51 protein-coding genes and 8 pseudogenes (2 of these 59 only partly in view) are annotated in these 55,352 nt (G+C 70.4%); 22 read left to right on the top strand and 37 right to left on the bottom strand.

Features of this window, described 5'->3' with window-relative positions; translation table 11 throughout:
* Both C4B68_RS30545 and C4B68_RS30540 read left to right on the top strand, forming a co-directional pair.
* A protein-coding gene (locus C4B68_RS30545; RefSeq protein WP_099505034.1) for a S66 family peptidase crosses the window boundary here: on the top strand, positions 1–884 show its 3' portion. The gene continues 163 nt to the left of window position 1, outside the view; 884 of the gene's 1,047 nt are visible here — the last part of the coding sequence; its start codon lies beyond the left edge, outside the window; its stop codon occupies positions 882–884.
* 59 nt (positions 885–943) lie between these two features.
* Complete coding sequence (locus tag C4B68_RS30540; protein WP_180289346.1) at positions 944–2,245, top strand: MFS transporter; 1,302 nt, start codon at positions 944–946, stop codon at positions 2,243–2,245.
* A 60-nt stretch (positions 2,246–2,305) separates the two neighbouring features.
* On the opposite strand, the pseudogene C4B68_RS30535 reads toward C4B68_RS30540, so the two are convergent.
* The 6 genes and pseudogenes from C4B68_RS30535 to C4B68_RS30510 all read right to left on the bottom strand — a co-directional run bounded on the left by C4B68_RS30535 (position 2,306) and on the right by C4B68_RS30510 (position 10,785).
* Positions 2,306–3,406 (bottom strand): annotated as a pseudogene (locus C4B68_RS30535) (calcium:cation antiporter).
* A 204-nt stretch (positions 3,407–3,610) separates the two neighbouring features.
* On the bottom strand, positions 3,611–4,600 hold the full coding sequence (locus tag C4B68_RS30530) for a TerC/Alx family metal homeostasis membrane protein (RefSeq protein WP_180289347.1): 990 nt from the start codon (positions 4,598–4,600) through the stop codon (positions 3,611–3,613).
* Positions 4,601–4,936: 336 nt separating this feature from the next.
* Positions 4,937–6,961, bottom strand: coding sequence for a TerD family protein (locus C4B68_RS30525; protein ID WP_099505036.1), 2,025 nt, complete (start codon positions 6,959–6,961; stop codon positions 4,937–4,939).
* 45 nt (positions 6,962–7,006) lie between these two features.
* Positions 7,007–7,585 (bottom strand): TerD family protein, encoded by a 579-nt coding sequence (locus C4B68_RS30520; RefSeq protein ID WP_099505037.1) that lies wholly within the window; start codon positions 7,583–7,585, stop codon positions 7,007–7,009.
* Positions 7,586–7,745: 160 nt separating this feature from the next.
* A complete protein-coding gene (gene uvrB, locus C4B68_RS30515; RefSeq protein ID WP_099505038.1) occupies positions 7,746–9,878 on the bottom strand; it encodes an excinuclease ABC subunit UvrB in 2,133 nt (710 codons plus the stop codon).
* Between the two features lie 40 nt (positions 9,879–9,918).
* Positions 9,919–10,785: an MHYT domain-containing protein gene (locus C4B68_RS30510; protein WP_099505039.1), complete on the bottom strand. Its 867-nt coding sequence runs from the start codon at positions 10,783–10,785 to the stop codon at positions 9,919–9,921.
* Positions 10,786–11,068: 283 nt separating this feature from the next.
* Here C4B68_RS30510 and C4B68_RS30505 point away from each other — a divergent pair, with 283 nt between their 5' ends.
* Together C4B68_RS30505 and C4B68_RS30500 are read left to right on the top strand one after the other, a co-directional pair.
* Positions 11,069–11,959 (top strand): glycerophosphodiester phosphodiesterase, encoded by an 891-nt coding sequence (locus tag C4B68_RS30505; RefSeq protein ID WP_099505040.1) that lies wholly within the window; start codon positions 11,069–11,071, stop codon positions 11,957–11,959.
* Positions 11,960–12,058: 99 nt separating this feature from the next.
* Positions 12,059–12,613 (top strand): methylated-DNA--[protein]-cysteine S-methyltransferase, encoded by a 555-nt coding sequence (locus tag C4B68_RS30500; RefSeq protein ID WP_099505041.1) that lies wholly within the window; start codon positions 12,059–12,061, stop codon positions 12,611–12,613.
* 105 nt (positions 12,614–12,718) lie between these two features.
* On the opposite strand, the gene C4B68_RS30495 is transcribed toward C4B68_RS30500, so the two are convergent.
* Entirely contained in the window at positions 12,719–13,147 is a 429-nt protein-coding gene (locus C4B68_RS30495; protein ID WP_099505042.1) for a VOC family protein, read from the bottom strand.
* Positions 13,148–13,249: 102 nt separating this feature from the next.
* On the opposite strand from C4B68_RS30495, the gene C4B68_RS30490 reads away from it, so the two are divergent.
* Together C4B68_RS30490 and C4B68_RS30485 are read left to right on the top strand one after the other, a co-directional pair.
* Positions 13,250–14,155, top strand: a complete 906-nt coding sequence (locus tag C4B68_RS30490; protein WP_099505043.1) for a pseudouridine-5'-phosphate glycosidase — start codon at positions 13,250–13,252, stop codon at positions 14,153–14,155.
* Positions 14,156–14,193: 38 nt separating this feature from the next.
* Positions 14,194–15,099, top strand: coding sequence for a carbohydrate kinase family protein (locus C4B68_RS30485; protein ID WP_099505044.1), 906 nt, complete (start codon positions 14,194–14,196; stop codon positions 15,097–15,099).
* A 134-nt stretch (positions 15,100–15,233) separates the two neighbouring features.
* Here C4B68_RS30485 and C4B68_RS30480 read toward each other — a convergent pair whose 3' ends face one another.
* The gene (locus C4B68_RS30480) at positions 15,234–16,046 is read right to left on the bottom strand and encodes a methyltransferase domain-containing protein (RefSeq protein WP_099505045.1); all 813 of its coding nucleotides are present in this window, start codon (positions 16,044–16,046) and stop codon (positions 15,234–15,236) included.
* A gap of 213 nt (positions 16,047–16,259) precedes the next feature.
* Here C4B68_RS30480 and corA point away from each other — a divergent pair, with 213 nt between their 5' ends.
* Positions 16,260–17,387: a magnesium/cobalt transporter CorA gene (gene corA, locus C4B68_RS30475; RefSeq protein WP_099505046.1), complete on the top strand. Its 1,128-nt coding sequence runs from the start codon at positions 16,260–16,262 to the stop codon at positions 17,385–17,387.
* A 231-nt stretch (positions 17,388–17,618) separates the two neighbouring features.
* Here the strand turns inward: corA and C4B68_RS30470 are convergent, their stop codons facing one another.
* From C4B68_RS30470 to C4B68_RS30460, 3 genes are all read right to left on the bottom strand, one after another.
* Positions 17,619–18,047, bottom strand: a complete 429-nt coding sequence (locus C4B68_RS30470; protein ID WP_099505047.1) for a CBS domain-containing protein — start codon at positions 18,045–18,047, stop codon at positions 17,619–17,621.
* Between the two features lie 137 nt (positions 18,048–18,184).
* Positions 18,185–18,598, bottom strand: coding sequence for a PPOX class F420-dependent oxidoreductase (locus C4B68_RS30465; protein WP_099505077.1), 414 nt, complete (start codon positions 18,596–18,598; stop codon positions 18,185–18,187).
* A gap of 89 nt (positions 18,599–18,687) precedes the next feature.
* Positions 18,688–19,329: a nucleoside/nucleotide kinase family protein gene (locus C4B68_RS30460; RefSeq protein ID WP_099505048.1), complete on the bottom strand. Its 642-nt coding sequence runs from the start codon at positions 19,327–19,329 to the stop codon at positions 18,688–18,690.
* 174 nt (positions 19,330–19,503) lie between these two features.
* Here C4B68_RS30460 and C4B68_RS30455 point away from each other — a divergent pair, with 174 nt between their 5' ends.
* From C4B68_RS30455 to C4B68_RS30445, 3 genes are all read left to right on the top strand, one after another.
* Positions 19,504–20,199: a DUF2293 domain-containing protein gene (locus C4B68_RS30455; RefSeq protein ID WP_099505049.1), complete on the top strand. Its 696-nt coding sequence runs from the start codon at positions 19,504–19,506 to the stop codon at positions 20,197–20,199.
* Between the two features lie 358 nt (positions 20,200–20,557).
* Positions 20,558–21,037, top strand: a complete 480-nt coding sequence (locus C4B68_RS30450; RefSeq protein ID WP_099505078.1) for an anthrone oxygenase family protein — start codon at positions 20,558–20,560, stop codon at positions 21,035–21,037.
* Between the two features lie 281 nt (positions 21,038–21,318).
* A complete protein-coding gene (locus C4B68_RS30445) occupies positions 21,319–22,806 on the top strand; it encodes a glutamate synthase subunit beta (RefSeq protein ID WP_099505050.1) in 1,488 nt (495 codons plus the stop codon).
* A 40-nt stretch (positions 22,807–22,846) separates the two neighbouring features.
* Here C4B68_RS30445 and C4B68_RS30440 read toward each other — a convergent pair.
* Positions 22,847–23,002 (bottom strand): annotated as a pseudogene (locus C4B68_RS30440) (carboxymuconolactone decarboxylase family protein); the annotation flags it as partial.
* Between the two features lie 32 nt (positions 23,003–23,034).
* On the opposite strand from C4B68_RS30440, the pseudogene C4B68_RS30435 reads away from it, so the two are divergent.
* Positions 23,035–23,937: pseudogene (locus C4B68_RS30435) on the top strand (aminotransferase-like domain-containing protein); the annotation flags it as partial.
* 320 nt (positions 23,938–24,257) lie between these two features.
* Here C4B68_RS30435 and C4B68_RS30430 read toward each other — a convergent pair.
* Entirely contained in the window at positions 24,258–24,521 is a 264-nt protein-coding gene (locus C4B68_RS30430) for a DUF397 domain-containing protein (RefSeq protein ID WP_099505052.1), read from the bottom strand.
* Positions 24,522–25,382 (bottom strand): helix-turn-helix domain-containing protein, encoded by an 861-nt coding sequence (locus C4B68_RS30425; protein WP_099505053.1) that lies wholly within the window; start codon positions 25,380–25,382, stop codon positions 24,522–24,524.
* Between the two features lie 202 nt (positions 25,383–25,584).
* Between C4B68_RS30425 and C4B68_RS30420 the strand changes: the two genes are divergently transcribed.
* From C4B68_RS30420 to C4B68_RS30410, 3 genes and pseudogenes are all read left to right on the top strand, one after another.
* Complete coding sequence (locus C4B68_RS30420) at positions 25,585–26,388, top strand: ATP-binding protein (RefSeq protein ID WP_099505054.1); 804 nt, start codon at positions 25,585–25,587, stop codon at positions 26,386–26,388.
* A gap of 77 nt (positions 26,389–26,465) precedes the next feature.
* Positions 26,466–26,840, top strand: coding sequence for a hypothetical protein (locus C4B68_RS30415; protein WP_306511520.1), 375 nt, complete (start codon positions 26,466–26,468; stop codon positions 26,838–26,840).
* Positions 26,841–27,089: 249 nt separating this feature from the next.
* Positions 27,090–27,331 (top strand): annotated as a pseudogene (locus C4B68_RS30410) (ABC transporter ATP-binding protein); the annotation flags it as partial.
* 104 nt (positions 27,332–27,435) lie between these two features.
* Here C4B68_RS30410 and C4B68_RS30405 read toward each other — a convergent pair.
* Positions 27,436–27,864, bottom strand: coding sequence for a VOC family protein (locus tag C4B68_RS30405; RefSeq protein ID WP_099505056.1), 429 nt, complete (start codon positions 27,862–27,864; stop codon positions 27,436–27,438).
* A 252-nt stretch (positions 27,865–28,116) separates the two neighbouring features.
* Here C4B68_RS30405 and C4B68_RS30400 point away from each other — a divergent pair.
* A pseudogene (locus tag C4B68_RS30400) lies at positions 28,117–28,371 on the top strand (ABC transporter ATP-binding protein); the annotation flags it as partial.
* Between the two features lie 133 nt (positions 28,372–28,504).
* Here the strand turns inward: C4B68_RS30400 and C4B68_RS42160 are convergent.
* The 3 genes and pseudogenes from C4B68_RS42160 to C4B68_RS30390 form a co-directional block, all read right to left on the bottom strand.
* The gene (locus C4B68_RS42160; RefSeq protein WP_099505057.1) at positions 28,505–28,678 is read right to left on the bottom strand and encodes a hypothetical protein; all 174 of its coding nucleotides are present in this window, start codon (positions 28,676–28,678) and stop codon (positions 28,505–28,507) included.
* A 195-nt stretch (positions 28,679–28,873) separates the two neighbouring features.
* On the bottom strand, positions 28,874–29,560 hold the full coding sequence (locus tag C4B68_RS30395; RefSeq protein ID WP_099505058.1) for a DUF899 domain-containing protein: 687 nt from the start codon (positions 29,558–29,560) through the stop codon (positions 28,874–28,876).
* A 256-nt stretch (positions 29,561–29,816) separates the two neighbouring features.
* Positions 29,817–30,293: pseudogene (locus C4B68_RS30390) on the bottom strand (amidohydrolase family protein); the annotation flags it as partial.
* Positions 30,294–30,459: 166 nt separating this feature from the next.
* Here C4B68_RS30390 and C4B68_RS30385 point away from each other — a divergent pair.
* Positions 30,460–31,413, top strand: a complete 954-nt coding sequence (locus tag C4B68_RS30385; RefSeq protein WP_099505059.1) for an endonuclease/exonuclease/phosphatase family protein — start codon at positions 30,460–30,462, stop codon at positions 31,411–31,413.
* 120 nt (positions 31,414–31,533) lie between these two features.
* A complete protein-coding gene (locus C4B68_RS44870; RefSeq protein WP_167459195.1) occupies positions 31,534–32,238 on the top strand; it encodes a hypothetical protein in 705 nt (234 codons plus the stop codon).
* A gap of 635 nt (positions 32,239–32,873) precedes the next feature.
* Here the strand turns inward: C4B68_RS44870 and C4B68_RS30375 are convergent.
* From C4B68_RS30375 to C4B68_RS30350, 6 genes and pseudogenes are all read right to left on the bottom strand, one after another.
* Positions 32,874–33,605, bottom strand: a complete 732-nt coding sequence (locus C4B68_RS30375; protein WP_099505060.1) for a DUF7873 family protein — start codon at positions 33,603–33,605, stop codon at positions 32,874–32,876.
* 81 nt (positions 33,606–33,686) lie between these two features.
* Positions 33,687–34,082, bottom strand: a complete 396-nt coding sequence (locus C4B68_RS30370; protein WP_099505061.1) for a hypothetical protein — start codon at positions 34,080–34,082, stop codon at positions 33,687–33,689.
* 24 nt (positions 34,083–34,106) lie between these two features.
* Positions 34,107–34,570: pseudogene (locus tag C4B68_RS43635) on the bottom strand (nucleotidyltransferase domain-containing protein); the annotation flags it as partial.
* Between the two features lies 1 nt (position 34,571).
* Positions 34,572–34,727: pseudogene (locus C4B68_RS44865) on the bottom strand (cytosine permease); the annotation flags it as partial.
* A gap of 33 nt (positions 34,728–34,760) precedes the next feature.
* Entirely contained in the window at positions 34,761–35,723 is a 963-nt protein-coding gene (gene pip / locus C4B68_RS30355) for a prolyl aminopeptidase (RefSeq protein ID WP_099505062.1), read from the bottom strand.
* Between the two features lie 18 nt (positions 35,724–35,741).
* Positions 35,742–36,503, bottom strand: coding sequence for a uracil-DNA glycosylase (locus C4B68_RS30350; RefSeq protein WP_099505063.1), 762 nt, complete (start codon positions 36,501–36,503; stop codon positions 35,742–35,744).
* A gap of 113 nt (positions 36,504–36,616) precedes the next feature.
* Between C4B68_RS30350 and C4B68_RS30345 the strand changes: the two genes are divergently transcribed.
* Positions 36,617–37,174: an RNA-binding S4 domain-containing protein gene (locus C4B68_RS30345; RefSeq protein ID WP_240634529.1), complete on the top strand. Its 558-nt coding sequence runs from the start codon at positions 36,617–36,619 to the stop codon at positions 37,172–37,174.
* A 111-nt stretch (positions 37,175–37,285) separates the two neighbouring features.
* Here C4B68_RS30345 and C4B68_RS30340 read toward each other — a convergent pair whose 3' ends face one another.
* From C4B68_RS30340 to C4B68_RS30330, 3 genes are all read right to left on the bottom strand, one after another.
* A complete protein-coding gene (locus tag C4B68_RS30340; RefSeq protein ID WP_099505064.1) occupies positions 37,286–37,729 on the bottom strand; it encodes a DoxX family protein in 444 nt (147 codons plus the stop codon).
* 184 nt (positions 37,730–37,913) lie between these two features.
* The gene (locus C4B68_RS30335; RefSeq protein WP_099505065.1) at positions 37,914–38,609 is read right to left on the bottom strand and encodes a class I SAM-dependent methyltransferase; all 696 of its coding nucleotides are present in this window, start codon (positions 38,607–38,609) and stop codon (positions 37,914–37,916) included.
* Positions 38,610–38,728: 119 nt separating this feature from the next.
* Positions 38,729–39,628, bottom strand: a complete 900-nt coding sequence (locus C4B68_RS30330) for an acyltransferase domain-containing protein (RefSeq protein WP_099505079.1) — start codon at positions 39,626–39,628, stop codon at positions 38,729–38,731.
* Between the two features lie 180 nt (positions 39,629–39,808).
* On the opposite strand from C4B68_RS30330, the gene C4B68_RS30325 reads away from it, so the two are divergent.
* Positions 39,809–40,111 (top strand): DUF6343 family protein, encoded by a 303-nt coding sequence (locus tag C4B68_RS30325; RefSeq protein ID WP_099505080.1) that lies wholly within the window; start codon positions 39,809–39,811, stop codon positions 40,109–40,111.
* A 48-nt stretch (positions 40,112–40,159) separates the two neighbouring features.
* Here C4B68_RS30325 and C4B68_RS30320 read toward each other — a convergent pair whose 3' ends face one another.
* The 5 genes from C4B68_RS30320 to rpsA form a co-directional block, all read right to left on the bottom strand.
* Positions 40,160–40,540, bottom strand: a complete 381-nt coding sequence (locus tag C4B68_RS30320; protein ID WP_099505066.1) for a tetratricopeptide repeat protein — start codon at positions 40,538–40,540, stop codon at positions 40,160–40,162.
* A gap of 110 nt (positions 40,541–40,650) precedes the next feature.
* Entirely contained in the window at positions 40,651–41,037 is a 387-nt protein-coding gene (locus tag C4B68_RS30315; protein ID WP_099505067.1) for a DUF3592 domain-containing protein, read from the bottom strand.
* A gap of 28 nt (positions 41,038–41,065) precedes the next feature.
* Positions 41,066–41,671, bottom strand: coding sequence for a dephospho-CoA kinase (gene coaE, locus C4B68_RS30310; RefSeq protein WP_099505068.1), 606 nt, complete (start codon positions 41,669–41,671; stop codon positions 41,066–41,068).
* 91 nt (positions 41,672–41,762) lie between these two features.
* Positions 41,763–42,701 carry a PAC2 family protein gene (locus C4B68_RS30305; protein ID WP_099505069.1) on the bottom strand — a complete coding sequence of 313 codons (939 nt, stop codon included), beginning with the start codon at positions 42,699–42,701 and terminating at the stop codon, positions 41,763–41,765.
* A 317-nt stretch (positions 42,702–43,018) separates the two neighbouring features.
* Entirely contained in the window at positions 43,019–44,518 is a 1,500-nt protein-coding gene (gene rpsA, locus C4B68_RS30295; RefSeq protein ID WP_104880024.1) for a 30S ribosomal protein S1, read from the bottom strand.
* 246 nt (positions 44,519–44,764) lie between these two features.
* On the opposite strand from rpsA, the gene C4B68_RS30290 reads away from it, so the two are divergent.
* Complete coding sequence (locus C4B68_RS30290) at positions 44,765–45,712, top strand: class I SAM-dependent methyltransferase (protein WP_240634528.1); 948 nt, start codon at positions 44,765–44,767, stop codon at positions 45,710–45,712.
* A gap of 248 nt (positions 45,713–45,960) precedes the next feature.
* On the top strand, positions 45,961–48,717 hold the full coding sequence (locus tag C4B68_RS30285) for an ATP-dependent RNA helicase (protein ID WP_099506591.1): 2,757 nt from the start codon (positions 45,961–45,963) through the stop codon (positions 48,715–48,717).
* Here C4B68_RS30285 and pgfA read toward each other — a convergent pair.
* The 3 genes from pgfA to C4B68_RS30270 form a co-directional block, all read right to left on the bottom strand.
* Positions 48,707–49,699 (bottom strand): cell envelope lipid trafficking protein PgfA, encoded by a 993-nt coding sequence (gene pgfA, locus C4B68_RS30280; RefSeq protein WP_099506590.1) that lies wholly within the window; start codon positions 49,697–49,699, stop codon positions 48,707–48,709. The two genes, C4B68_RS30285 and pgfA, sit on opposite strands and share 11 nt — an antisense overlap.
* 21 nt (positions 49,700–49,720) lie before the next feature.
* Positions 49,721–49,855 carry an SPW_0924 family protein gene (locus tag C4B68_RS30275; RefSeq protein WP_104880023.1) on the bottom strand — a complete coding sequence of 45 codons (135 nt, stop codon included), beginning with the start codon at positions 49,853–49,855 and terminating at the stop codon, positions 49,721–49,723.
* 179 nt (positions 49,856–50,034) lie between these two features.
* Positions 50,035–51,747: a lytic transglycosylase domain-containing protein gene (locus tag C4B68_RS30270; RefSeq protein WP_099506589.1), complete on the bottom strand. Its 1,713-nt coding sequence runs from the start codon at positions 51,745–51,747 to the stop codon at positions 50,035–50,037.
* A 330-nt stretch (positions 51,748–52,077) separates the two neighbouring features.
* Here C4B68_RS30270 and C4B68_RS30265 point away from each other — a divergent pair, with 330 nt between their 5' ends.
* On the top strand, positions 52,078–52,932 hold the full coding sequence (locus C4B68_RS30265) for a DUF4184 family protein (protein ID WP_099506588.1): 855 nt from the start codon (positions 52,078–52,080) through the stop codon (positions 52,930–52,932).
* Here C4B68_RS30265 and C4B68_RS30260 read toward each other — a convergent pair.
* Together C4B68_RS30260 and polA are read right to left on the bottom strand one after the other, a co-directional pair.
* Complete coding sequence (locus tag C4B68_RS30260; protein ID WP_206337094.1) at positions 52,853–53,836, bottom strand: serine hydrolase; 984 nt, start codon at positions 53,834–53,836, stop codon at positions 52,853–52,855. The two genes, C4B68_RS30265 and C4B68_RS30260, sit on opposite strands and share 80 nt — an antisense overlap.
* Positions 53,837–54,204: 368 nt before the next feature.
* Positions 54,205–55,352: the end of a DNA polymerase I gene (gene polA / locus C4B68_RS30255; protein WP_099506587.1), read on the bottom strand. The gene runs 1,579 nt beyond the window's last position; the window shows 1,148 of its 2,727 coding nt (coding positions 1,580–2,727); its start codon lies beyond the right edge, outside the window; it ends in the stop codon at positions 54,205–54,207.

Below are 55,352 nucleotides of genomic sequence, written 5' to 3'. Positions count from 1 at the left end.
GGAAAATGGGCTCGACCCCTCAGGAACGGGCGGACGACATCCACGCGGCGTTCGCCGACCCGACGATCAAGGCGGTCATCGCGTCCATCGGCGGCGATGACCAGATCACCGTGCTGCCGCTGCTGGACCGGGAGTTGATCCGCGCCAACCCGAAGCCGTTCTTCGGCTACAGCGACAACACCAACCTCCTCGCGTACCTGGGGAACACCGGAATCGTCGGCTACCACGGCGGGTCCGTCATGTGCGAGCTCGGCCGTCCAGGCGCCATGGACCCACTGACCGCCGAGTCGCTGCGGGCCGCGCTGTTCACGTCCGGGCCGTACGAACTGCGCCCCGCGCAATGCTTCGGTGACGTGGACGGCCCGTGGGAGGACCCCGCCACCTTCGACTCCGAGCCGCCCATGGAACCGGGCAACGGCTGGACCTGGCACCGCCCGGAGCGTGTCGTCGAGGGCCGCTCCTGGGGCGGCAACATCGAGATCCTGTCCTGGCTGCTGATGGCCGACCGCGAGATCGCCCGCGACCCTTCCGTGTACGAGGGCCATGTGCTGTTCCTGGAGACCTCGGAGGATATGCCGAAGGCCGACGACGTCTTCTGGATCCTGCGCAGCATGGGGGAGCGAGGGCTGCTGCGGCGCTTTCCGGCTCTCCTGATGGGCCGGCCCAAGGCGTGGTCCTTCGCGCAGCCCAACGAAGCCGACGCCAAGGCCCGTTACGCGCGGGAACAACGCGAGGCGCTGCTCCGCGCCGTCGACATATATGCCCCGGACATGATGGTCGTTGTCGATGTGGACTTCGGTCACACCGATCCGCAAATTGTGATCCCTTATGGGGGCGCCCTTCGCGTGGACGGCCCCGCCCGGCGCATCACCGTGACGTACTGACGTGAGCGCGCCCCCGTACGCCCCCGTAACTGATGGTCACCGTGGGTAGTTGACGCGGCATGCACGACGTACGCACCGTAAGTGCGCCCTCCATGCTCCGGCTCGCGGCCGCCTCGCTCGCCGGGACAGCCATCGAGTTCTACGACTTCTTCATCTATGGGACGGCGGCCGCGCTGGTCCTCGGCCCCCTGTTCTTCCCGACGTTCTCACCGCTGGCGGGGACGCTGGCGGCCTTCGCGACGTTCGGCGTCGGGTTCGTCGCACGCCCTCTCGGCTCGGTGCTGTTCGGGCACATCGGGGACCGCCGCGGGCGACGACCCGTCCTGGTCGCCTCGCTGCTGCTGACCGGCGCGGCGACCGTCGCGGTCGGCTGCGTACCGTCGTACGACCGCATCGGTGTGGCCGCTCCCGTCCTCCTTCTTGTGCTGCGTTTTCTGCAGGGGCTCGGTCTCGGCGGGGAATGGGGCGGGGCGGTGCTGCTGACCGCGGAGCACGCGCCCGCCGAGCGGCGCGGGCTGTGGTCGAGCTTCCCGCAGGTCGGGCCCTCGCTGGGGTTCGTGCTGGCCAACGGCGTGATGCTGGTGCTGTCGGCGACACTGTCCGACGCGCAGTTCGCGGCGTGGGGGTGGCGCGTGCCGTTCTGGGCCGCGGGGGCGCTCGCGGCGGCGGGTCTGTGGCTGCGCAGTTCGCTCGCGGAGAGCCCGCGCTTTCTGGAAATGCGGGACCACGCGCGCGTGCCGCTCGCCGAGGTGGTGCGCGATCACTGGCGGCTCGTGCTGCTGACGGCCGGCGGACTCGCGGTCGGCTACGCCGTGTTCTACGCGGTGACGACCTGGGCGCTCGCCTACGGAGTCGAACGGCTCGGTGTGAGCCGTACCGTCATGCTGGCCTGCATCATGGCGGCCGTGGTGGTTATGGGCTCCCTGACGCCCCTGATGGCCCTGCTCGGCGACCGCTACGGGCGGCGACCACTGTGTCTGGCCGGCGCCGCGGCCACGGCGCTGTGGATGTTCCCGATGGTCGCGCTGCTGTCGACCGGCGAACCGCTGCTGATGTTCCTCGGCTTCCTGGTGGCGCTGATCGCGTTCATCACGATGTTCGCCGTGATCGCCGCTTATCTGCCGGAGTTGTACGAGCCCCGGGTGCGCTGCACGGGCGCGGCGGTGGGCTACAACCTGGGCGGCGTTCTCGGAGGCGCGCTCACGCCGATCGTGGCCACGGCGGTGGCGAGCGGCGAGGGCGTCCCGTGGGGCGTGGCCGCGTACCTGACGGCGATCGCGCTACTCAGCCTGGGGTGTTTCGCGCTGCTGCCGGAGACCCGGCCGGTGCCCCGACTGGCGGTTGTACAAGCGACCGAGTGACAAACCCCGTCGTCGCAGCGAACAGCGTCCAGGGGTCCCTAGGGGTTGGTCCAAGTGTCTCTAGGGGTTGATCGCCAGTTCCAGGAAGGCCGCGAAGATCACCAGATGGACGCCTCCCTGGAGGGGGTCGCCCGTCCGGGAACCACCGTCAGGGAGCTCACCACCACGGTCAGCGCGAGCAGCACCATGTGGGTGGGGCCGAGGCCGAGGACTAGCGGCCCGGAGAGCCACACGGATGCCAGGGCGACGGCGGGGATCGTCAGTCCGATACTGGCCATCGCGGAACCGAGGGCGAGGTTCAGGCTGGTCTGCACCCGGTCGCGGCGGGCCGATCGCAGCGCGGCGATGGTCTCGGGGAGCAGGACGAGCAGCGCGATGATCACACCGACGACGGCGTGCGGCATACCGGCCGCCTGGACGGCGGACTCGATGGTGGGCGACACACCCTTGGCGAGGCCGACCACGCCGACCAGGGCCATACCGAGGAGCCCCAGGCTGATCGCGGCCGTGCGGGTGGACGGGACGCCGGCGTGGTGGTCCGCGTCGATCACCACGCCCTGCCGGGTGATCGGCAGGAAGTAGTCGCGGTGGCGTACGGTCTGGGTCGCCACGAACAGGCCGTACAGGACCAGTGAGGCGAGCGCGGCGAAGGTGAGTTGGGCCGTGGAGAACTCCGGGCCCGGCTTGCTGGTGGTGAACGTCGGGAAGACCAGGGTGAGCGTGGCGAGCGTCGCGACGGTCGCGAGGGCCGGCGCCGGTGCCTTCCGCGTTGAAGACGGCGAGCCCGTGACGGAGGGACGCGACGAGCAGGCACAGACCGACGATGCCATTGCAGGTGATCATCACGGCCGCGAACACCGTGTCGCGCGCCAGGGTCGCACCCTTGGCGGCGCCGTCCGCCATCAGCGTGACGATCAGCGCGACCTCGATGATCGTGACGGCGACGGCGAGGACCAGCGAGCCGAAGGGTTCGCCGACCCGGTGTGCGACCACCTCGGCGTGGTGGACGGCGGCCAGCACAGCCCCGGCCAGCACCAGCGTCACGAGGACGACGACCGCCGCGGTCAGGTCGCGTCCCCAGGTGAAGGCCAGCAGGATCACCGCGACCACGGGCACTACGGCCGTCCACCGCGTCACAAGTGACCGGAGCCTAACGATCATGCTGCGATCGTCGCAGGCGTACGCGGGCACCGCACTCGGTGGCTAGAGGCTCGCGCCGGGACCGTGACACGGCCCGCCATGCAGGGCCCTCTGTCCAAAGCCCTCTGTCCGGGACCATGCGGGCCGGGCTTCACGCACCGGGAGCGGTGCTCGGTCATGAGCCGCGCACCGCTCCCGGCGATGGTCGTGCTGCGTCTGACGTGGTCAGACCTCGATGCTGTCCTTCGGAGCGCTCTCGGTCTCCTCGCGCGCCGTCTGCTTCTTGGAGGCGATCAGGCTGGTGATCGTGGTGACCACCAGGACCGCGAGGATCACGCCGAGGGAAACCGGGATGGAGATCTCGGGGACATGGACGCCGGACTCGTGCAGCGCGTGCAGCACGAGCTTGACGCCGATGAAGCCGAGGATGACCGACAAGCCGTAGCTGAGGTGGACCAGCTTCTTGAGCAGCCCGCCGATGAGGAAGTACAGCTGCCGCAGCCCCATCAGCGCGAACGCGTTGGCCGTGAAGACGATGTACGGGTCCTGGGTCAGTCCGAAGATCGCGGGGATCGAGTCGAGCGCGAAGAGCACGTCGGTGGTGCCGATCGCCAGCATCACTACGAGCATCGGCGTCATGACGCGCTTGCCGTTCTGCTGGATCCACAGCTTGGTGCCGTGGTAGCGGTCGGCCACGCCGAAGCGTTGCTCGGCGGCCTTGAGCAGCCGGTTCTCCTCGTACTCCTCGTCCTCCTCGTCGGCCCGGGCCTCCTGGATCAGCTTCCAGGCGGTGTAGATGAGGAACGCGCCGAAGATGTAGAAGACCCACGCGAAGCTCGCGATGATCGCGGCACCCGCTGCGATGAATATCGTGCGCAGGACGAGGGCTATGAGCACACCGACGAGGAGCACCCGCTGCTGGTACTGCGAGGGCACCGCGAACTTCGCCATGATCAGGACGAAGACGAAGAGGTTGTCGACGCTCAGGGACTTCTCGGTGATGAAGCCCGCGAAGAACTCTCCGGCGGGCTGGCCGCCGGAGAAGAGGAGCAATCCCAGTCCGAACAGTCCGGCCAGGACGATCCAGACGACCGTCCAGATTCCGGCTTCCTTGATCGAAACGTCGTGCGGCTTGCGGCCGATGAAGAAGTCGACCGCGATCAGGGCACCAAGGCCCAAGATCGTCAGGACCCACAGGGTCAAAGAAGCATCCACTGCGCCTCCGGCAGTACGTAACGGCAGATGTCAGCGTCGTCGTCGCTACCGGAGGTCTCTTCCACCCGCGTGGCAGCCGGGGCGCGTGATGCGTCCGGTGCCTGCGGGCCGACGCCCCGGGATCGGGCCTGATCCGTATTGACGGGTGCGCCGAAGTAGGCAGGGAATACTCCCCTCCGTGGGAAAGAGAGTACCCGAATCACCAAGTAAAGGTAAAGAGATCAGTAAAGGATGGACCAAATCCCCTGGTCAGAGCACTTTACTGATGCTTGACACTGTCTTCTGAGGGCGTCCACGGTCCAGGAACGAGACGTCCACGGCTCCAGGAACGAGGTGTCAGCGGTTCCAGGAGCGGCGGGCCGCAGCCACCTGTGCGAGCACCTGCTGGAGAACCTGGCTGCCCGGCGGTACGAGCGCGGGCTCGTATGTCCACGCGTGCCCGACCCACGGGTCGGCGAGGTGGTCGTCGGCGACCGGGGTCAGTCGAAGCAGCGAGCGCCACAGCGGATCGAGCAGCGGCCCGTAGGCGGCGGCGTCGTCCCGGTCGGCCACCATCATCAGATGGACGCCGACGGCCGGGCCCTCGTCCGCGAGGTAGCGCAGCTGCGTTACGGCGCGGTCGTCGAAGCCGTGCGGGAAGTCGTTGACGATCAGCAGTTGCTCGGCGGTGTCGAGGCCCGGCGGCAGCGAGTCGGCCGCTCCCCCGCGCACCGCCATCTGCACCAGGTCGACGCGCTGGGTGAGTTTGGCGAGGACGTCGGCCACGCCCGCGGCACCGACGCCGGGCGCGCCGTCGAGCACCCCTGACTGCACCAGTGGCGCGAGGGACGAGGCTCCCGAACCGGCCGGGTCGATGACGTGCACCGTGAACTCGCCGACGGGATAGACGGCGAGCAGCCGCGCGGCATGTGCCACCGCCGTGTCCATGGCGAGGCGGCGCAGCTGATCGGAGTCGGCGAGCGCGTCGTCGAGGCCGGCGCGGCCGCTGTCGATCCACAGGCCGCGCTCCAGCGGCAGCCGGACCAGCATCGGGATGCTCAGGTCCTCGCTCTCGGGCAGATGGAGATCGCCGAGGCGCAGCGCCATGGGGATCTCCATGGGTACCCGGTAGCCGTGCCAGACCGGGTTGTCCCAGCGCGCGTACGCCGCGGGCAGCGCGGGCTCGACGACCTGGGCCTCGGCGGCGAGCTGGGCGAGATCCCGGTCGAGGGCCATGCGGGCCTGGTCGACCAGTTGGGCGTGCTTGGCGCGGGCCACCTCGCGCGCGGCGTCGCCCTGTCCGCCGATCCGGCTGCGCGGGTCGGACAGAACCTTGTCGAGCTCCTGCTCCATGCGCGAGTCGGCGAAGTCGACGGCGCTGCGATATGCGGCGGCGGTACGGGCCAGGTCCTCGAACATGCCCCACACCTGGTTGTAGAGCCGCTCTTCCATGGACCAGCCGGTCGCGTCGCCCGCGACGGGCTGCGCGGACTGCCCGGGCGGAGCCGGTGGTGCGGTCGGCGGGGGCGGGGGCGGGGCCGCGTTCTGCCGGCCGGGGTGGCTGTAGTTGATCCCGCCGCCGACGGCGGGAGCGGACGGCTGGGTGACGGCGGAGGGGTCCGACGGTGCCGGGGCCCCCTGGTAGCCGGTCTGCGGCGCCGAGGCCCCTTGCGGACCCGGCGCGTCGTACGGGGACTGCTGCGGCGTTGCGTCCCCAGCGGCGATCTGGGGTCCGGTGTGCGGCTGGTCCGGTCCCGGCGCCGAGGTGGCCGCCTGTCGTGAGCGGTCCCCATCGGGCGTACGCGGCGGGGGTGCCGCCACCGAGCGGGCCAGTCCCTGGGCCACCGCCTCGTTGATGCTGCCCGCGAGCTGCCGGGCCTCATGAAGGCCCTGGTCGGCGAGGAGTTCGGCGAGGCCGCCCGCGTACCCCTGGCCGACCGCGCGGACCTTCCACGCACCCTGCCTGCGGTAGAGCTCCAGGGCGACGACCGCCGACTCGGTGTCCAGGCCGGTGATGGTGTAGCTGGCGACCTCGCGGCCGTCGAGGCCGGTGACGGCGACGAAGGGGGCGGCGACGGCGCCGAACCGGACCGGGCCTGCGCCCCCGGACGGCAGCGCGAGCAGCACAGTGACCCGGTGCACGGTCTCGGGCAGGGCGTCCAGGTCGAACGCGAGCCGGTGGTCGGCCGCCGCCTGCTTGGACACCTCGAGTCCGGGCAGGGTGGGCGCACCCGGGTGGGCCACCCACTCGACGCCGCGGACCTTGCCCTGCTCATCGCTGAGCGTGGCCCCGGCCACGATCGGCTTGCCGGCCGAAACACGGACCTCAAGACGGGCCTCGGAGAGCGGATGGTTCTGCCCCCGGACCAGCTCGGCCGTCATCGCCTAGTCCCCCTATGTCGCTTCGTGCGGTGCGCGCCCGGCTGCTTACAGGTGCGGCAGGATCGCGGGCATCAGGTCCTGGAACGTGCGGCCGTTGGCCGGGGTGCCGAGGGCCGTCATCTGCCAGCCCGGGCCCGCGCGGTGCACCTTCGCCATGATCTGGGCCGTGTACTGTCCGCCGCCCGCCAGCGTGTAGCGGGCGAGCTCGTCGCCGTTGGTCTCGTCGACCAGACGGCAGAACGCGTTCTGCACTTCCTGGAACGTCTGGCCCGTGAACGAGTTCACGGTGAAGATGATCTGGTCGATGTGGACCGGGACGCGCTGCAGGTCGACGAGGATCGCCTCGTCGTCGCCGCCCTGGCCCACACCACCGACCAGGTTGTCACCGGTGTGCCGTACGGAGCCGTCATCGCTGACGAGGTGGCGGAAGAACACGACGTCGACGGGCTGCTTGTCCGCGAACAGCACGGCGGAGGCGTCGAGGTCGATCTCCCGGGTGCGCGAGCCGAACAGCCCGCGCCGGGGGGCCGCCTGCCAGCCGAGCCCCATCCGCACCGCGGTCAGGGTGCCCCCGTCGTTCTTCTGCAGACTGATGGCCTGACCCTTGGTCATGTTGACCGTCACGCGCTGTTCCCCTCTCGAACTGTCCCCTGTTGCCGCGGAACCCGCGGATGAGCTGAACCCTACGCAGCGCCACTGACAGTGCCGAACCCCGGGGCGTGCTTTGTGTCGGTCTTGCAACACAGCGCGCATATGCCGAGGTCCGGAACGGCCGGCGTGGGCGTCAGGCCAGGCCCGCCTCCTTCATCTGGCGCAGCTCCTTCTTCATCTCCGACACCTCGTCGCGCAGCCGGGCGGCGATCTCGAACTGGAGATCGGCCGCGGCGGCACGCATCCGCTCGGTCAACTCCTCGATCTGCTCGGCGAGATCGGCCGCGGGACGGTCGGTCGGCACCGTCTCCTCGCCCTTGCCCTTGCCCTTGGCGGACTTGGCCGCCTTGCCGAGCGCGGGCACCGGGGCCTTGGCTCCCTTGCCGTCCTTCGACTTGCGGTAGCCCGAGCCGAGCAGCTGCTCCGTGTCGACGTCCTCGCGGGCGATCTGCGCGACGATGTCGTTGATCTTCTTGCGGAGCGGCTGCGGGTCGATGCCCCGCTCCGTGTTGTAGGCGATCTGCTTCTCCCGGCGGCGATTGGTCTCCTCGATGGCCTTTTCCATCGCCGGGGTGATCTTGTCGGCGTACATGTGGACCTGGCCGGAGACGTTGCGCGCCGCGCGGCCGATGGTCTGGATCAGCGAGGTGCCCGAGCGCAGGAAGCCCTCCTTGTCGGCGTCGAGGATCGCCACCAGGGACACCTCGGGCAGGTCGAGGCCCTCACGGAGGAGGTTGATGCCGACCAGGACGTCGTACTCACCGGCGCGCAGCTCGCGCAGCAGCTCGACGCGGCGCAGGGTGTCGACGTCGCTGTGGAGGTAGCGCACCTGGATGCCGAGCTCCAGGAAGTAGTCGGTGAGGTCCTCGGCCATCTTCTTGGTGAGCGTGGTGACCAGGACGCGCTCGTCCTTCTCGGTGCGCCTGCGGATCTCGTGCACCAGATCGTCGATCTGGCCCTCGGTGGGCTTGACGACGACCTCGGGGTCGATCAGGCCGGTGGGGCGGATGATCTGCTCGACCTGGCCGTCGCCGCGGGAGAGCTCGTACTGCCCCGGGGTCGCCGAGAGGTAGACCGTCTGCCCGATGCGCTCCTGGAACTCCTCCCACTTCAGGGGGCGGTTGTCCAGCGCGGACGGCAGCCGGAAGCCGTGGTCCACGAGGGTGCGCTTGCGGGACGCGTCGCCCTCGTACATCGCGCCGATCTGGGGCACGGTGACGTGCGACTCGTCGATGACGAGCAGGAAGTCGTCCGGGAAGTAGTCGAGCAGGGTGTTCGGCGGGGAGCCGGGTTCGCGGCCGTCGAAGTGCATCGAGTAGTTCTCCACGCCGGAGCAGGAGCCGATCTGGCGGAGCATCTCTATGTCGTACGTCGTACGCATGCGCAGGCGCTGGGCCTCCAGGAGTTTGCCCTGCTTCTCCAGCTCGGCGAGGCGCTCCCCCAGCTCCTTCTCGATGTCGTTGACAGCACGCTCCATGCGCTCGGGGCCCGCCACATAGTGGGACGCCGGGAACACGTAGAGCTGGGTGTCGTCACTGATGACCTCGCCGGTGAGCGGGTGCAGCGTGGAAAGGGCCTCGATCTCGTCGCCGAACATCTCGATGCGGACGGCCAGCTCTTCGTAGACCGGGAAGATCTCGATGGTGTCGCCGCGAACGCGGAAGGTGCCGCGTGCGAACGCCACGTCGTTGCGCGTGTACTGGATGTCGACGAAGCGGCGCAGCAGGTCGTCACGGTCGATCTCGTCGCCGACCTTCAGGTTGACCATCCGGTCCACGTACTCCTGCGGCGTACCGAGGCCATAGATGCAGGAGACCGAGGCGACCACGACCACGTCGCGGCGGGTGATCAGCGAGTTGGTGGCGGAGTGGCGCAGGCGCTCGACCTCCTCGTTGATCGAGGAGTCCTTCTCGATGTAGGTGTCCGACTGCGGGACGTATGCCTCGGGCTGGTAGTAGTCGTAGTACGAGACGAAGTATTCGACGGCGTTGTTCGGCAGCAGCTCGCGGAACTCGTTGGCCAGCTGGGCGGCCAACGTCTTGTTCGGCGCCATGACGAGCGTGGGGCGCTGGAGCTTCTCGATCATCCACGCGGTGGTGGCGGACTTGCCGGTGCCGGTCGCGCCCAGCAGAACGACATCCTTCTCACCTGCGCGGATGCGCTTTTCCAGGTCGGTGATGGCCGTGGGCTGGTCACCGCTTGGCTGGTAGGAGCTGACGACCTCGAAGGGCGCCACCGAACGTTCGATCTTTGATACGGGCCGCATGGAATCCACCGTACGACCCCGCACTGACAACGTGGCCGGATCACCAGCTCTGCGGGGTGCGGGAGCCTCGCTGTCCACGGCTCCGCCCGGGGCGTGGCTGAGGACGGCGGCCGGGCTGCGGAGCAGTGGGGTGCGCAGGAACGCCGGGCCTGTTCTCCACGGGGATCCCCTTGGGCCTGCCCATGACCGTCAGCGGGTCGAACATCACCACCACGCCGGCCAGACACAGAAAGACCAGCGGGCCGATCATCATGGGCGCGAGCAGGGCCGCGGGCGAGTCACCGGAGAGCGTGCTGGTCGAGCTGTGCAGGTGGACGCTGAGGGCGGCCATGCCGGTGTAGTGCATGCCGCTGACGGCGAGCCCCATGACGAGACTCGCGCCCACGCTCCAGAGGAATCCGCGGACCTGTCCCGCCGCCCACAGGGCGGCGGTGGCGGCCGCGACGGCTATGACGACCGAGGCGGCGACGGTGAGGGTGTTGTATTCGAGCTTCCCGTTGAGGCGCATGCCCGCCATGCCCAGGTAGTGCATCGAGGCGATGCCCAGGCCGGTGATGGTGCCTCCGGTGAACAGCGCCGTTCCGGTGGAACCCCGGTTGCCGACGATGAAGATCCCGATGCCGACCATCACGATGGCCACGCCCAGGCTCGCGAACGTCGTCAGTGGGTCGTAGTGAATCGGGGTCTCCTCGACCGTGAACCCCATCATCGCGATGAAGTGCATGGTCCATATGCCCGAAGCGATCGCGGCCGAGCCCAGCGCGAGCCAGCCGGCGCGCCACGAGCGGGCGACGAGCATCGATCTGTTGGTGCAGCGCAGTCCCAGCGCTCCGCCCAGGCAGGCCATGAGATACGCCACCAGCGGTGTGACGAGTCCGTAAGTGAAGCCGTCGACCGTGCCCTGCATGCGCGGCTGCCCTTCCCGCCCTGTTGCTCCTGAAATTCTCTGAAATGTCCCCACCCTCAGGACCGCAAGAGCGGACTGGGTTGAGGCAGAGAGTATGACTCGGACCGGATTGGTCGAACGATTTTCCGGCAAAGAATCACGGCCTTGCCCCACTTGTGCGGCGCCGGTGAGCGGACTTGGACAACTCCATTCAATCTGTGGCCATCTCGCACCCCCTCCCCTTGACGCTCCGCTGCGACTCTTGTGCTGTCTGTGATCACCGACGCGAGGATGAGGAGTAGGTATGCACGCGCGCGTTGCCGCCGTTACGACCGCCGCGCTTCTGGGGGGTGCCTTTCTGATGCCGCCCAGCCCGCACGCCCGTGCGGGGTCCCAGAGCACCGGTCCAGGGTCCCAGAGCACCGGTCCCGTGATCGTCTCCCACCGCGGCGCCTCCGCATACGCACCCGAGAACACCCTGGCAGCCATCGACAAGGCGGCCCAGATGGGATTCAGCTGGGTCGAGAACGACGTCCAGCGCACCAAGGACGGTGAACTCGTCGTCCTCCACGACGCCACGCTGGCCCGCACGACCGACGTCGAGGAGGTCTATCCCAACAGGGCTCCCTGGAACGTCAAGGACTTCACCGCCGCGGAGATCGCCCGCCTGGACGCCGGGAGCTGGTTCAGCCCCCGGTACGCGGGCGCGCGCGTACCGACGCTGAAGCAGTACATGGACCGTGTCTCGCACAACCACCAGAAAATCGTCCTGGAGATCAAGAATCCCGACCTCTATCCGGGCATCGAGCAGCAGACCCTCAAGCTGCTGAGCAACGAGGGCTGGCTCGACCCGGCGCATCTCACGGGCAGCTTGATCATTCAGAGTTTCAGCGTGAACAGCGTGCGGACCGTCCACGATCTGAGCCCCGGCATCAAGACGGCCTTCCTCGGCCGGCCGTCGATCGCGCTGCTGCCCGAATACGCCCGGTTCGCCGACGCGATCAACCCGGATCACGCCACGCTCTCGTCCGCCTACGTCTCCGCGGTTCACGGGGTCGACGGGCCGCACGGCACGCCGATGGAAGTCTTCGCCTGGACCGTGGACGACGCGGACGGCGCCCGGCGCGTGGCGGGTTTCGGCGTGGACGGCATCATCACGAACATGCCCGACGTGGTCCGCAAGGCTCTCCCGTAACACCGGGAGGACGTCGATCGGCTTCCCCGCCCGTGGTGCGGCCATGTGGCGGCGGCCGCGCCACGGGCGTTGTCAGTGGCGCGCCGTACGGTGGATCGCATGGACAGTCATGGGCAGTACGAACAGCAGGTCGTATGGACCGTCGTCGGCACGGACATCGGTCCGCTGCTGCTGGCGGCGACGCGCGACGGCCTGGTGAACGTCGTGTTCCACGCCACGGACGCGGTGCGTGACAAGGCGCTCGGCCACCTCGCTTCCCGTCTGGGCACCGAGCCCGTCGAGGCACCCGAGTCTCCGCTGCTGACCGATGCGATAGGTCAGGTCGCGGCTTACTTCGCGGGCGAGCGGCACGACTTCGAACTGCCGCTTGACTGGTCGCTGATCTCCGGATTCAACCGCCAGGTGCTGCGCGAGCTGGCGTCCGGCGTCCCGTACGGCTCGGTCGTGGGCTATGGCGACCTGGCCGGGCGAGTCGGCCAGCCGGGCGCGGCGCAGGCCGTGGGGGTGGCCATGGGCTCGAATCCGCTGCCGGTCGTCGTGCCGTGCCACCGGGTGGTCGAGAGCGACGGGGGTATCGGCGGGTTCGGGGGCGGTCTGGAGACCAAGCGGAAGCTGCTCGCGCTGGAAGGGGTGCTTCCGGAGCCGCTGTTCTGACGCCTCACCGGTGATCCGAGGGATCGCTGAGCGGTCTCGCACGGCCACGCGACAGCGCGCAATCTAGTGTCCGCAGGTCGTGCCGTCCTGGGTGCCCCTGGCCGGCTACTCGTAGTGCCGTGCCTCGAAGACGTTTCCGTCCGGGTCGCGGAAGTAGAAACTGCGCTTGGCCTTTCCGCGGGCGCCGTAGGAGTCGTACGAGAAGCCAGAAACGGGGACGGCGCGCTCCTCCAGACGTGCTCGCAGTGCGTCGAAATCGTCTGCCTGCAGGGACAGGCAGACGTGGTTGACCGGGTGCCCGGCGCTGTCGGCGCCTCCCGGGACCATGTCCATGTTCGCCGCCATGGGAAGGGGCGCGAGGTCGAAAATGGTCTCGTCATTGAGGCGTACTGAGGGGAACGACGCCTTGCCGGCGGCGAATTCGGTGACCCTCAGGGGCTCCAGGCCGACCGCCTTCTCGTAGAAGTCGGCGGAGGCCACCGGATCGCGCACCCACAGGACGACGTGGTCGAGACGTGTCGGGTTGTCCGTCATGCTCCCAGGCTGGTGGCGTACGCCGGAGGTCGCAAGGGTTTGACCGGGCGCCCCACTCGCCAGAGATCCAGGGGTGAGGTACGGCCGACAGGAGGTAGGCGCGTGATCGTGGTGTCCGAAGAGGTGCGGGAGGCGCTCGACGCGCGTCGGCCGGTGGTGGCCCTGGAGTCGACGATCATCGCGCATGGGCTGCCCCGCCCGCGCAATCTGCAGGTCGCGCTGGAGCTGGAGGGTGTCGTACGGCGGGAGGGTGCCGTCCCCGCGACGATCGCCGTGCTCGACGGGCGGCCCCATGTCGGACTCGACAAGGAGCAGGTGGAGCGGGTCGCGAACGAGGACGGGATCCGCAAGCTCGGTCACCGCGATCTGCCGCTCGCGGTGGCGGCGGGCGCGAGTGGGGCGACGACCGTGTCCGCGACGGCTCTGCTGGCCGCCCGCGCCGGCGTACGGGTGTTCGCGACGGGCGGGCTCGGCGGCGTGCACCGGGAGTGGACGGTGACGCAGGACGAGTCGGCCGACCTGGGCCTGCTGGCGCGTACCCGGATCACGGTGGTCTGTGCGGGCGTGAAGTCGATCCTGGACGTGCCCGCGACGCTGCAGCGCCTGGAGACGCTGGGCGTGGCGGTGACCGGGTACGGCACCGATCGCTTCCCCGGCTTCTACCTGTCGGACTCGGGATATCCGGTGGACTGGACGCTGCAGACCCCCGGGCAGGTTGCGGAGGTCATGCGCGCGCAGGACGCCCTGGGCGCTCCTGAGTCGGCGCTCATCGTCGCGAACCCCGTCCCTGAAGAGGAGCAGCTCGATCCCGAGCTCCACGCGCGCGTGCTCGCCGACGCGCTGCGCGCGTGCGAGGCCGAAGGCGTGGCCGGACAGGCCGTGACGCCGTTCCTGCTCGACTATCTGGTGCGGCACACCGACGGCGCCTCCCTGAACGCCAATCTGGCGGCGGTGCGCGGCAACGTACGGCTCGCGGCGCGGATCGCGGCGGCCTGGGCCGGGGCGTGAGCGGGACGGATCACGGGGGCGCCGGGCGCGATACGACGGTGCCCGCGGGCGCTCTGCTCGTCGTCGGGGACGTGGTCACGGACGTCGTCGCCCGGCACCGCGGGCCGCTCGCGGCGGGCACCGACACGGCCGCCGCGATCCGCACTCTGCCGGGCGGCGCGGGCGCCAACGTGGCGTGCTGGGCGGCGCACTGGGGCTGCGCGGACGTACGGCTGCTCGGCCGGGTGGGCGCGGACGCGGCCGGATGGCACGAGCGAGAGCTCGGGGCCTGCGGCGTACGTCCCCTTCTCGTCGTTGATCCCCAGGCGCCGACCGGGACGGTGATCTGCCTGGTGGACACGGGGGCTTCGGCGGAGCGGACGTTCCTCACGGACAGCGGGGCCTCCCTGCGGCTCGCCCCCGATGACTGGTCACCGGCGCTGCTCGACGGTGCCGCGCGGCTGCATCTGTCGGGCTACTTGTTCTTCTCCGAGCCGAGCCGGGCGCTGGTGTCGGTGGCGCTGGAGTCGGCACGCTCGCGTGGCGTACCGGTCAGCGTGGATCCGGCGTCGGCGGGATTCCTCACCGAGCTGGGCGTCGACCGCTTTCTCGAACTCTCCGAGGGCGTCGACGTCCTGCTTCCCAGCCGCGACGAGGCGTACCTGCTGACCGGGCTGCCCGATCCCGCGGACGCGGCGGCCAAGTTGAGCCGCCACGTCCCCCTGGTCGTCGCCAAGCAGGGAGCCGATGGGGCCCTGGTGGCCCGCTCGGGAGCGGTCCGGGCCCGTGTCCCGGCCGTGCCCGCCGCACCTCGCGACACCACGGGCGCAGGCGACGCCTTCACGGGAGCCTTCCTCGCCGCCCTGCTCGGGGGCGCAGAACCCGAGGAAGCGGCGGTCCAGGGGTGCGAGGCGGGTGCGATGGCGGTGGAGCGGCTCGGGGGAAGGCCGCCGGCGGGCGTCTGACGGCTGCTGTAGGGGACACATGCAGGGTGCCCCCTACAGGAGGGCGAGCCGACGAGACCGACGTCCAGGTGCCCGGACGACGCCGACCAGTGGACCCTCGCGCAGGTGGACGGTCGCACCCACGGCACCCCGCGTCAACTCCTCTGTCTCCTCTTACCCTTTGCGCCCCACGCCGAGATCATCGGTGCCGTCGCCAGGTCCATGGAGCCGGAGGCGACGTTGGCCAGGTGGCGGTCGATGTCCTGGTGGGTGGCCAGGCCCGCGGTGACGAGCTGGTCGCGGATCTGACGGACCGTCGCGGACTCCAGGGCGGCGCAGGCGGGCGACGTGACGGGGAAGTACGCGTCGGCCTCCACGCCGTGCAGTCCCGCCTCGCGCAGCAGGCGCGGGAGTTTGCGGCCGTACGCGAGGTCGGCGCCGCGCTCCGCGAGCAGACTGCGGAAGCCCTGGCGCAGCCGGTTCGCGAGCTGTTGCTCGGGGCCGTACTCGTCGGGGCAGATCAGGGGCTGCAGCGCGGGGTCCCCGTCCTCGACGAGGAGCCGGCCACCGGGGCGCAGGGCCTTGACCATCGACCGCAACGCCCGCTCCCGGTCAGGGACATGGACGAGCACGAGCCGGGCGTGCACCAGGTCGAAGCCCTCCCCCGGCGGTTCCTCGGCGCCCACGTCGTGCACGCGGACCTCAACTGGCGGCCGGGCAGCCGAGGCCACCAGTGAGGTGTCGATGTCGGTCGCGACGACCCGCCCGGTCGGGCCGACCTTCTTGGCGAGCCAGGACACCACGGACGTGCCGCCCGCGCCGACCTCCCAGCAGCGCCAGCCGGAGCCGATGCCGAAGCGCTCGATGTGCCGGAACGTCGTGGGGTCGAAGAGAGTGGCGAAGGCGTCGAAGCGCTGCCCCGCCTCGGTCTGCCGGTTGTCGAGGAGATAGCCGTCGGTTCGCGTCATGGGGAGATCATCCCATTTGCCTTACTTACCTGAAATCGCCGACGCTCCCGTTTGCCGATACCCGCACGAACGGCCAGGCACCGCCCGCCCTCGCTTCGCGCCGGAACGGAATATTCCGTTCCCACAGGCTTCTCGGGCACTCGATCAGGCCTGGCAGACTGGCGTGCCAAGGCGCAAAGTGCGGCGCGAGGAGATCCACGCAAGGAGATCCAGATGTCCATGGCAGGGAATCTGCGGAAGGTCACGGCCCTAGGAGCGGTCGGCAGCCTCCGCAAAGTGGCGCGGCTGACACGGCGGCGCGCCCGTGTCGACCTGAGTCACCCCGCCCGGTCTCCGCTGGGCTCCGCGGTGGTGAACTGCGTGGCATACCAGGACGGCGCCCGAGTCCCCGGCGGCCGCGATCTGGTCGACACCGTGGAGCGGATCCGCAAGAGCGACGAAGGATTCGTCTGGCTCGGACTGCACGAGCCGACGGACCGCGAGTTCGCCGGTCTCGCCGAGCTCTTCGACCTGCACCCTCTCGCCGTCGAGGACGCGGTGGAGGCCCATCAGCGCCCGAAGCTGGAGCGGTACGGCGACACGCTGTTCGCGGTGTTCAAGACCGTCTGCTACGTCGAACACAAAGAACTGACCGCGACCAGCGAAGTGGTGAACACCGGCGAGATCATGGTGTTCGTCGGGCCCGACTTCGTCATTACCGTGCGGCACGGACGGCACGGCTCCCTGGGTCCGCTGCGTGAGGAGCTGGAGGCGGACGCTCAACAGCTCACCAAGGGACCGGCCGCGGTGCTGCACGCGATCGCGGACCATGTGGTCGACGACTATATGAGCGTCACGGACTCGGTCCAGGCGGACATCGACCACGTCGAGGCCGATGTGTTCACCGAGAACGGCGCTCGGGCCGACGCCGGTCGCATCTACCAGCTCAAGCGTGAACTCCTCGAACTGAAGCGGGCCGTGGTCCCGCTCGCCCGGCCGGTCCAAGAGCTCGCCACCCGGCCGATACGGGTGGTCGACCCGGAGATACAGGCCTACTTCCGGGACGTCTGCGACCATCTGCTGCGGGTCACCGAGCAGATCGCCGCCTTCGACGACCTGCTCAACTCAATCCTGCAGGCACACCTCGCGCAGGTGACGGTCGCGCAGAACGAGGACATGCGGAAGATCACGGCATGGGCGGCGATCGTCGCCGTACCGACGATGGTCTGCGGGATGTACGGCATGAACTTCGACCACATGCCGGAACTGCACTGGCGGTTCGGCTACCCCCTGGTCATCGGCGTGATATCCGTCGCCTGCCTCGTCGTGTACCGGGGGTTCAGGCGCAACGGCTGGCTCTGAGGCGCTCCCCATTCGGCACGGCCGGCCGGACGGGGAGCGCACTCGGGGGGACTGGACTGCGGGAACCGGTGGATCGCACGATCGAGACGATGCGGCGATCGCGAGGATCGCGAGGATCGCGAGGATTCAGCTATCGGGCGATCGCAAGGATCGTGACTATCGGGCGACCGTAAGGTTTCGAGACCATCGGGCGGACCGGTCGGGTCAGCACCATCGGGCGGACCGGCAGGGTCAGCGCCGCTCGCTCTTCGCGTAGACACTCTCGACCCAGTCGGCGAGCTGTTCCTCCGTCAGATGCTGGGCCAGATCGGCCTCACTGATCATGCCGACCAGTCGTTTGTTCTCGATCACCGGAAGCCGGCGGATCTGGTGTCCCTTCATCTCCTGGAGCACCTCGCGGACATCGGCGCCCGAGTCGATCCAGCGCGGCGTGCCCTGAGCCATCTCGCCCGCGGTCACGCGTGCCGGGTCGTGGCCCATGGCCACACAGCCGACCACGATGTCGCGGTCGGTGAGGATGCCGCAGAGCCGTTCGTTCTCGTCACTAATGGGCAGCGCCCCCACGTTGAGCTCGCGCATCAGCTGGGCAGCGCGGTCCAGGGTCTCGTGGGCGGGAATCCACTGGGCACCACGGTGCATGATTTCTCCGGCGGTGGTCATGAAGTACCTCCCGGTGCCGGACGGCCGGCGCGGCGCGGAACACACCGCTAGTCCCGGCGCCCTACATTCTTGCCGCGTCACCGGGGATGCGCACCCGGAAGTCCGGGCTTACCGAAGTTGCACGCCATCGCCCCGGGTCAGACCGAGAACCCGACGATCTTCCGCGGGACGACGCGGATGATCAAGCGGACCTCGTCGTCCTTCTCCGCGGGAGGGCCGATGCCGAGGTACTTGTGCGAGAGCTCGTACGGCAGGCGCTTGGCGTCGTCGGGGAGGATCTCGGCGGTGCCGCGGATCTCGACCGAGGTGTAGGGCTTGGCGAGGTCGAAGACCGAGAGGCTGATGCGGGGGTCCCGCTGGAGGTTGCGCACCTTCTGGCGTCCGGCGGTCGAGGAGAAGAGGACGGTGTCGCCCTCACGTTTGATCCAGACAACCGAGTTCTGGGGTGCGCCGCCGGGGCCGAGGGTGGCGACGCTGGCGAAGTTCTTGCCGTCGAGGAGGGCGCGTACGGAGCCGTCGAAGGAGACCGAAGGGTCGGCGGAGAGCGTCATGAACACAGGCCAACTGCATGCACGTGCATATAAAAGCGCTTTGCGGAGACGGCGACTCAGCCGCTCCACACCGGGCGGCGCGGATCCGATCAGCCGTTCCAGGCCGGATGGCGCGGATCGTCGGCACGCACCAGGACGTCGGCCGTGGCGCTCGGGTCGGCCTCGGTCTCGTAGCGCTCGAACGCCGGGAGGGTCCAGTGCTCGGCCTCGGGCGTACGGCGGCGGAGGGCGCCCGGGGAGAGGAGCACATGGACGCTGAAGTCGAAGGGGAACCAGTGGCGCAGGAGGAAGGGGCCGTGCAGCAACAGGAAGGCGCCGGGCGGGAGTTGGACGTAGGAGCTGCGGGTGGCGCGGTCGGTGGCCGGGTCCCAGAGGTCGGGCAGGACGCGGCCGTCGCCGTCCGCTTCGAGGGGGCCGAAGACCTCACGCCAGAGGGCGCCGGTGTCGAACCAGCCGTCGTAGTACGCCTCGACGTCCTGGTGCCCGTATTCGAGCCGGAGCGACGCCGGCCGCAGGAAACCCTCCGTGCCGACAACGAGCGAGGACCGGCCGCGTATGCGCAGCGCCTCGGAGACGCGGTGCGCGAGGTCGCCGGGGCGGGCGGCCGGGGCTCCGTCGAAGGCGATGCGCGGCCAGGGGCTGCCGTCGTCCAGTTTCAGGTCGAGCAGGCGCTGGGCGAGGAGGTCGCCGAGCCGTTCCCAGGTGATCGCTTCGAGTCGCACACGGCCCATGATGCCGCGACCTGGGGGCAAGCTCGCGAGCGTGGCGGGTGCCGCGCGCGAGGGCACCCCGAGCCGGCCCCGCGGATCATCTCTGGCTCACGCTCCGGCTGCCCTCGAGGACGGCCCCCCGGCGCGCGGCCCCGGCGACGTGGATCAAGGGTCGGGCGGGGGAATGAACCGGGTATGGAACCGATCGCGACTCCCCCGCACGGCACCGGACTTGTCGTCATCCAGCCGCTCAAGAAGCGGCGCTGTGCCGAGTGCCGGACCGGGCCGCTGGCGCTGCTGGTGCTGGAGGAGGGGGCGCCGCGGTGTCTGGACTGCGCGGATCTGGGTCATCTGGTGTTCCTGCCGCGGGGGGACGCCGCGCTGACACGGAGGTCGCGTGAGAGCAGTGCGCTGTCGGCGGTGGTGGTGCGGTTCAACCGGCGGCGGAGCCGGTACGAGCGGCAAGGCATCCTCGTCGAGGAGGAGGCGCTCGCCCTGGCCGAGGAGCGGTGCCTCGCGGACGCGGAGGCGCGGCAGCGCCGCCGGGTGCGGGACGCGCGGCGGCGGGAGGCGGAGGATCTGCGGTTCACGGACGCGTTCGAGCGGGAGATACGCCGGCTGTTTCCCGGCTGCCCGGCCGACCGCGCGCGGGCGGTCGCCGCGCACGCCGCGACGCGCGGAAGCGGGCGGGTCGGGCGCAGCGCCGCGGGCCGAGCGCTGTCCGAGGCGGCGGTGACCGCGGCGGTCCGCGCCTCCGCACGGCACACGGACACCCCGTACGATCAGCTGCTGATGAGCGGCGTGCCGCGGCACGAGGCGCGGCGGCGGATCGCGGCCACGGTGGAGGAGCGGCTTCGGGAGTGGCGCGACGAGCACACGCCTGGCGCGTGACCGGCTCCGCGGCGGGCCCACGTGACGAGCGACCTGCGTGAAGCGCGACCTGGCGGCCACGCGCCTCCGGCATGCGTGACCGAGGCCCGGCAGGCCTACGTAAGCCGCGACACGGCAGGCACGCGTGACCCACTCCCCGGCGGACACGCGCCCCCAACAGCCTGCCAACACGCGTGGCCGAGGCCCGGACGCTCAAGTGGCCCGCGACGGGGCAGACGCGCGCGCCCAAAGGCTCAAGAGGCTCGCGTATGCGGCTGCGGGTCTCGGCCATGGTCACTGTGGTCGTACAGGTTTTCACTTGTGGTGATGGTTGGTGCCGTGCAGGATCTTTGGGTCCGGGGGTGACGCGGGAGTGGACATGATCGATGGGCCGTATTTCGTGCTGACGGTGTTGGCGGTACTCGGCTGCGGCCTGGTGGCCGGGGTGTTCTGCGGGTTCTCGACGTTCGTGATGAGGGGGCTCGCCGAGTTGCCGCCCGCGCAGGGGGTAGCCGCGATGAATGCGATCAATGTCGCCGCCGTGCGCCCGGCGTTCATGCTGGTGTTCCTCGGCTCGGCGGTGCTGTGCGCGGTGCTGGCCGTGGTGACGTTCGTGCTGTTGCCGGACGAGGGGACGGTGGAGCTGCTGCTGGGTAGCGCGCTGTATCTGTTCGGGTCGCTCGGGGTGACGATCGTGGCGAACGTGCCGCGCAATGACGCCCTGCTCAAGATGGATCCCGGGGCGCCGGAGACGGCCGCCTACTGGCGTACGTACGTCCGTGAATGGACGGGGTGGAACCACGTGCGCACGGTCGCGTCGGCCGCCGCGGCGGTCTCGTACACCCTGGCCCTCACCTGAGGGACGTCCCCGCCCTCACCTGAGGGACGTCCCCGCCTCGCCTGAGGGACGGACTCGGCCTCGCCGAGGGACGAACTCGCCCTCCGCGCTGAGGTCGAAACTCGCCCCAACCTGCGACAGGAGCGCGCCCTCACCCGAACGGCGGCGACCAGGCAGCCGACGTATCGTGGCGGGAAAGGAGTGTCGCCGAAGCCTGCGGGCCGATCCCAAGGGATGCATGCGGGATTCATGACCGACGGCCGCGCGGCCCCTCACCGTACGCGTACGCGAGGGAGACGGCCATGGCCGATCCCAAAGGATTCATGACCACACCGCGCGAGGAGTACCCGCGTCGGCCCGTCGAGGAACGCGTGCGGGACTGGAACGAGGTGTACGTCCCCGGAGCGCTGCTGCCGATCATCAACCGGCAGGCCGACCGCTGCATGGACTGCGGAATCCCCTTCTGCCACGACGCCTGTCCGCTCGGCAATCTGATCCCCGAATGGAATGACCTCGTCTCGCGGGACGACTGGCGACAGGCGAGCGACCGTCTGCATGCCACGAACAACTTCCCCGAGTTCACCGGGCGGTTGTGCCCCGCGCCGTGCGAGGCGGGCTGTGTGCTGGCGATCAACCAGCCGGCGGTCACGATCAAGAACGTCGAGGTGGCCATCGCCGACCGCGCCTGGGAGGACGGTTTCACGCCACCGCGCCCGCCGGACCGGCTCTCCGGACGGACCGTCGCGGTGATCGGGTCGGGGCCCACCGGCCTCGCCGCGGCACAGCAGTTGACGCGGGCCGGACACACCATCGCGGTGTACGAGAGAGCCGACCGGATCGGCGGGCTGCTGCGCTACGGGATCCCCGCGTTCAAGATGGAGAAGCGGCACCTGGACCGGCGGCTCGAGCAAATGCTGGCGGAGGGAACCAAGTTCCGTACGTCGACGGGGATCGGCACGGACATCGACGCCGCCGAGCTGAAGGAGCGCTACGACGCGGTGATCCTGGCCGTCGGCGCCACCGCATGGCGGGAACTGGACGTACCCGGACGGGAGTTGAGCGGCATCCATCAGGCGATGGAGTATCTGCCGCTGGCCGACCGGGTGTGCGAAGGGGATCTGGACGTCTCGCCGTTGTCCGCGGCCGGGAAGCACGTGGTGATCGTGGGCGGCGGGGACACCGGTGCCGACTGTCTGGGGACGGCCGTACGTGAGGGCGCGGCGTCCGTGACGCAGCTGGACATCTATCCGCAGCCCGAGTCGGAGCGCGACGAGGAGGCCGAGCCGTGGCCGACGTACCCGAAGATCTACCGGCTCTCGGCCGCGCACGAGGAGGCAGGTGTGCTCGGGACGGCGCCCGCCGCGGACGCGGACGCGCGGCTCTTCGCGGCGTCCACGCTCCACTTCACCGGGGACGCGGGCGGGCGGGTGCGTTCCCTGCACCTCGTCGAGGTCGACGAGCGGCGCCGCCCGGTCCCCGGCTCCGGGCGGACCCTCCCGGCCGACCTCGTGCTGCTCGCCCTCGGCTTCTCGGGCCCCGACCGCCATGACGGCCTGATCGACCAGCTCGGGCTGGCTCTCGACCCGCGCGGCACGATCGCCCGCGACGCGGACTTCGCGACCAACGTCCCCGGGGTGTACGCCGCCGGGGACGCGGCCCGCGGCCAGTCCCTCATCGTCTGGGCCATCGCCGAGGGCCGCGCGGTGGCGGCCGCCGTCGATCGCGCCCTGACGGGGGCGTCGCGGCTTCCGGCGCCGATAGGGCCGTACGACCGGCCGATGAGGGTGTAGCCGGAGAACCCGCCCCGCCCCCGCGGGCGGCGCGGCGGGTTCAGCCGCGCTCGTCCGTGCCCGCCACCTTCGCCGTGGACAGCGCCACCCGGTTCCAGGTGTTGATCGTGAGGATCAGGGCCAGGACGTGGGCGAGTTCCTGGTCGTCGAAGTGGGCGGCGGCCTCCGCGTAGACGTCGTCGGGCACGCCCGCGTCAGGCGGAATCCTGGGTCAATTCTGCGGAGCGGATCGGCGCCGATCTGCACCTGGAGCTGTCGGGCTCGGGCGGGCGGCGGGCCGCGCTCATGCGGGCGCTGCGTGAGGCCGTACGCAGCGGCAGGCTCGCGCCGGGGACCCGGCTGCCGCCGTACCGCTCGCTCGCCGCCGACCTGGGCGTCGCGCGCAACACGGTGGCCGACGCGTATGCCGAGCTCGTCGCCGAGGGCTGGCTGACCGCCCGGCAGGGCTCCGGGACCCGGGTCGCGGACCGCGCCGCACCGCCGCGCTCCGGGACCCGGGTCGCGGACCGCGCCGCACCGCCGGGCGCCCCCGCGCGCGTACCCAAAAAGGCACCTCTACGCGCGCGTGGACCCCGGCACGATCTGCGGCAGGGCACGCCGGACGCGTCGTCGTTCCCGCGCGCGGACTGGCTTGCGTCGTACCGCCGCGCCCTCCAGCAGGCGCCCAACGAGGCCTTCGGGCCAGGCGATCCGGCGGGGCGGACCGAACTGCGCGAGGCGCTCGCCGAGTACCTGGCACGCGCGCGTGGCGTCCGCACGGAGCCCGGACGGATCGTGATCTGCTCCGGCTTCGCGCATGCCCTGCGGCTGCTCTTCCCGCGGGTCCTGCGAGGCCCGCTGGCCGTCGAGTCGTACGGCCTCGGCTTCCACCGCGAGCTGCTGACCGCCGGGTCCGTACGGACCGTGCCACTGCCGCTGGACGAAGACGGCGCGCAGGTGGGCGAGTTGGGCCGGGAACGGGCCGTATTGCTCACGCCAGCACATCAGTTCCCGACCGGCGGTCCGCTGCGTGCCGAGCGGCGCGCCGCCGTGATCGACTGGGCACGCGCGCGTGGAGGGGTGATTCTGGAGGACGACTACGACGGCGAGTTCCGGCATCCGGAGGCGGTGATGGCCGCGCCGGACGGGCTGGTGGTGGGGTACGCGACGCCCGCGGAGCATGCGTATGGGGCGGCGCTCGACGCGTTGTGCGGGGTGCTGCCGCCCGGGTGACGGCTCCGGCCGGGCTGACGCTGCAACCCGGCCGGCTGACGGCACGCAACGCCGCTCACCCGGCCGACGGCACACATCGCCCCGTCGGTCACCGAGGGGCGTTGTGGTGGGGAGGCGCGCCCTCGCCGGAGGGCTGTCGGGCGCCGGCGCGCCCAGCGCGGTACGTGTCCAATGTTTTCAATTCAGCGTCACATTAGGGGTGTTCACAGAGTTCAAGAAGAAACACAGACTCAAGTGGGTCAGGAGAGAAGGAAGTCCGCCTCCCCCGCCTTCGCGCCCTGGATGAACGCGGTTATCTCGCCGGGTGTGTAGATCAGGGCGGGGCCGTCCGGGTCCGCCGACTGGCGGACCGCGATGCGCCCGTCGGCGAGCTTCATCGCCTCCAGGCAGTTGCCGCCGTTTCCGCCGCTCCACGGCTTGTGCCAGCCCTCGTTGCCCAGGTCGCGGGCGGGCATTCCGTTGTAGATGCGCACGGGGCGTATCCGCGGCTTGATGCGTTCCATTCACAGCTCCTTGCGGAGATCCAGCAGGATCTCCTTCGTGCGATGTGCTGTAGCGGCTTGCGCCGCCATGCGGTCCATGACCTCGAGATGTGTCGCCACCTCTGAGCGCGCGTCCAGGTAGACCGCGCCGGTCAGGTACTCGCTGTAGACCATGTCCGGGAGCTCCGGCACGGCAAAGCGGAACAGCACGAAGGGCCCGTACGTGCCGGGATGCGGACCCGAGGAGAACGGGATCACCTGCAGCGTCACGTTGGGCAGCTTCGCGGCTTCGAGCAGTCTGTCGATCTGGGCGCGCATCACCTCGGGGCCGCCGAGGGGGCGGCGCAGGGCCGTCTCGTCCATCACGGCCCAGATACGGGGTGCGTCCTCACGAGTGACCAGCTCCTGGCGCTGCATGCGCAGCGCCACATGACGCTCGATGTCCTCGGGCCTGGTCTGGGCGATGGCGCCCGCCTTCAGGACGCCACGCGCGTACTCCTCGGTCTGCAGCAGTCCCGGCACGAAGTGGGGTTCGTACGAGCGGATCAGGGCGGCCGCACCCTCCAGGCTGACGTGCATGGAGAACCAGCCCGGCAGGACGTCGTGGAACCGCTGCCACCAGCCGGGCTTGTTGGCCTCCTCGGCCAGTTGGACGAAGGCCTCGGCCTCCTCGTCGCTGACGCCGTACGACTTCAGCAAGAGCTGCAGGTACGGGATTTTGAGGGAGACCTCGGCCATCTCCATACGACGGACCGTGGCGGGCGCGACGCGCAGGATGCGCGCAGCCTCCTCACGCCTGAGACCCGCGCGTTCCCGCAGGTCCAGCAGGCGCCGCCCGAGGACGACCTGACCGACCGTCGGCGCGGACCGCGGTTCGCTCACGTCCTACCTCCACTGAGTCCTGACCGGACGGGACAGCCGTGTCCGGGCAGCCCTGGCGGCGCCGTTCGGAGTCTCATCGACGTTCCCAACTGGCGCCGCTCGGCGTGCTGTTGCGAGCAGTGTGCCACGGGCCCTCGCGAAGTCACATGGCACTCTGCACTTTTCAGAGTGACTCTTGCCAAGTGTTCACGGCGGGGCGATAGTGGCAAGCGTGATTCCGTCCGCGCCGTTAGGAACAGACGCCGCCGTAGACCGGCTCGGTCTCCGTGCCGCCGCAGGGCCCCGCCCCGGCGCGGCCGCCGAGCGCCGGTTCCGCTTCGAGCTCGCCGCACACCCGGGCTCCGTGGCCCTGGCAAGACGCCTGGCACGTTCCCGGCTGTCCGGATGGGCTGTGTGCGAGGACACCTGCGACACAGCGGCCCTCGTCATCTCCGAGCTGGTCACCAACGCGATCGTGCACACCACCGGCGAGCACGTCGTGTGCGAACTGCACGACGGCGACGAGGTGGTGCGGATAGCCGTGCGGGACGAGGGTTGCGCCCCTGGTGGGCCCTGCCCCTCGCCGCAGCGGCCCGAGGAGGAGCACGGGAGGGGACTGCTCCTCGTCGCGGCCGTGTCCCGGGCCTGGGGAGTCCAGGACACCGGGCAGGGCCTGCTGGTCTGGGCGGAGCTGGAGCGCACCGCGGAGCCAGAACGCACCGCGGACCGGCACCGCACCCCGGACGGGCACCACACCCCCGACGGGCCCGACGCGGGCACCCAAGCCCGGTCGGACCAGGGCTGGACGGCAGCCCGTTCGGACCAGGGCTGGACGGCAGCCCGTTCGGACCAGGGCTGGACGGCGGCCCGTTCGGACCAGGGCTGGACGGCGGCCCGCTCGGACCTGGGCTGGAGCGCGAAGAAGCCACCGGCCGACGGCCGGGGCGCCGGGACGGAAGCGTCCTGGGGAACGGGGAGCATGGGGGTCCCCCCGATCGAGCGGAGCCGAGATTGGGGGAGGGTGTGAGGGGTACGTCGGCGGCGGGGCCCGGAAGGCAGGTCCTGAGCCTGGACACGCTGGTCCGCCTGAAGCGCGACCAGCGGATGCCGGGGCCGCTGAGGCGTCTCCTCGTACCCGAGGGCATGACCGTACCGCTGGGCTGTGACGCGGTGTCGGTGCCCGCCCGGTTCGGGCCGATACTGCTGCCGCGACTGCCCCGCGTGGGCTGCGTCTACGCCGACAGGGCGCACTGGTGGTGGATCGTGCCCTCCGACTCCGATGTCGCCCTGGAGTGGCCGGCACCCGCGCACTACGCCACGGGGGCGTTGGTACCGGAGGCACCCGACGCGTCCGGCGCACCCGGGCTCATCTACAAACCGGCCGGCACCCTTCCGTACACCCCGCCGATCCCGCTCTATCTGGCCCTGTGCCGGGTCACCGGTGCGACACCCTCCTGGACGCGTCCGATCAGTGCGTGAGCAGGCCCTGGTGCAGACCCTGACCACGGGTCGCCGTAGGACCCCCGACAATCCACCGATGTCCGAAGTGTGACGGTCCGGCGCAAACTCTTTGCCGGCAGGGGTGGAGGACTGCATTCCTGGGGAGTGCATCGTTCGTCCGCTGTCGGATATCGGGGGAGGCCACGGGTGGCAAAGAAGCACAGCGACGACCGGCCGGCGCCGTCCGACTCCGAGTTCCTGCTCTTCGGCGGCCAACTCCGCTACGACATGGGCCGGTCCCAACACGCCGACACGTTCATGGAGTTGAACTTCCGCGCGATGGTGAGGCGGCTGCCGTCGCTGCTCGCGTCCAGTTTCCGCCGGGCCTGGAAGGCGGACCGCCCGCCGCCCGTGTCGTGCTGGCCGCCGAGGTGGCCCGCGGCGGAGCCCAGGCAGTCAGCCTGCTGGCGGTCAACAGCGTCCTCGGGCAGCTGATGACGAGCGGCCCGGTCGGGGGCCGGCTGCGCGGCGGCCGGCGTCCTGACGGTGCTGCACCCCGCGCTGCTCCCCTGAGGTCGGGGGCGGTTCTTCGTCCTGGCCCATGGGGACAGAACGAGGACGCGTTCGCGGCCCCTCAGTCGATACAAAACTCGTTGCCCTCGATGTCCTGCATCGGGATGCACGAATCATTGCCGTCATACAGCGTTCGCACGTGTACCGCGCCGAGCGGGACCAGTCGTGCGCATTCGGCCTCAAGTGCGGCGAGGCGCTCTTTACCTACGAGTCCGGTGCCGACCCGCACGTCAAGATGCAGCCGGTTCTTGGCGGCCTTCCCTTCGGGGACGCGCTGGAAGTACAGTCGCGGGCCCACACCTGAGGGATCACTGCAGGCGAACCATGAATCCCGCTGCTCAGGTGGCTGCGAGCGCTTGAAATCGTCCCAAGTGGCAAACCCCTCCGGTGGCGGCGGTACGACGTACCCCAACACCTCGCACCAGAAACGAGCGAGGCGCTCAGGTTCTGCGCAGTCGAAGGTGACTTGGAACTGCTTGATCGATGCCATCAGCCCTCCACGTGCTGTTCACCGAAACCCCGGATGTCATCGCCGCGTGGAGAGCAGACGCGCCACCAGGGATGCATCGATGTCCACCCCGTCGTCGTGCAACTTGGTGATCCCGGTCAAGGCTGGCGAGCCTGCCACATGATCACCCGAGGCTCAACCAATTTTCTACCTGCTGACCGGGGTCGTGCCTAACGTGCCTGGGGGCAGCCGTGCCAACCGACGCGGACAGATACCTGACAGCTATAGATAAAGGTGGACGCCCGGGCCGAGCTGGAGGTCTTCGAGAAGATCAGGGCACTGGCGGGTACCGGCCAGACGGTCATCCTCATCACGCACCGGCTGGCGTCCGTACGCCACGCCGATCTCGTGCACGTCCTCGACCAGGGCCGCCTCGTGGAGTCCGGGACTCCGGACGAACTCCTGGCCTCGGGGGGCATCTACGCGGAGCTGTACTCACTGCAGGCGGAGCAGTTCACGTCCAAGGTCCCGACCGGGGAGGCCGGCTAGGCCACCAGTCCGACGACGCCGGCCAGGCCCACCCGTCCGACGAGGCCAACTGATCCGCGGACCGCCGACCGGCTCGGGAAGCCATGGCTCGCGGCATGGGCACGTCGGCCGGTCTGCACGTCGGCAACTCGGCTCACTCGACGGCGTCGACACCTCGTACGATCACCAAGAACGCGTCCGTGGTCAGATCCATGACGACCTCGGCGGCCTCGCCCTCCTGGCGGCGCGCCTGTGCGAACTCCTCCGCGGGCCAGGACCCGCGCGGCCCACCGGCGGGGAAGCGCTCCAGCACCGTTCGCCCGTTCACCCTGCACCTCCATGTAGCGCAGCCTCTCGTGCTGCTCTCACAGAGTTAAACGCCTTCCAGGGGGTGAACGGCTCGCGAAGTGACGGTACTGAGACGTACCCGACACTTGGCCGCGAACCCGAGGTGAGGGAACTCTCAGCCCTCGTAAGGGAACGCCCCATCCCAAGGGAACGTGCAGTCCCCGTAAAGGAACTCTCAGTCCTCGTACTCGTCGTGGTACCGGATGCGCTCGCTGCCCGCGGGCGCCCCCAGCGCGGACGCGCGCCCCTTGGGCTCCTCCCACTCCTCCTGCCGTCCCAGCGCGGTGAGGTCGAGGAGGCTGGTTGTCGAGCCGATTCCGTCGAGGCCGCGCTCGTAGGTGGAGTACGTGTGGCAGACACGGTCGCGGTCCCGCAGGAAACAGCTCAGTCCGGGGCGCTCGTAGGGCTCGTCGCCGGCGAAGGACGCCTCGAAGTCGTAGCTGAAGTCGTTGTCGTACGACGAGTACCAGGGCACCGTCCAGCCCATGCGGGCCTTGAACGGCAGGATCTTCGTGTACGGCGCCCGGGACACGGCGGCGAACTCCGTGCTGCGGGCCCACAGATGAGCGAGGTGCCCGATCTGGTCGAGGAACGCCGAGCAGCTGCGGCAGCCCGCGTCCCACTCGGGCGCGAACATAAAGTGGTAGACGACGAGTTGGTGCCGTCCCCGGAAGAGGTCGAGCAGCGTCGCCTTCCCGTCGCCGCCCTCGAACAGGTACTCCTTGTCGATCTCGACCATCGGCAGCCCGCGCCGCTCGGCATTGAGCGCGTCACGCGCGCGCGTGGCGGCCTTCTCCTTTGCCAGCAGTGCCTCGCGCGCCGCGCGCCACTCCTCGCGCGAAACGATCTGCGGAAGCGTCATGGGCTCCTCCTACAGAATTGCCTTCTGGGGGTGGACCGAGGGGAGGAGCAGAACTCATCGGTGGATCGCAGAGATTTTTTATCGCCTCGATATTTTCAGCGCGTCATCAGCCCGGCCAGAGTGGATCACGTGTCGTACTCCTGGATCCGCTTGCCGTGGCTGCGGTCGACGAGTGCGGGCAGCCGCTGATCCAACTCTCGTACGGTGGCCGGGAGATCGAGGGGGAGAAGCTCGCGGTCGCGCATCAGGATCCGTCCAGCCCGCTCTCGGCCGTCACGGCGGCGACGGTGTCCATCGAGAAATAGTGGTCGGCGAAGCAGGTGACCCCACCGCGGATCATCTCGGCGCAGGCGAGCCGCGCGCCCAACTCCACGTCCTTCTCCGTGAGGTTGGACTCGATGGGCCAGATGAAGTCGTTGAACCATTCCTCGGCGGGCAGGTCCTCGGCGATGCCGCGCAGGGCGACCATCGGTGAGTGGGTGTGGCAGTTGATCAGGCCGGGCATCGCCAGCTGACCGCGGGCGTCGATGCGTTCGACGGCGTCCTGGCCCGAATTGTCCCCGTCCCTGGTGACCGCCCGGTCCTGAGCGCGGCCCCCGTCCCTGGTGACCGACTCGATGACCCCTCCCCGTACGACGATCGTGGCGTCCTCGACGAACGCGATCCGCTCCTGCTCGTCGTGTACGAGGGCCGTGCATCCGGTGATGATGAGATCAGCGGGAGACTGCGTCATGGCGTCACGGTACGGCGGTGTCGTACCGCAGGAGGATGTGAATCGCGCATCCGGTCCCAGCCCTGTCGCAGGACCGCTGCCGGGGGCACCCTGGCGTCACGGCAGTACGCGACAGCCCAACTCACCCTGCTCAGTGCGCATCGGGCGCCTTCTGGAAGGAGCCGGCATGCTGCTCGGCACCTGGAACCTGGAGAACCTGTACCGGCCCGGCGGCCCCTTCGGGCCGAAGGACAAGGCCGCGTACGAGACGAAGCTCGCCGCCCTGGCCGCCGTCATCACCGAACTCGACCCGACACTGCTGGGCGTGCAGGAGGTCGGGGACCCGGACGCGCTCGCGGACCTGGCCGGAATGCTGGACGGTGACTGGCAGGTCACGCTCTCCGCTCACCCGGACGACCGCGGGATCAGGGTCGGCTTCCTCAGCCGCGTCGTCCCGCAGGTGCTCGCCGATACCCATGCCTTCCACGAACTGCTGCGCCCCGTCCAGGCCGACGACACCGGTGCCACCGTGTCACGCGCGGGCCGCGGCTTCCTGGCGGTGGAGATAGCCACCCGCGCCCTGACGCTCAAGGTGGCGGTCTGCCACCTCAAGTCGAAGCTGCTGTCCTACCCCGGCGGGCGCTTCCAACCGCGCGACGAGGGCGAGCGGGCCCGCTACGGCGCGTACGCCCTGTACCGGCGGGCCGCCGAGGCGACGGCGCTGCGCGCGCTGGCCGACGACCTCCTGGCCGGTGAGGGTCGTACCCGCGACGTGGCGGTGCTCGGCGACCTCAACGACGAGGTGCGGGCCGCGACCACCCAGATCCTGCTCGGCCCGCCCGGCTCCGAGATCGGCACGCCGGGGTACGACAATCCCGACTCGGGCGACGCGACGCGCCTGTGGAACGTGGCCCCGCTCATCCCGGCCGACCAGCGCTTCTCCCGCATCAACTCGGGGCGCCACGAACTGATCGACCACATCCTGGTCAGCCATCGCCTGGTCCACCGTGTGACCGCCGCGGGCACCGGACTGCCCGGCACGGAGCAGCCGCTCCTGCCGTCGGTGGGTGCGGACCCGGGCGAGCGGCGCGGGGCGGAGGGGTCGGACCATGCGCCGGTGTGGGTACGGGTGCAGCCGTAACGGACGGACAGCGGCGGGGAGCCGCCGCGGCCCCTCCGCGGTCCGCGCGGGCACGGCCTCGCCGGCCCAGGCCAGCGCGGTCGCCGCCTCGGCGAGCGGCAACGCGGCGGCGTACTGCGCGTGCAGCCGCCGCTCGGCCGCGGAACTGGCGTACCGCCGCAGCCGGGGCCCGGCGAGCGCGTCCTGCGCGTGATCGAGGGCGGCGGTCAGCGCGACGCGCCGCGCGGTCGCGTCGGGTCCGCCCGCCGCGTCGAGCAACGCGGCGATCGCCTCGTACACGGCACCGACGGCAGCCCGCTCTCCGTCGAACCGGTAGTCACCGGTGGCGACCCGGGACGTCGGCAGAGCGAGCCGCAGCGCGAGCAGCCACCCGGCCCCGGCGAGAAAGAAGGCCGCGCGCTGCCACCCGGGCTCGGGGAACGGCATTCCGGCCCCGATGGCGGCGCCGACGAGCAGATGCGTACCCGCTCCGCTCGCGACGGGCCCGACGGCACTGACGGCTCCGGCGACGAGCCCGAGTCCGGTGAGGAGGAGAGTGAGCACGACAGCACCGATGTGCTGTCCGGCGTACGACCCGACGAGCAGCCCTCCGGCCCCGGCGAGCGCGGGCACCCCGAGCCGCTTCACGGCCGTCCGCCGGCTCCCGGGCCGGTCATTGATCCCGGCGAGCATGGCCCCGATGGCGGCGACGACTCCGAGGGAGGGCCGCCCGGCCAGCACGGCCGCGAGCAGCAGCGGCCCGGCGGCCAGCGCTCCCCGCAGGACCGCGTTCCACGGCACGGGCTCGCGCCGCGCTCGCAGGGCGTGGGCGAGCCAGGGCGGTAGGGCGACACTGGGGAGTGGCACGGGGCTCCTGTCGGGCGAGGGCGGGCGGGATGCCTTCGGGCGACGTCGGCCGGGCTCTTGTCGTACCCAGGGTAGATCGCGTTGCTGGAAAGAAGGCAACGCGGAGATTTCCGCGATGTGACACGTGCCGGGAATGCGGTGTTCTTTATGACCGCAACCGGGACCGTGATGGCTCTGACCTCAATCGGGCCCGTGATGACTCTGACCGCAATCGAAGCCCTGCTTACTCAACCGGAGCCCTGGTTAATTCTGAACGCGGAGCGGGCCCGAGGGCGTAGCCGGCCCCCGGACCCTGTGATGCCACCCACTGCACACGCCGGCACGCTTGAGAACCCAGGTCAGTCGTTATGTCGCCGCGTCCTGCCTTTGGACCACCACGCATCGAGCTGCGCGGGCTGGACTTGAACCAGCATTTCGACGCACCGGGGCCTGGGCCCGGTCGATCCGGCGATCGGCGGCGAATACTGAGTCTGGAGCAAGAGTCTGAGATTGAAAGCGGCTGGTTCTGAGTCCTGGCCGCTCCGTCACGACAAGCTTCAGCTTCAGCTTGCGCTCCTCGCGCACCCCGGCCGTGTTGCGTGGTGGCCGGGGAGTTCCAGAGGCTACCTGGGGACCTACCCGAACAGGTAGCCGAAAACAGCATCTCCCACATGCTGGTCGACGACGTCCACGCCGTTGGCTTCTTCCCGCGCGAACTTGACGGCCTGCTGCACCTTCTCGACACGGTCGAGAAGTTCATTGACGCGCCGCGCGGGCAGGGCCCCGGAGAACTTCACGGTCGTCCAGTACCCCACCGGAACGTCCTCGTAGTACACCTCGACCTGAGCCGGATGCTTGTCGGTGGCCTCGGCCTTCACATGATTCCGGGGCACCTTCTTCGTACGCAGCGTCCGTACGGGCTCGGTCTTCCAGGCGTCGGTGGACGGATCCTGAACCCACGACTCCGACGCATCGAGCACGGGCAACTTCCGCACAAAGGTGTTGAGATCGGTGAGCTGCTTCTCAAGAAACAGCAGATACGACACCGGCACATCAGCGACGAGCACCCGCCCGTCCACTTTCACATCCGCGCGGGCCGTGCAGTTGGCCCAGTCCTTGGTGGCAGTCACATCAAACAGCCGCGTCAACGTCCGCGCCGTCTCCCGCAACACATCCTCAGCCTGCACCTGCACCCGAGTCGACTCGGGCGGCAACTGCTCACCCTCCTCGTCCTTGGGCTGATACGTCCGCGAGATACCAGCCAGCAACGCGGGCTTCTGCAGCCCATGATGAGCGGCCGTCAGGTCCTGATGAGACTTGGACTTGACGCCCTTCTCCACTGCGATGATCTGATTGAGTTTCGCCACGCGAGCGACGTTAGCAGCGCCAACCGCACTCGCTCGAAGGATTATTCGGATGCCCCACCCGATCCGATGGCCGGACGGACGTCACACGGTTCGGCTCGCGTCTCCCCGTCCGGTCCACACGCCGCGCATGAGCGCGCGCCCTTCGCTCGGTGCGGGCAGTCGCCGGAAGCTGTTTGAGCGCTCCCGGTGTATGGAGTCGATCCCGTAGCGATGCAAGAGTTCTATGTCCTCGCGTTCCGGCGGCTCGGGGAACAGCGCCGCAAGGCATTGGGCGGGTACGGGACTGTGCGGTGCGTAGTCGAGGAGCTGCGCCAGAGCCTGCCGTACGTGGCCGTGGGTCGGAGGTTGAGCGCGCTGGTCGGCCGCGAGCAGCCTGTCGTGGCGCGGCACCGTGAAGTCCACCTGGCGGTCGACGGTGTCCGCCCAGTGGCGTCGCGTCTCTGGATGTCCGTACGACGGGGAGATGAGCACCCGCACGCTTTGATCTCCGTTCGTTTTCGTTCAAAGACCCCTGGCCTGAGCCGGTCCCCGTGACTCGAATAGCGTCTGAGCCGCCGTGAGCGCTTGGGACAGTTGGTCTGGGGATGATCCCGTGGACAGGGACTCGATGACGTCGTCAATGGTTCGCAGTTCCGCGCGCTCCAGCAACCGCTTCTCGTTCGTGACCCACTCCCCCCGCGCCGCCAGCACCGCGTGCCCCATCTGCATGGCGCCGTGGCGATGGCTCCCGCCACCTCCGTGAGGCGACCGGCCGGCGCGTGGTTGGCCTTCGCGTACGCGAGGGTCGCGCGGGCAGCGCCGTGCCAGCGTTCGCAGGCTGCCAGGCGGAGTTTCTCCGGGTAGGTCTTGGGGCGAGGCAGGTCACCCCGTAGGACCTGGTTGATGGCGAGTTCGGCGACGACGAGGTAGCTCGGGATGCCGGCGAGGTGGAAGAGGAGGGGCTCCACGCGGAAGCGGCGAGGTTCCAGGGGTCACGACCAGTGCGGCGACCGTGCTGATCATGCCGCCGACCTTGAAGGTGATCTTCTGCGGCCAGACGTTGGCGAGGTCGTACGCCGGGGAGACGAAGTTGGCGACGATGTTGACGCCCATGGTGGCGATGGCGAAGGCCAGGGCGCCGAGGGGCGAAGGCGACGAGACCCCCGAGCAACTCGCCTAGCGGGTCGCGTACTTGTCGGTGGCCGCCACCAGTACGTCCACCATGCCCGGCGCCCCCGCGTTGTGGCCCGCGTCGTCGACGACGGCCAACTCGCTGCCGGGCCAGGCGTGATGGAGGCGCCAGACGATGCCCAGCAGATTCCCGAGGTCGAGGCTGCCCTGGACCAGCGTGCCGGGGATGCCCTTGAGGAGAGGCACGTCCCGCAGGACGACACCCTCGTCGTTCCCTTCCCCCAGGAAGTGGTCGTTGCCCCAGTAGTGCGTGACCGTGCGGGCGAAGCCCATGCGGAAGGCCGGGTCCTCGTAGCGCTCCACCGACCGCGGCGGCGCGGGAATGATCGCGGTCTCCCAGTCGGTCCAGGCGCGCGCCGCCCGTGCCCGCACCTCCGGGTCGGGCGACTCGAGCAGCCGGTTGTACGCGGCCGCGGGGTTCCCGTCGCGCTCGTCCTCGGGCAGCTCGGCAAGGAACCGCTCGAAGGCCTCGGGGAAGATCCGCCCAAGTCCCCTGGTCAGCATGGACACTTCGGCATTCGATCCGGTGGTAACGCCTGTCAGCACCAGCTCGGACACGGCGTCCGGATGCGTCTGCGCGTACCGCAGCCCCAGCGCCGAACCCCATGACACTCCCCACACCAGCCACCGGCCGATGCCCAAGTGGCCGCGCAGCAGCTCCAGATCCCGGATCAGATGGGCCGTCGTATTGACGCTCATGTCCGTCCCGTACGCGCTCGCGCGCGGTGTGGAGCGTCCGCAGCCGCGCTGGTCGAGCAGGACGATGCGGTACGCCGCCGGGTCGAAGTAACGGCGGAAGCCCGCGCCGCACCCCGAGCCGGGGCCGCCGTGCAGCATGACGGCGGGCTTTCCCTTCGGATTCCCGCAGACCTCCCAGTACACGCGGTTGCCGACCCCGACATCGAGCATTCCGTGGTCGTACGGTTCGATCTCCGGATACAGGCCCATGGCGCGAGGCTAACCCGCCTACGGCCGCGTCGTCAGCCCTGCCGCCCGGGCCGCCGTGCGCAGCACGTCCCGCAGCATGGCGGGGGTCAGCCGCCCGGTGAAGGTGTTGCGCTGGCTGACGTGGAAACACCCGAAGAGCTCGACGGATCCGAACGCATCCGCCGCGGCCGTATCGGCCCCGGCAGCCTCCCGCCGGAGCGTGACCCGCGCCCCGTGCGCGAACACGGGCCTCGGCCGGGGCACCGCCCACCCCGCCTCGGCGAAGGCGGGCAGCGCGGCCTGCCAGCCGAAGGCCCCGAGGACCACCACCGCCCGCAGCGAGGGCCGCAGCAGCTCCAACTCCCGTACGAGCCACGGGCGGCACATGTCCCGCTCCTCGGGCGTCGGCTTGTTGGCGGGCGGAGCGCAGTGCACGGGTGAGGTGACGCGTACGCCGTACAGCTCCAGGCCGTCGTCCGCGCTCACCGAGGTTCGCCGCGACGCCAGCCCCACGTCGTGCAGCGCCGCGTAGAGCACGTCCCCTGACCGGTCTCCCGTGAACATCCGCCCGGTCCGGTTTCCCCCGTGGGCGGCGGGGGCGAGTCCGACGATGAGCAGCGAGGCGTCGGCCGGTCCGAAGCCGGGGACCGGGCGGCCCCAGTACGTCTGGCCGGCGAAGGCGGCGCGCTTGGTGCGGGCCACTTCCTCACGCCAGGCGACGAGACGCGGACAGGCCCGGCACCCGGTGATCCGCGCGTCCAGTTCGGCGAGCCCCCTGCCGTCCAGGCCGCTGCTGTCCATGCCTCCACCGTACGGCCGTGCCATCCGGCCGGTACGCCCGCGTCGGTCCTGGTGAGGTCGGTACGACGGAAAATCCGCCCGGGCCGGCCGACAGGGAGTACTAAGGTCGAGGTATGGCTTCTGAGGGTACGGACGGGGACAAGAAGGACGCGAGTGGCGGCGGCCGGGGCTCCGGCGACGCGGCGGCCGCGGCCGAGTCCGCCGGTCCGGCGCGCGGCGAAAGCGTGCGGGTCGACAGCTGGATCTGGTCCGTACGTCTCGTCAAGACCCGCTCGATGGGCGCCACCGCCTGCAAGGGCGGGCATGTCCGGGTGAACGGCGAGCGCGTCAAGCCCGCGCACGCCGTGCGCGTCGGCGACGAGGTGCGGCTGCGGCACGAGGGCCGGGAGCGGGTCGTCGTCGTGAAGCGCCTGATCCGCAAGCGGGTCGGTGCGCCCGTCGCCGTCGAGTGCTACGTCGACAACAGTCCGCCGCCTCCGCCGCGCGAGGCCGTCGCCCCCGCGGGCATCCGCGACCGGGGTGCGGGGCGCCCGACCAAGCGGGACCGGCGCGAGCTGGAGCGCTTGCGCGGGCTTGCCGCCGGCACCCCTGGCTTCTCCAGCGCCACCGGCGGCTCCCGCGGCGCCAGCGGCTCCGGTCAGGAGCGGGGTCACGGGACCTCCGGCACCTGACCTTCCAGGAGGCTCGTGCGCTGTCCCTCCGTACGACGTCCGGGGCTCCCCTCCGTACGACGTCCGGGGCTCCCCCAGCCGCAAGAGGGAGCCCTTCGTCGCGTACGACCGTCACGCCCGTCGGCGTACCAGGCGGAGCAGTTGAGTGGTGTGGCTGCGCCTGGCCCACGCGATCAGGGCGAGCGGCAGGATCAGCACGAGCGGGGTCGCCACGTACGGGCCGTGGATGACGGTGACGTTGGCTATGAACGCACCGACCATCAGCGCGCTGAGCGCCACCGCCGCCACGGAGTCCAGCAATGGGACCAACAGGGCGATGCCCCCTGCTAGTTCGAGCGCGCCGATGATGTACATGCCCGTGTGGCCCCAGCCGAGCTTGTCGAAGCCCTCCGCCGCCGACGGGTGTGCGATCAGCTTGGGGAAAGCGCTCGCGATCGCGTAGAAGAGGCCGAGGACGATCTGCAGCGCGGTGAGTGAGATGCGGGCGCGGCGGGTGCGGGGGGTGCCGGCGGCGACTCGGGGGGCGGAGGTGGTGGGGAGGGTGGTCTCGGACATGGGGGTCTCCTGAGTCAGCGGTCGCTGTTGCTTTCACAGAGGTAGACCACGTGGGTGTGCGGAACTCATCGGCGTGGCCCCGCCATTGTTTTCGCCCCCTCCGCCCCTTCCCGTCCCGTACCTGGGGGCTCCGCCCCCAGACCCCCGTGTCGCGCTCCGCGCTCTTCGTCAAACGCCGGACGGGCTATGAATCGGTCCTCACCGCCCTCACCCACACCCCGTCCTCCGTCAGATACCGGTCCACCCTCAACCCCGCCTCCGCCAGCGCCCCCTCGAACTCGTCCTTCGTCAACGGGCGGGAGAGGAAGGTCTGGGTCCAGGTGGCGTCCGGGAACTCGTACTCCGCGTAGACCGAGTTCACCCCGTCGCCCACCGGCTCCGCAGAGACGATGCGTGCGGTGAAGCCGGAGGGGTCGACCCGTTCGCGAGGCACGTTCGTGTGCCAGTCCTCGCCCTCGCGTTGGATCAGCACGCAGCCGTCGTCGGCGACATGGCGGGCGCACGTCTTCAGCAGTGCTCGCCGTGCCGCTATGTCACCGGTGTGCACGAGGAACGACGCGAGCATCACCACGTCGAACGTCTCGCCCAGGTCCACGTCCTCGATCGTGCTGCGTATGGTGCGCGCCCCGCGGACGCGCACCAGCATCTCGGCCGACTCGTCCACGGCTGTGACCGTGAACCCGCGCTCCAGGAGGGGGTGGGTCATGCGGCCGGCCCCGCTGCCCAGTTCCAGGATGTGCGCGCCCGCGGGCACCGCCGCGGTGATGATGTCCGGCTCGTCCTTGACGGGCAGGCGTGCGTAGAGCTCGACCGCGCAGCCGTCCGGTGTGATGGCACCGGGTCCGGTTCCCTCGTGTCCCTGACGCTTCTCGATCCTCATACCCGTCCAACGGGCCGCCCTCGCAAGCCCGTTCCCGCCTTCCACCACTCGTTCGAGTGATGTGGTGGGTGAGCATCAGCCGGGCTTCGGAGTCCGCCCGGGTATCGGAGACCGTACCGTCACAGCGCGAACCAACCCTGCCCTCCGTACCAGTGGCCGCCCGCGCGCAGATGGTCCCCCACCGCCCGCTCGACGCTGCTGCGCCGCGGCAGTTGCTCCACCGGCAGCTCCGGATCGCCGAAGACGAAGCCGACGGGCACTCCGTCGTCGGGGGTCTTCTCCTCGTACGCGGCCTCGAAGCGGTCCTGGAAGCGGATGATGTTGGAGTCGGCGGACAGATACCGCTTGAGCTGCGGGTCGAGCAGCCAGGAGCGGCAGGTGGCGACCTCGTAGCGCTCGTCGGGGTAGTGGCGGGCGAAGAACTCCCGTGCCCGCGCGAGCGAACGGTCGCAGGCGGTGGGCGTCAGGGGGCCTCGGAAGTCGGTTATGTGCAGGCTCAGGCAGGGGTCGCCGGGGCCCAGGCCCAGGCCGGCCGCCGCGACGGCCTGGCCCGTGCGCCGGCCGAGCCGTGCCCGCTGGAACTGCAGTCGGCCGAGCTGGAACAGCTCACCGTGGAAGTGCAGGGCGATCCACCAGGGGAACAGCAGTCCGGGCGAGCCGACCCGTCTGTGGTGCACGGCCACATGCCGGCCGAGGTCGGCGAGGGTGCGCCGGGACACCTCCTCGGGGATGCCGCGCTCACGGTGATACGCGCGCACGTAGGGAAGCGCCGCGATGAAGACGTACACGGGGAAGCAGCGTCCGAGCGCCCCCGTCGACACGGGGAACACGGGCGGCTCCCAGGCCTTTCCCGTCTCCCCCATGTCCCGTATGAAGCGGCCGACGCAGCGTGCGAGGAGCGTCATCGCCTCCGGGTCCGCCGCCAAACGGTCGCGCAGCGCGACGAGTTCATTGATGTGCTCATGGGCCACGGCCAGGTCGAGCAGGACGTCCGGCAGCTCGTCCGCGTCCGGAAGCACCGCTTCCACCCGGGGCGTGCCCTCGCCCTCCAGGTCCCTCAGCCACTCCGCGAACTTCGCGTCCGCCCGCAGCGCCTCCAGCAGCACCGTAGCCTCCCCCGTCGGTCGTCGGTCCGACCGCTCTCCCTTGGTGAACGTGCACCACGAAGAGTACGTTTCCCAGTAGGAGTAGTGATCCTGATGCGTACGGGCAGTGAACCGACGACAGCGCGCAGTGCTCTGCGGATGCGCTTCTGGCTGAGTGTCTGGGGCCTGATCTGGACGATCGCCGGGACGGTGGCGTTCTCCCTGGCGGGGCGGCCCGGATGGGCGGCCGCCTGCGGCGCGCTGTGGCTGATCGTCACCGTGGACATGGCCATGATCCTGCGGCACATCCGCCAGGGGCCGCACTACCAGCCGGGCCGCGACGTCCCGCCGTACGAGCCGCTGGAGCCGCCGCAGTCGCGGCCTCCGTACCGGCCGCCGCAGCATCGCCGTCCCTGACCCACCACAACCAGGGCCCTGCGACAGCTACGACAGCCACAACAGGCCTTACGCGTCGAAGCGCGCCGCTTCCAGGTACTGCGGCTTCGGGTCGAGCGCCGCCGCCAGTCTGAAGTGCCGCTTCGCCTGCTCGGGGCGGCGTTGGCGCTCATAGGTGCGGGCGAGCGCGAAGTGCGCGAACGCGTTGTCCGGCTCGCGCTCCAGCACGATCGTGAACTCCAGCTCGGCGGGGCGCAGTTGCGCGGCGGCAAAGAAGGCACGCGCGCGCAGCAGCCGTGCCGCCGTGTTCTCCGGATGCGCGGCGATGACTGAGTCGAGCAGCTTCACCGCGCCCCGCGGGTCCCGCGCGGCAAGCAGTCGCTCGGCGGCACGGAAGTCGATGACATGCGTCTCCGGAGTACGTCCGGTTGAACCGCTGGTCTCGGGCACGGCTGAGTCCTTCCCTCACTGCAGCGGTTCAACGCCCCGATCAGGGGCCCCTATTCCATGGTCGTTCCACCGTCGTCGTCACCGGCGCACACGCGTGGTCCTCGGGTCCGTCATCGAGGGCCGAACACCGCGAGCGCGATCTCCAGCACGATCAGCGCCGCGCCGACCACCACGAAAGCCCGGTCCGATGCGGCGCGCTCGCTGCCGAGCAGCACCGTCTCGCGGGGATCGTCGACGTCGTAGAACAGGCGTATGTGACCGCCCTCGGTGAGCGGTCGGCGACGGCTGCGCGGCACCGGCGAGACGACCTCGACGACGCGTCCGTCCGCCGTCTCGAACTGCAGCAGCGGCCGCTCCGACCCCGGCTGCGGCGGCTTCACCAGCGCCTCGGTCACCCGTCCCGCCGCGCGGATGCGCCGCGTCTGCCGCAGGCCGTACGCCCCTGCCAGCAGGGCCACCAGACCGCCCAGGGCGGTCAACGCCGCGAGTACGACCACGCTCCCCGCCCTCTCTCGCCCGCTTCTGTCAGGCCTTCCGAGACGCCCGCCGCACGAGATCCGCCCAAACGTCCCGGACGCGCCGCTCCAGTTCCTCCAGGGGTACGTCATTGTCGATGACGACGTCCGCGATCTCCAGGCGCTTCTCACGCGGGGCCTGGACGGCCATCCGCGCGCGGGCGTCCTCTTCGGTCATGCCCCGCAGCCGTATGAGCCGGTCGAGCTGGGTCGCGGGACTGGCGTCGACGACGATCACGAGGTCGTACAGCGGCGCCAGACCGTTCTCCGCGAGGAGCGGAACGTCGTGGATGACGACGGCGTCCTCGGAGGCGGCGTCTTCGAGCGCGCGGGAGCGGGCGCCCACCAAGGGGTGCACGATCGAGTTCAGGACGGCGAGCTTCTCGGGGTCGGCGAACACGATCGAGCCCAGCTTGGGCCGGTCCAGGCTGCCGTCCGGTGCGAGCACGTCCTCGCCGAAGGCCTCGACGACCGCCGCGAGCCCGGGAGTTCCGGGCGCGACGACTTCCCGCGCGATCCTGTCCGCGTCGATCAGCACCGCGCCGTGCTCGACGAGCAGCCGCGACACTTCGCTCTTGCCGGCGCCGATCCCACCGGTCAGGCCTACCTTCAGCATGCCCAGCAGCTTAGGGGCTGCCACTGACAGGCCCTCCGACAGGAGCCCCCGGCTCTGCGCCAGGGCTCCCGAGTCGACAGGGAAATCCGGGCTAGGCGTCGCCTTCACGCTCCGCCAGGAAGCGTTCGAACTCCCGGCCGATCTCGTCCGCCGACGGGATGTCCACCGGCTCCGCGAGCATGTTGCCCCGCGTCTCGGCGCCCGCCAGGGCGTCGTACTGGTGCTCGAGGCCCTGGACGAGGGCGACGAGCTCTTCGTCGCCCTCCTGGATCTGCCGGTCGATCTCCGTCTGCGTGCGGCGCGCATCGTTGCGCAGGGAGTGCGCGATGCCGGGGACGACCAGGCCGGTGGCGGCCGTGATGGACTCCAGGACGGTCAGCGCGGCGTCCGGGTACGGAGAGCGGGCGATGTAGTGCGGCACGTGCGCCGCGATGCCCAGGACGTCGTGTCCGGCCTCCATGAGGCGGTACTGGACAAGGGACTCGGCGCTTCCGGGTACCTGCGCCTCGTCGAAGGGGCTGTGGTGGCCGGGCACCAGCTCGCTGCGGTTGCCGTGCGGGGTGAGACCCACGGGGCGGGTGTGCGGGACGCCCATGGGGATGCCGGAGAAGTTCACGGAGAGACGGACGCCGAGCCGTTCCACGATCTGCTGGACGGCGGCGGCGAAGCGCTCCCACTCGACGTCCGGCTCGGGGCCGGAGAGCAGCAGGAAGGGCGCGCCCGTGGCGTCCTGCACGAGGCGCACCTCGATGGCGGGCTCTTCGTAGTCGGTCCAGCGGTCGCGCTTGAACGTCAGCAGCGGGCGGCGGGCCCGGTAGTCCACGAGCCGGTCGTGGTCGAAGCGGGCCACGACCTGGTGGGGCAGCGAGTCGAGCAGCCGGTCGACGATCTGGTCGCCGGTTTCGCCCGCGTCGATGTATCCGTCGAAGTGGTAGAGCATGACAAGACCGGCCGACTCCTGGGCAAGCGCCACGTCGACAACGGCCAAGCCCTTCGGCTCCCATGCGTACAAACCCTGCGGATCAAGCACTGTGACCGCTCCTCCTCGTGTTCGTCCTCCACAACGCGGTGCGGAGCGCGGTCATTCCCGCCCCGCGCTCCGCACCGCCACCTCTCAGCGACTTTCCAGCCACCACGAACGGCTGCGAGGACGACCGCACTTCGCGGTGCGGTATCGCATCTCCTGGGTCATGCCGGCCGACTCGTCGCAGAGGTGCGCGTCCGCGTTGACGCCGGTGAACACCTGGACGGGGACGCGGAGTTCGTGCCGCGGCGGAAACGCGCTGCGGGCCCGCACCCAGTTGGGTGCGGGCCCGCAGTCACGAACTACTGCCTAGCGGTGAGCTTTCAGCTCTGGCCGCCGGCGAGCTTCTCGCGGAGGGCAGCCAGGGCCTCGTCCGACGCCAGGGCGCCGGAGTTGTCTGCGGACTCCGAGGAGTACGAGCCACCGCCGGAGGCGGCCGGAGCCGCACCCGCCGCGTCGCCGCCCTCGGCCGCCGCGGCGGCGTCGGCCTCGCGGGACTTGATGACCTGCGCCTGGTGCTGCTCGAAGCGAGCCTGCGCCTCGGCGTACTGGCGCTCCCACTCCTCGCGCTGCTTCTCGTAGCCCTCGAGCCAGTCGTTGGTCTCGGGGTCGAAGCCCTCGGGGTAGATGTAGTTGCCCTGGTCGTCGTAGGACGCGGCCATGCCGTACAGGGTCGGGTCGAACTCGACCGAGGCCGGGTCGGCACCGAAGGACTCGTTGGCCTGCTTCAGCGAGAGGCTGATGCGACGACGCTCGAGGTCGATGTCGATGACCTTGACGAAGATCTCGTCGTTGACCTGGACGACCTGCTCCGGGATCTCCACGTGGCGCTCGGCCAGCTCGGAGATGTGGACCAGACCCTCGATGCCCTCGTCCACGCGGACGAACGCACCGAACGGAACCAGCTTGGTGACCTTACCCGGGACGACCTGACCGATCTGGTGCGTACGGGCGAACTGCTGCCACGGGTCTTCCTGCGTCGCCTTGAGCGACAGGGAGACGCGCTCGCGGTCCATGTCGACGTCGAGGACCTCGACGGTGACTTCCTGGCCGACCTCGACAACCTCGGAGGGGTGGTCGATGTGCTTCCAGGAGAGCTCGGAGACGTGCACGAGGCCGTCGACGCCACCCAGGTCCACGAAGGCACCGAAGTTGACGATCGAGGACACGACGCCGGAGCGGACCTGCCCCTTCTGGAGGGTGGTGAGGAACGTCTGGCGGACCTCGGACTGGGTCTGCTCCAGCCAGGCACGGCGGGACAGGACCACGTTGTTGCGGTTCTTGTCCAGCTCGATGATCTTCGCCTCGAGCTCCTTGCCCACGTAGGGCTGGAGGTCGCGGACGCGGCGCATCTCGACGAGAGACGCGGGCAGGAAGCCGCGGAGGCCGATGTCGAGGATGAGACCACCCTTGACGACCTCGATGACGGTACCGGTGACGATGCCGTCCTCTTCCTTGATCTTCTCGATGGTGCCCCAGGCACGCTCGTACTGGGCGCGCTTCTTCGAGAGGATCAGGCGGCCTTCCTTGTCCTCCTTCTGGAGAACAAGGGCTTCGATCTCGTCGCCGACGGCCACGACCTCGTTCGGGTCGACGTCGTGCTTGATCGAAAGCTCGCGGCTCGGGATGACACCTTCGGTCTTGTAACCGATGTCGAGCAGGACCTCGTCCCGGTCGACCTTCACGATGACGCCGTCGACGATGTCGCCGTCGTTGAAGTACTTGATCGTCTCGTCGATCGCGGCGAGGAAGGCTTCCTCGTTACCGATGTCGTTGACCGCAACCTGCGGGGTGGTGGCGGTGGTCTCGGTGCTGCTCGTCATGTGGGAAAGGGCTCCGGTACGGACATTGAGTCGTAGGTACTGCTTACGCCGGGAGCCCGTTTCGCCCTGTAGAAGCCGGACAGCCAAGGAAGCGCCGTATCCGGCGGGCGTTCATCACGAACACTTACCGATGGCGCCTCGAGAACCGAGGGGACATACATACAGATGCGAGCGCAGCCTGCTACGTCTGAGGTGCGCAGGCCCGCAGCGCAACTTGTAGCATACGGGGGCAGCCGGGCAGGGTCAATGCGCGAAGGCGCACACCCGGGGCGGATCGCCGCATTCCCGGCACAAGACCTGTCTCACGAGGCCACGCGGACGGTAGGACGCCCCTGCCGCGACACACCGAGACGGGTTGCACGGAAGAGTACGACGAGGGAGCCGATCATCCAAGAGCACGAACCGTTCGAACCGGAAGCCACCCGACGCGACGCGGGCGACACGGAGAGTTCCTGTGCCAGCCGGGGCTGGTGGGACCGGAACGCGGACGAGTACCAGATCGAGCACGGCACCTTCCTCGGGGACGACCGCTTCGTGTGGGGTCCCGAGGGCCTCGACGAGGTGGAGGCCGAGCTGCTCGGCCCGCCGGAGGACCTCAAGGGCAAGGACGTCCTGGAGATCGGCGCCGGGGCGGCCCAGTGCTCGCGCTGGCTGATCCGCCAGGGAGCCCGCCCGGTGGCCCTGGACCTCTCCCACCGCCAGCTCCAGCACGCGCTGCGCATCGGCGGCGTGCCCCTGGTGGAGGCCGACGCCGGCGCCCTGCCGTTCGCCGACGGCTCCTTCGACCTGGCGTGCTCGGCGTACGGCGCGCTGCCGTTCGTCGCCGACCCGGTCCGTGTCCTGCGGGAGGTGCACCGGGTGCTGCGCCCCGGCGGCCGCTTCGTCTTCTCGGTGACCCACCCGATCCGCTGGGCCTTCCCGGACGAGCCGGGCCCCGAGGGGCTGAGCGTGTCCGCCTCGTACTTCGACCGGACTCCGTACGTGGAGCAGGACGAGGAGGGCCACGCGGTGTACGTCGAGCACCACCGCACGATCGGCGACCGCGTCCGCGACGTCGTGGCCGGCGGCTTCCGCCTCCTCGACCTCGTCGAGCCGGAGTGGCCCGCCTGGAACACCCAGGAATGGGGCGGCTGGTCCCCGCTGCGCGGGAATCTGATACCCGGGACGGCGATCTTTGTGTGCGAGCGGGAATGACGTACGGGGTCGGGGGACTGGCCTACGGGGTCGGATGGAAGCGCGCGCGTGTGCAGGCGTATGCGGGCGCACGCACGCGGGCAGGCGTCTGCGGGCCACGCACGCGGGCAGGCGTATGCGGGCGCACGCACGCGGGCAGGCGTCTGCGGGCCACGCACGCGGGCAGGCGTTTGCGGCCTGCACGCGTGCGTGGACGGCGTTGTGAGGCTCGTACGCGACCGGTTTGACGCCCGTACGAGACTGGGGGCGTGATCCGTTACGACGCCCTGGACGCGCTGCCCGTGCGCGGTGCCCTGCCCGGTCTGCACGACGCTCTGGAGGGCGAGGGCAGCGTGGTGCTCGTGGCGCCGCCCGGTACCGGCAAGACCACCCTTGTGCCACTGGCGCTCGCCGGACTTCTCGACGACGGGCGGCCGGTGCGCCGGGTCGTCGTCGCCGAGCCGCGGCGGATCGCTGCCCGTGCCGCCGCGCGGCGGATGGCGTGGCTGCTCGGCGAGAAGGTCGGCGAGAGCGTCGGCTACACCGTGCGCGGGGAGCGGGTGGTCGGCCGGCACGCGCGCGTGGAGGTCGTCACCACCGGTGTCCTGCTGCAGCGCCTCCAGCGGGACCAGGAACTCGCGGGCGTGGACGTGGTTGTGCTCGACGAGTGCCATGAGCGGCATCTGGACGCCGACACCGTGGCCGCCTTCCTGTTGGACGTACGGGCCGCTCTCCGCCCCGAGCTGCGGCTGGTAGCGGCGTCCGCGACGACGGATGCGGAAGGCTGGGCCCGGCTGCTGGGCGACGCGCCGGTAATCGAGGCGCAAGGGGTCTCGCATCCGGTCGAGGTGGTCTGGGCGCCGCCCGTACGGCCTGTACGGCCACCGCACGGGATGCGGGTGGACCCGGCGCTGCTGACGCATGTGGCGTCGCTGGTGCGGCGGGCGCTGGCCGAGCGTGAGGGGGATGTGCTGTGCTTCCTGCCCGGGGTCGGGGAGATCGCTCGGGTGGCCGGTCAGCTGGGGGACCTGGGTCCGGTCCAGGTGCTCCAGGTGCACGGGCGGGCACCGGCGGCCGTGCAGGACGCGGTGCTGTCTCCGGGGACCGGCCGCCGGGTGGTGCTGGCCACCGCCGTGGCGGAGTCGTCGCTGACGGTTCCCGGAGTGCGGGTGGTCGTCGACTCCGGGCTCGCGCGGGAGCCGCGGGTGGACCACGCGCGCGGGCTGAGCGCGCTGACGACCGTACGGGCATCGCAGGCGGCCGGGCGGCAGCGGGCGGGACGGGCCGGGCGTGAGGCGCCCGGAGCGGTGTACCGGTGCTGGACGGAGGCGGAGGACGCCCGTCTGGTCCGCTTCCCCGCGCCGGAGATCAAGGTGGCCGACCTGACGGCGTTCGCCCTCCAGGCGGCCTGCTGGGGCGATCCGGACGCGACGGGCCTGGCGCTGCTCGACTTGCCGCCGGGTGGGGCGATGGCGGCGGCGCGCGCCGTGCTGTCGGCCATCGGCGCGGTCGACTCGGCGGGGAGGGCCACCGAGCGGGGCGTCCGCATGTCCCGGCTGGGCCTGCACCCGCGCCTCGCCCGGGCCCTGCTGGACGCGACCCCTGCGATCGGCGCCAACCGTGCTGCCGAGGTGGTCGCCCTCCTGAGCGAGGAGCCGCCCCGCGAGTACGGCGACGACCTCGCGGCAGCCTGGCGCACCGCCCGTCGCGGCGGCGACGCCTACGCGACCCGCTGGCGCACAGAGGCAAGGCGCCTGCGCACCGCGTCGGCACCCACGCCTACGGGGCAGAGCCATGCGCAGCCACCCGCGCAGGACCGTCTCCCCGGGGAACCGAGCGCCGAGGCTCTCGGCGGGGATGGGCTGGCGGCGGGGGACGTGGCCGTGACGGGGGCCGGGGAGGTGGGCGGTGCCGGGACAGTAGGCGAAAGCCGGCCCGCACGCGACGGCAGGCCGGTCGGCGGTGCCGGGACAGTGGGCGAAACCCCGCCCGCGCGCCAGGGCGGGCCGGTCGGCGGTGCCGGGCCCCGGGTGGGTGGATCGGCCGGTGCTGGGGATGACCAGGTCGTTGGGCTGGTCGCCGCTCTCGCGTTCCCCGAGCGGGTCGCTCGGGCGCAGGGTGGGTCCTATCTCATGGTGAACGGCACGCGCGCGGACGTCGGAGACGGTTCCGCTCTGCGGGGTGCGCCCTGGCTGGCTGTCGCCGTGGCCGATCGCCCCGTGGGTGCCGGGCACGCGCGCGTGCGCCTCGGGGCCGTGGTGGACGAGGACACGGCGCGGCGGGCCTCGGCGCCGTTGCACGCCGAGGGCGACGAGGTCCGCTGGGCCGACGGCGACGTCGTCGCCCGGCGGGTCGAGCGGCTCGGGGCGGTGGAGCTGGCGGTGCGGCCGGTCAAGGACGGCGGCTCCGGCCTCGTACGAGACGCGTTGCTCGACGGGTTGCGGGAGGACGGGCTCGGTCTGTTGCGGTGGTCCCCCGACGCCGAGGTGCTGCGCCGGCGGCTCGCCTTTCTCCATCTGCACCTGGGCACCCCCTGGCCCGACGTCTCCGACGACGCGCTCCACGCGCGCGTGGACGAGTGGCTGGAGCCGGAGCTCGGCCGGGCCCGGCGGCGGGCCGATCTGGCGCGCATCGACGCCGGGCAGGCGCTGACCCGGCTGCTGCCCTGGGCCACAGGGGACGCGACCCGTCTGGACGAACTCGCACCCGAGCGGATCGAGGTGCCCAGTGGGTCCAGAATCCGGATCGACTACGGCGATCCCGGACAGCCGGTCCTCGCCGTCAAGCTGCAGGAGATGTTCGGCCTCCACGAGTCCCCGGCCGTCGCCGGCGTACCCGTACTCGTCCATCTCCTCTCCCCCGCCGGACGCCCCGCCGCCGTCACCGCGGACCTCGCCTCCTTCTGGAGGGACGGCTACAAGGCCGTACGGGCCGAGTTGCGAGGGCGGTACCCCAAGCATCCATGGCCCGAGGATCCCGCTACCGCCGAGCCGACGCGGCACACCAACGCGCGGCTCAGGCGTTGACCGGTTCCGGTTCCACGGTCTCCGCAGTCGCCGGGTCGCCCGGACGCCTGCTCCGGGCCTCCAGGTACAGGGACAGGGACAGCAGGGCCGTGCCCAGGAGCAGGAAGCCCCACGGGAGGTACGACGTCATCAGCAGGACCAGGGTGCGGTTGGACTTGACCAGGTCGAGCGTGTACGTGATGTAGTCCTCGCGCATCTTCACGTGGCCGGCGAATGCCGTCACCTTGTCGCGGTCGCCGAGCAGCGTGCCGCCGCGGAGTTCCTCCTTGTGGATCTCCTCGCCGTAGACGGGCGCTCCGGTGACCGGTTCCACCCAGAACTTGCGGACCGTGGTGTACCAGCGGGTGGTGCCCGTCTTGGCGACCGACTGCGGGGTGATGCCCTGGACGGGCATGATCTTGGGCAGAGCAACCTTGGTCCAGGGGATGGTCTGCTCGAAGTAGTAGACCTCGACTCCGCGGAAGTTCTGGGTGCCCTTGTAGTGGATGGGGGCCGCCGTCCGCGTCTGCGCGTCGAAGTACTCGTAGTCCCGCTTCTCCGTCAGGAAGGGCCACTTGAACTCGATGCCCTCGCGGGTGACCGGATCGCCGTCGACCATTTCGCCCGTGGCGTGCACGGGTTCCTGGCTGTGCGCGTCGAAGATGTAGCGCTCGGGGAGCTTGGAGACCATCTTGCCGTCGGGGCCCTGGACGTAGGAGAGGGAGTCCCAGACGACGACGTCCCGGCCCGCGGTCCTCTCGATCTTCTCGGAGGCCTCGACGTTGCCTTTGAGGGTCTGCACGATGGTGACCTTGGGGACCTTCCTGGCCTTCATGGTGCCGTAGTCGAGGAGGACCGGGTCCTTCGCCTCCAGGACCATGTCCTGGTACTGATTGGCGGGGATCTTCGCCAGACGCGGGAAGGCGTACCAGCGCAGCAGCGGGGACAGCGCCGTGAGGAACACGGCGAAGGCGAGCAGGATCAGGCTTGCCTTGCGGCGCATCTCGGCGTCCCTCCCTGCGGACTACGGGTGTGCGGGCACGGTCGTCAGCAGCGGCTCCGGTGACGTCTTGCCCGCCGGTGAGCCCATGGCGGTGATCGTCAGCACCAGAGCGAGCGCGACGGCGAGACCGGTCGCGGCGGCGATGAGGGCACGCATGCGGGCCTCCCGAGGACCAGGAGCTGATACATCGTCAGGTCCGGCACCGTAGCAACGGCGGAGCGAGATGAGAACACGTCGCGCACACAGACGAGGGCGCCCCTCCGCCGGAAACGGAGGGGCGCCCTTAAGGCTCGTACGGGCCTGCGGACGTACGGCGACACGTCCGCGGGAATGGACTACGACGTGGCCGGGGCCGCCGCCACCTTCAGCTCGACCGTCAGCGTCGCGCCGCCCGTGGTGTTGATGCGGAGCAGGAACGTGCCGCTGGTGTCGTCCGCGTACAGCTTCGGCAGCTTCAGCAGACCGTCGGCGTCCGTGGTGAGGTCCGTGAGGGTGCGTACGGTCTTGCCGTCCGCGTCCTTGAAGTACGGGCCCTTGTCGTTCTCGGTCGCGTCGTCCGCCGACTTGATGAGCGTCGCGGTGGCCGCGACCTTGCCCGCGGCGGCGCCCTTGTAGGTGGCCTTCACCTCGACCTGGCCGGCGAATTCGCCGCCCGGCACGCAGGTCAGTTCCGTGTCGCTGGTGCGGGTGAGGGTGTCGGCCTGGCGCGGGGTGACGGTCGCCGTGTAGTCGAGCCCTGCCAGGGTGCGGCCCACGACGGTGGCGCGGACCGTGAAGTCGCCGGTCTTCTCCCCGGCCACGAGCGCGGGCGCGGTGGCCGTGCCGCTGCTGTTGGTGACGATGGTGGCGACGCTCTCGCCGCCGGTGAAGGTGGCGTCCGTGTCGTCGCCGATGATCGTGAACCGCACCCGGACCTTCGCCACGGCCTGGCTGGTCCTGGTCTCGGTGCGTACGGCGATCTTCTCGGCGAACGTCCCGCCCGCCGTGGCGGTGAGCTTCGCGGTGCCCGCGTCCTCGAGGTGGTGCACCGTCTCGGTGGGCGTCTGGGTGGGCGGTGTCGTCGGCGGCGGGGTGGGTCCCGGCGGAGTCGGTTGCGGCGGGGTCGGTTGCGGCGAAGCCGGCGGGCTCGGGCTGGGACTCGCCGGGCCGTTGCCGCCCGGCTCGGCGGAGTTCGGCGGCGTGGTCGCGGGCGGCGTCGGGCTGGGGCTCGCCGCGTCGTTGTCGTCGCTGTCGTGCGACGGCAGCGTGCCCGTGCCGTCCGGCACCTCATGGGTGCCCCTGCGGTAGTACTCCAGCCACGACAGGACGGTGTGGAGGTATTCCGTCGAGTTGTTGTAGCTGAGGATCGACGCGTTCATCTGCGCCCGGACCGACATGTCGTGGTCGAAACGGCACAGGTAGTGGCCCGCGGCGAGCGCGGCGTCGTAGATGTTGTTGGGGTCCTTCTTGCCGTCGCCGTTGGCGTCGCGGCCCGCCCACTCCCAGGTGGAGGGGATGAACTGCATCGGCCCGACCGCGCGGTCGTACGTGGAGTCGCCGTCGTACGCGCCGTTGTCGGTGTCGCTGATGTGCGCGAAGCCGTTGCCGTTGAGGACCGGGCCCAGGATCGGCGAGTACGTCGTGCCGTCGGCGTTCACGCGGCCGCCGCGGGCCTGGCCCGACTCGACCTTGCCGATGGCGGCGAGGAGTTGCCAGGGCAGGTGGCAGCCCGGCTTGGACTCGCGCAGCGACGCCTCGGCCCTCTTGTAGGCATCGAGGACGGTCGCGGGTATGCCCGCTTCGGCGTCGCCCTGGGCGACGGGCGTGCCGGTGGTCGGCGAGGGGTTGGGGCTGTCGAGCGGCGGGAGGTCCGTGTAGTAGCGCGAGTTGCCGGTAGCGGTGTCGTCGCTGTTCGGGTCGGGGGTGGCCTCGGAGCCGGCCGTCTGTCTGCCGTGCTCGTCGGTGGCCACACCCGGGGCCTGGGACGCGGACAGGGCCGCGACCGCGACCGCGGCCACGGCGGTGGTCGCCGCCCCCTTGCGCAGCCGCCTGCCGAAATGCGCCGCCATTGAGTGAACCCCTCCCGTGGACGACCGCTTCCGCGCTTCTTTGTGCGCTTCTCGGTACGTTTCCTCGCACGCTTCGTCACGCGCTTCTTCGTGCGTATTCCTGCTGGCGTTCGACCGCGCCCCCAGCACGGTAACCCAGGTGACCCTACGACAACTTCCGTCGCGCAGGGACCCGTTCGCGCCCGGTTTTCACCAGTTGGCCATGTGCGGTTGCGCACGGAACACCGACCCCGAGTAGCCCCCTCGGCCGTTTTCACACGTCTCTCATACTGGGCGTCATCGATCACCGGCGCCGACACAACCGCCCAACATCAGCCATAGGGGGACGACTTGCCCTTCACTCTCAGTCATGCCGCGGCCGTACTGCCGGCCGTACGCGGTGACGGAAGCGGGCGCGGCCGGCTGGTTCCCGCCGTCCTCGTGGCCGGTTCGTTCGCTCCCGACATGACCTACTACGCGGCAAGTGCGCTGCCCGGAGCGATGGAGTTCGGCACCTTCACGCACTCCTTCACCGGCGTGTTCACCATCGACGTGCTCATCACCTGGGCCCTCGTGGGCGCCTGGCTGGTGCTGCGCGAACCGCTGGTGGCACTGCTGCCGCGGGGCCGGCAGGGGCGCCCGGCGGCTCTGCTGCGCTGCGGTGCGGCACGTAAACGTTTGCGTCCGTCGACGGCGCGGTGGTGGTACATCTCCGCGGCCCTCGGCGCGCTGACCCATGTCGTGTGGGACGCGTTCACACATCTCGACCGGTGGGGTATGCGGCTCTTCCCCGTCCTCGGGCGGGACATCGCGGGTTCGCCGCTGTACTGGTACCTGCAGTACGGGGGTTCGGCGGTGGCCGCCGTCGTGATTGTGGCCTTCGTGGCCGTCGCGCTGCGCCACACGCGCCCCGGCGGACCCGTGGGCGTGCCGGTGTTGTCCGCTGCGGACCGGTGGCTGGCCGGTGCCGTGATCGGCTGCTGCGCGCTGGTGGGCGCAGTGCAGCGGGCTTCGCGCTGGTGGGACTACTGGGGCTCCAGCGCGAAGCCCTGGGAGTTGATCCCGACGCTGTGTTTCGGCGCGGGCGCGGGCCTGGTCCTCGGCCTCGGGCTCTACGCCGTGGGTGTCAGGGTGTGGCGTCCGGCTCCGGCTCGTCCCAGCCCGGCAGCGGATCATACGGAGCCGAGCCGTCCGACCGCTCGCTGATCGCGCCCTCCGGAGTGGGGCTCTGGACCCGGCCGCGGCCCTGGTTGAGGCCGCGGTGCACGGCCTGTGCGATGCGCTCGATGGTGCGGACCCCGTACGCCATCGTCGGGTTGTCGTGCGACAGGACGACGATGCGGTACGTGCGGCTGGTGCCCGTGAACGCGCCGACGCTGTGCACGCGCCAGCCGTGTGTGGCCCGGGGCAGCCAGCCGTTCTTCACCTGGGCCGTGAGACCGGTCGGCATGCCGGCGGGCACGCCCCAGCGCTGGTCGCTGCGGACCTCACTCATCAGCTTCAGGCCCTGGGCGCGGGTCTTCAGGAACGAGCCGGCGTTGGTGAGCACGTCCAGCAGCCGCATCTGGTCGTCGGCCGTGGTGCGGGTCAGGCCCCAGTAGCCGCCTGGGCCGAGGACGGTGCCTTTCGTCCCGACGCGGGCCAGGAAGCGGCTCAGGTAGGTGTGGCCCAGGTCGGTCCACAGCCGCATCGCGGAGGCGTTGTCCGAGACGGTGATCATGGGGCGGATGTTGTCCTGTTCCCAGGTGGTGAGTTTGCGGCCGAGCTCCTCCGCCCGGCGCAGGGTGCCCTCCATGATCGTGACCTTGGCGACGCTCGCCGAGTCGTACTGCCGCTCACTGGCGAGGGCACAGGTCAGGCCGGTGTCGTCGTCGTGCACCGCCACGGAGACGGTGCCCTCGCGAGACGACAGCGCCGCCTGGATGTCGCTGGACATCCGGGCGGCGAGGTCGGGGTCACGGGTGGAGCTGCAGACCGGAGGCACCTGGGCGGTGCTGGCTTCCGCGGCGACCGCGGGTATCGGCGCGAGCAGCGCCGAGACGACAGCTGTCGCCGCGATGACGACGGCTGTGGCTGCCGCCGTACGGCTGTGGAGCATGCGTATACCCATGCCCGCATCCTTACGGCCGCCCTGGGCGGGGGGCGCTTTTGCGGGGGCCACGCGGGTGACGGGTACCTCCGTGCGGGGTGGCACTCGGGGCCGGCCGTGTCTCTCGGGGCCGGCCGTGCCTCGGAGCCGACCGTGCCTCGGGACCGGCCGTGCCTCGGGACCGGCCGTGCCTCGGGACCGGCCGTGCCTCGGGACCGGCCGTGCCTCGGGACCGGCCGGTACGTGCCGGGGTTGCCCTGCGGGCTGCCGCCCGTGTCCGGCGCCGCCGGACCCGCGTCACCGGATCCCGCCGCGGCGGATCGCGCACCGTTGCTGCGGCCGGGGGGACTTACCGTCCGGCGGTAAGCCCCCCGCCGCAACGCCGGAACCTAGTGCGCCGCCGACTCCCAGTCCGCCCCGTGCCCGACGGACACGTCCAGCGGAGCCCGGAGTTGGACGGCGGACGCCATTTCGTGGCGGAGGAGCTCCTCGGTCTTGGCGCGCTCGCCCGGGGCGACCTCCAGGACGATTTCGTCGTGGACCTGGAGGAGCATGCGGGAGTTGAGGCGCGCCTCGCGCAGCGCCCGGTCCACGTTCAGCATGGCGATCTTGACGATGTCCGCCGCCGTGCCCTGGATCGGGGCGTTCAGGGCCATCCGCTCGGCCGCCTCACGGCGCTGCCGGTTGTCACTGTTGAGGTCCGGCAGGTAGCGGCGGCGGCCGAAGAGCGTCGCCGTGTAGCCCGTCGCCCTCGCCTCGTCGACCACGCGGCGCAGATAGTCCCGTACGCCTCCGAAGCGCTCGAAGTAGGTGTCCATCAGCGCACGGGCCTCACCCGCGTCGATGTTCAGCTGCTGGGAGAGGCCGAAGGCCGACAGCCCGTACGCCAGGCCGTACGACATCGCCTTGATCTTGCGCCGCATCTCCGCGTCGACCGCGGACCGCTCCACGGAGAACACCTGGGAGGCGACGGTCGTGTGCAGGTCCTCGCCGGACGTGAACGCCTCCAGCAGGCCCTCGTCCTCCGACAGATGGGCCATCACGCGCAGTTCGATCTGGCTGTAGTCCGCGGTCATGAGGGATTCGAAGCCCTCGCCGACCACGAAGCCGCGGCGGATCGCACGGCCCTCGTCCGTACGGACCGGGATGTTCTGCAGGTTCGGGTCCGTGGAGGAGAGGCGGCCCGTCGCCGCCACCGTCTGGTTGAAGGTGGTGTGGATACGGCCGTCCGCCGCGATCGTCTTGATCAGGCCCTCGACCGTCGAGCGCAGCTTCGCCTGCTCGCGGTGCCGGAGCATGATCACCGGCAGTTCGTTCTCCGTCTGCGTCGCCAGCCACGCCAGCGCGTCCGCGTCCGTCGTGTAACCCGTCTTCGTCTTCTTCGTCTTGGGCAGGGCCAGCTCGCCGAAGAGGACTTCCTGGAGCTGCTTGGGCGAGCCCAGATTGAACTCGTGCCCAGCGGCGGCGTGCGCCTCCTTCACGGCCTGCTGCACCGCGCCCGCGAACATCTGCTCCATGGCCTCCAGGTGGGCCTTGT

This window comes from Streptomyces dengpaensis (assembly GCF_002946835.1).
Lineage (GTDB): Bacteria > Actinomycetota > Actinomycetes > Streptomycetales > Streptomycetaceae > Streptomyces > Streptomyces dengpaensis.
The sequence above is the reverse complement of the archived record's forward strand: the minus strand, read 5'-3'. Positions and strand labels throughout refer to the sequence as shown.

What these genes read in the sequence shown, in the direction of transcription:
- C4B68_RS30345 (WP_240634529.1), top strand. Translation starts at nt 36,617, where the DNA reads ATGGCTTCTGAGGGTACGGACGGGGACAAGAAGGACGCGAGTGGCGGC.
- C4B68_RS30335 (WP_099505065.1), bottom strand. Translation starts at nt 38,609, where the DNA reads ATGAGGATCGAGAAGCGTCAGGGACACGAGGGAACCGGACCCGGTGCC.
- C4B68_RS30540 (WP_180289346.1), top strand. Translation starts at nt 944, where the DNA reads ATGCACGACGTACGCACCGTAAGTGCGCCCTCCATGCTCCGGCTCGCG.
- coaE (WP_099505068.1), bottom strand. Translation starts at nt 41,671, where the DNA reads ATGCTGAAGGTAGGCCTGACCGGTGGGATCGGCGCCGGCAAGAGCGAA.
- C4B68_RS30470 (WP_099505047.1), bottom strand. Translation starts at nt 18,047, where the DNA reads ATGACCACCGCCGGAGAAATCATGCACCGTGGTGCCCAGTGGATTCCC.
- C4B68_RS30385 (WP_099505059.1), top strand. Translation starts at nt 30,460, where the DNA reads ATGCTGCTCGGCACCTGGAACCTGGAGAACCTGTACCGGCCCGGCGGC.
- C4B68_RS30505 (WP_099505040.1), top strand. Translation starts at nt 11,069, where the DNA reads ATGCACGCGCGCGTTGCCGCCGTTACGACCGCCGCGCTTCTGGGGGGT.
- C4B68_RS30455 (WP_099505049.1), top strand. Translation starts at nt 19,504, where the DNA reads ATGGAACCGATCGCGACTCCCCCGCACGGCACCGGACTTGTCGTCATC.
- C4B68_RS30460 (WP_099505048.1), bottom strand. Translation starts at nt 19,329, where the DNA reads ATGGGCCGTGTGCGACTCGAAGCGATCACCTGGGAACGGCTCGGCGAC.
- C4B68_RS30290 (WP_240634528.1), top strand. Translation starts at nt 44,765, where the DNA reads ATGCGCGAAGGCGCACACCCGGGGCGGATCGCCGCATTCCCGGCACAA.
- C4B68_RS30415 (WP_306511520.1), top strand. Translation starts at nt 26,466, where the DNA reads ATGCCGGGGCCGCTGAGGCGTCTCCTCGTACCCGAGGGCATGACCGTA.
- C4B68_RS30395 (WP_099505058.1), bottom strand. Translation starts at nt 29,560, where the DNA reads ATGACGCTTCCGCAGATCGTTTCGCGCGAGGAGTGGCGCGCGGCGCGC.
- C4B68_RS30430 (WP_099505052.1), bottom strand. Translation starts at nt 24,521, where the DNA reads ATGGAACGCATCAAGCCGCGGATACGCCCCGTGCGCATCTACAACGGA.
- corA (WP_099505046.1), top strand. Translation starts at nt 16,260, where the DNA reads ATGTCCATGGCAGGGAATCTGCGGAAGGTCACGGCCCTAGGAGCGGTC.
- C4B68_RS30480 (WP_099505045.1), bottom strand. Translation starts at nt 16,046, where the DNA reads ATGACGCGAACCGACGGCTATCTCCTCGACAACCGGCAGACCGAGGCG.
- uvrB (WP_099505038.1), bottom strand. Translation starts at nt 9,878, where the DNA reads ATGCGGCCCGTATCAAAGATCGAACGTTCGGTGGCGCCCTTCGAGGTC.
- C4B68_RS30275 (WP_104880023.1), bottom strand. Translation starts at nt 49,855, where the DNA reads ATGCGTGCCCTCATCGCCGCCGCGACCGGTCTCGCCGTCGCGCTCGCT.
- C4B68_RS30270 (WP_099506589.1), bottom strand. Translation starts at nt 51,747, where the DNA reads ATGGCGGCGCATTTCGGCAGGCGGCTGCGCAAGGGGGCGGCGACCACC.
- C4B68_RS30260 (WP_206337094.1), bottom strand. Translation starts at nt 53,836, where the DNA reads ATGGGTATACGCATGCTCCACAGCCGTACGGCGGCAGCCACAGCCGTC.
- C4B68_RS30510 (WP_099505039.1), bottom strand. Translation starts at nt 10,785, where the DNA reads ATGCAGGGCACGGTCGACGGCTTCACTTACGGACTCGTCACACCGCTG.
- pgfA (WP_099506590.1), bottom strand. Translation starts at nt 49,699, where the DNA reads ATGCGCCGCAAGGCAAGCCTGATCCTGCTCGCCTTCGCCGTGTTCCTC.
- C4B68_RS30450 (WP_099505078.1), top strand. Translation starts at nt 20,558, where the DNA reads ATGATCGATGGGCCGTATTTCGTGCTGACGGTGTTGGCGGTACTCGGC.
- rpsA (WP_104880024.1), bottom strand. Translation starts at nt 44,518, where the DNA reads ATGACGAGCAGCACCGAGACCACCGCCACCACCCCGCAGGTTGCGGTC.
- C4B68_RS30495 (WP_099505042.1), bottom strand. Translation starts at nt 13,147, where the DNA reads ATGACGGACAACCCGACACGTCTCGACCACGTCGTCCTGTGGGTGCGC.
- C4B68_RS30340 (WP_099505064.1), bottom strand. Translation starts at nt 37,729, where the DNA reads ATGTCCGAGACCACCCTCCCCACCACCTCCGCCCCCCGAGTCGCCGCC.
- C4B68_RS30465 (WP_099505077.1), bottom strand. Translation starts at nt 18,598, where the DNA reads ATGACGCTCTCCGCCGACCCTTCGGTCTCCTTCGACGGCTCCGTACGC.
- C4B68_RS30325 (WP_099505080.1), top strand. Translation starts at nt 39,809, where the DNA reads ATGCGTACGGGCAGTGAACCGACGACAGCGCGCAGTGCTCTGCGGATG.
- C4B68_RS30500 (WP_099505041.1), top strand. Translation starts at nt 12,059, where the DNA reads ATGGACAGTCATGGGCAGTACGAACAGCAGGTCGTATGGACCGTCGTC.
- pip (WP_099505062.1), bottom strand. Translation starts at nt 35,723, where the DNA reads ATGGGCCTGTATCCGGAGATCGAACCGTACGACCACGGAATGCTCGAT.
- C4B68_RS30405 (WP_099505056.1), bottom strand. Translation starts at nt 27,864, where the DNA reads ATGGCATCGATCAAGCAGTTCCAAGTCACCTTCGACTGCGCAGAACCT.
- C4B68_RS30350 (WP_099505063.1), bottom strand. Translation starts at nt 36,503, where the DNA reads ATGGACAGCAGCGGCCTGGACGGCAGGGGGCTCGCCGAACTGGACGCG.
- C4B68_RS30525 (WP_099505036.1), bottom strand. Translation starts at nt 6,961, where the DNA reads ATGACGGCCGAGCTGGTCCGGGGGCAGAACCATCCGCTCTCCGAGGCC.
- C4B68_RS30445 (WP_099505050.1), top strand. Translation starts at nt 21,319, where the DNA reads ATGGCCGATCCCAAAGGATTCATGACCACACCGCGCGAGGAGTACCCG.